The organism is Sulfuriferula thiophila (assembly GCF_003864975.1).
Lineage (GTDB): Bacteria > Pseudomonadota > Gammaproteobacteria > Burkholderiales > Sulfuriferulaceae > Sulfuriferula > Sulfuriferula thiophila.
Genome location: NZ_BHGL01000002.1, coordinates 1 through 57,671 on the forward strand (window position 1 = coordinate 1; position 57,671 = coordinate 57,671).

Consider the following 57,671-nt stretch of genomic DNA (forward strand, 5'->3'; position numbering starts at 1 on the left):
ATGTGAAAGTAGGTCATCGTCAGACACCCCATTCTAAAAACCCCCGTAGCTTACGCTCCGGGGGTTTTTTATTGCTTGTTTAAAATGAATTTCGTTGCAGGATGGTGATTTTAAGTAATTTAAGCGGCCTGTTTTGTCCATCAGCGTCTAATTGTTTCCATGAATCAGTACGTGTTTTACAGTGGTAAATTTCAAAAAATTGCTTACAACGTAAGCATTCTCTGAGTTTTTACAGCACGCTGATTCTGTCATAAAGTGGAAAATTTGCGTGCTGTTTGACACCACTCAGCCTTGTCAGCATCCATCCGCGCGTCACCCCTACAGTGGGGGTTGGGGAACTGTTGCCTGAAAATCGAAATAAATATAATTAAGGCGATAACATCAGACAGCCGACGGCTTCTGAAAAGTTCAGGTTCATTCTGATAATGTGTATAACGTATTAATGGTTTTATTTAAAGCGGCATTATCGTTTTTGATGAAGCATGCGACATTCGCGATTGTGCAGATAGTAAGATCGCCGCCGATCATCATCCAGCCGCGCGGCGCCCAGCCGGTTTGTTCCGAGAGGGCCGTTAGAAGATCAGAGTTTAAGTAACTGATGCGATTATTGGCGAAACAGAACGTAGCAGCCATATCGGTAAATATCGAGGCTGTAAATAACTCTGTGTAAACACCGTTTTTAAATATGCCCTTTCAGGCGGTCTTCAAAAGCAATCATAAACCGAGTCATGGCATGACGCCAATTTTGTATGGGCATGGTCCATTTTTTAGCGGCAGCCTGGATGGCTAAATAAATCACTTTCCGCACCGAGTCATCAGTGGGGAATACCTTACGCTTTTTAATGGCATGGCGAATCACGCTGTTGAGTGACTCAATGGCATTGGTGGTATAAATTGCCTTGCGTATGTCATTCGGATAGGCAAAGAAAGTGTTGAGGTTGTGCCAGTGGCTACGCCATGATTTGCTGATTTGCGGGTACTGCTCATCCCATTGTTCGGCAAATTTATCCAGTGCTTGCAGCCCAAGTTCTTCGGTGCTGGCCTGGTAAACCGTCTTCAAGTCTGTGGTGACCGCCTTGTAATCTTTCCATGAAACATACTTGAGTGAGTTACGTACCATATGCACAATGCAGAGCGGGATCTGCGTTTGTGGAAATACGCTATTGATGGCATCTGGAAAGCCTTTTAAGCCATCTACGCAGGCGATCAGGATGTCCTGCACGCCACGGTTCTGCAATTCGGTCAGCACGCCTAGCCAGAACTTGGCACCTTCATTCTCAGCGATCCACATACCCAATAATTCCTTGTGCCCTTCCAGATTGATGCCTAGCGCCAGAAAGATGGCTTTGTTGATGACACTGTTATCCTGGCGTACCTTGGTGACGATGCAGTCCAGATAGACGATGGGGTAGATTGCATCCAGCGGGCGGCTCTGCCACTCAATAACCCGCTCCTTGACCGCATCAGTGACCTTGGAAATGAGGACAGGTGAAACATCAGCGTCGTACATTTCCTTGAAGGTGTCAGCAATTTCCCGTGTGGTCATGCCTTTGGCGTAGAGGCTGAGTATCTGATCATCCATCTGGGTGAGGCGGGTTTGTTGCTTCTTGACAAGCTGAGGTTCAAAGCTACCTTCACGATCACGCGGGGTAGCAATCTCGACTTCGCCATATTGGCTTTTTAAGGTCTTGGGGGAGTAACCATTACGCGCATTGCCTGTGGGCTTGGGTTGGTGTTTGTCATAACCTAGATGCTCGCTTAATTCGGCACTTAAAGTCGTTTCTATGGCTGTCTTGAGCAGCTGTTGCATCACCGTGCTCAGGTCTTGCTCGGTTTTGACGTGCTTGGACAATTCTGCCGTTAAGGCTTTTATTTGCGTTAAATCCATTGCTATACCCATCCTTTAATTTACCCCGTTAAGGGTAGTTAGAAATTGGTATTTACACAATCTGATTTACAGCCTCCAATTGTGTCATGGTTTAGCCCTCTACATGGGCGTTGAAGAGACGGAAAGCCTGATCGTAATCAAAATCGATGCTTTGTCCGATAACTGCTTTATTGGCCACACTCATCATTACGTGATCCAGACCCATAAAGGCAAAACCTCGCTCGGGCAAAAAGCCTTGCTGGCCTGTTTGCTTGAACCAACCAGTAGCCTGCATCCTGTAAATCGCCATGTTCGCGGCGCACATTTGAGCGGCAGTCTCGGCAAAACTGCGTTCCAGCGTCCCACGCATGTCGCCCAGCTCACCCTTATCAGTGAACTCAATGGCTCCTTGTACTCCGGCTATAGACATGAGTTGATCTAGTGTTGGCATAATGACACTCCTATTTTTGTCTGACTTCTACAGTATCAAGCGCTTCTTTCATGACCGAAACAAGCTTGTTGAATGAAGTATTTTGATTTTTTACTACGCACATGCTTTCACCAACGGTGACTACGCTGATTTCGTTTCCCCACATTATCCAGCCTATGTAATTTTCCCAGTCGTGTTTGCCTGATATGCGGCTAAGCAGTAATCCTTGTTTTTCCATGATTTGCGTAGTTACCGAGCACAAGGCTGCTATTTTGCTGCCCTCATCGGACGAAAATGGCCCCTCCATTTCTCGCAATAAATATTTGCGAGAATAAAGACCGGCGGCGATGACGCCCGGTTGCTCTAATAAATCGGATGAATGACTCATGGGTGCTCCTTGGAAACTTAAATTGTCGCTCTTTAAAAAACTACTGATATGCAGGTAACAGGTAGGATATTATTTGGGATTAACTGAATGTTCTGTACGGTAACGCACTAACGTTATAGCCGACCTGAATTATTTGCAAAGTTTTTAAGGTGGCGTTGGAAGGTAATTCATTGTTTGATACCAAGGGCAAATCAAACTGGCGGTATGGTTAACAGGGGGGGCTATGGCGGTGTCGTTTTTATGTCAGCTAAGCGGTGATGCCTGGTGATTCTGCAGAATTTACATTCGTAGCTTTTGGAATGACCAACCAAATTTTATACTCATGTTATTGAATAAATCCGGTTGAAAACTGGCTACTTATAAGAAATGGCTAGATGTGAAAAAGGCCTGCATTTCTGCAAGCCTTTGATTGTTTGGGGTGAATGATGGGGCTCGAACCCACGACAACCGGAATCACAATCCGGGGCTCTACCAACTGAGCTACATCCACCGTTGAAACTGGAAACTTGGCCTGCCCGACAGGAATCGAACCTGTAACCCCCAGCTTAGAAGGCTGGTGCTCTATCCGGTTGAGCTACGGGCAGCTCATAAACCGGCACCATGACCGCCTTGCAGATGAAGGAACTACTTCTTTATTGTGTCCAAGCATGCTTGCTTTTACAAGAAAACTTGGTCGGGGCGGAGAGATTCGAACTCCCGACATCCTGGTCCCAAACCAGGCGCGCTACCAGACTACGCTACGCCCCGAAAGACCGAAACTATACGCGGGATATGATATTTCGTCAACACCCATCTTGAATGTTAGTAGGTAAAAATGAGATGATTGCATCTTTAATCTAAGCGCCTTGCCAACTATGTCAGCTCAACTCCTTGATGGAAAAAGTTTATCTGAAAAAATCATTGCAGGTATCCAGTCTCAGGTCACTAAACGGGATGTAGCTGGATTGGCTATTCCTGCTCTTGCAGTGATCCTGGTGGGTAGCGATCCCGCCTCAAGTATTTATGTTCGTAATAAACGTAACGCTTGTATCAAGGCTGGTGTCCGTTCTATTTCTTATGATTTGCCTGCTACAACTACACAAGCTGATTTATTGGCATTGATCGATGAGCTGAATAGAGAAGTTGGCGTGCATGGTATTTTGGTGCAAATGCCTTTGCCGGCCCAGATTGATCCTGAGACGGTGATCGAGCGTATTCATCCAGACAAGGACGTTGATGGCTTTCATCCATACAACATTGGCAGGCTGGCTGTACGTATGCCTACGTTGCGCTCCTGTACGCCTTATGGGGTGATGCGCCTGCTGGCATTGGCGCACGACGACCTGAAGGGCCTTAACGCGGTTGTGGTGGGGTCTTCCAACCATGTTGGCCGGCCTATGGGGTTGGAATTGCTGCTGGCGGGTTGTACAGTGACAACCTGTCACCGTTTTACTAAAAACTTGGCTGAGTTTGTAGGTCAGGCAGATATTCTGGTGGTTGCGGTAGGTCGTGCTGAATTAGTTAAGGGTGCATGGATCAAGCCCGGTGCTACGGTCATCGACGTGGGTATCAACCGTCTTGATGATGGTAGTTTGTGTGGGGACGTGGAATTTGCTCCTGCTGCTGAGCGTGCCGCATGGATTACGCCGGTTCCGGGTGGCGTTGGGCCAATGACGGTGGCTATGCTCTTGGAGAATACACTGCAGGCTGCGCAGGCGGCAGATAAGCGGATGGCCTGAATTCCCAAGTGGTGAAAGCCACTTGGGTTTGCAGTATCAGGCTGGCAGGAAGCGTGTAATCAACGCTTTTTCCAGATTGGCTTCCATCGGGATTTTAACGAAGTGGCCACTGCCGGGTGCTTCTTGTATGGCTTCTCCCCGTTTGTTGAATATTTGGGCTAGTTCTATTATGCGATTGCCGGATGGATGGATGATTTCCAGGCGGTCGCCGACTACAAATTTATTCTTAACTGCGATATCAGCCAAGCCTGTCTTGGCATCGTAGCCGGTTACATCGCCTACATACTGACTGCGGTCGCTCTCCGAGTGGCCGCGCATGTAGTTCTGATATTCCTGAGTATGATGACGTTCGTAGAAACCATCGGTGTAGCCGCGGTTGGCGAGACTTTCCAGGTCAGACAGCAATGATGGGTCGAACGGGCGGCCCGCTACGGCATCGTCAATTGCTTTGCGGTACACCTGAGCGGTGCGAGCAACATAATAGGCTGATTTGGTACGGCCTTCGATTTTGAGCGAATCTACGCCGATTTTGACCAGTCGTTCGATGTGTTCTACCGCACGCAGGTCTTTGGAATTCATGATGTAGGTGCCATGATCATCTTCGATGATGGGCATCATCACGCCGGGACGGTCGCGTTCCTCAATCAGATACACTTTATCGGCCAGTGGGTGGCGCTGTTGATCACCGCAATCGGCAAAGCTGGGCTGTTCCATGGCAGCACGGAAATCGAGATCGATTTTCTGCACATCGCCGGTAGCGTCTTCGTCAGTGTCGTGTACCTTGTAATCCCAGCGGCAGGAGTTGGTGCATGTGCCCTGGTTGGGATCGCGATGGTTGAAGTAGCCCGACAGCAGGCAGCGCCCGGAATAGGCGATGCACAGCGCGCCATGGACAAAAACCTCCAGTTCCATTTCCGGACACTGCTGCTTGATTTCCTCGATTTCATCGAACGAAAGCTCACGCGACAGGATGACGCGGGTCAGGCCCAGTGACTGCCAGAATTTTACTGTGGCATAGTTTACCGTGTTGGCCTGTACCGAAAGGTGCACCGGAATCTCCGGCCATTTTTCCCGCACCATCATGATCAGGCCGGGATCTGCCATGATCAGCGCATCCGGCTTCATGGCGATAATCGGTGTCATATCTGCCATGTAAGTCTTGATTTTCGCATTGTGCGGCATCAGGTTACTGGCGACGAAGAATTTCTTGCCCATGGCATGTGCTTCACGTATGCCTGTGTCCAGTTGCTCTAACTGGAATTCGTTGTTACGAGCACGCAGCGAATAGCGTGGCTGGCCGGCATAGACTGCATCTGCACCGAACTGGAATGCATAACGCATTTTTTCCAGTGTGCCGGCGGGGGCAAGAAGTTCAGGGGTTGTCATAGTCATAACCTATTTCGATAAAGCGTAAGGGGTAAAACCAAAAAAGCACCAGTAACGGTGCTTTTCTGACTGCTGCACGGTAATGCTTAGTAAGTTTTGCGTTGCGCGAGTTCAACCGCTTTGCCGATATAGCTGGCTGGCGTCATGGCGAGCAGGCGTTGCTTGTCCGCATCAGGGATAGCCAGTCCGCTGATAAATACATGCAGGCTGTCACGGTTGATGCCGGATTTGCCGCGGGTCAGCTCTTTTAACTGCTCATAGGCATTGGGTACATTAAAGCGACGCATCACGGTCTGGATAGGCTCGGCCAATACTTCCCAGTTGTTATCCAGATCTTCAGCCAGGCGTTGCGGGTTGGCTTCAAGTTTGTTGAGGCCGCGCAAGCAGGAATCAAATCCGAGCAGGGCATAGCCTAATGCCACGCCCATGTTACGCAACACGGTGGAGTCGGTCAGGTCACGCTGCCAGCGCGAGATCGGCAGCTTCTCAGCGAGGTGGCGCAATAGTGCGTTGGCCAGTCCCAGATTGCCTTCGGCATTCTCAAAGTCAATCGGGTTGACCTTGTGTGGCATGGTGGATGAGCCGATTTCGCCGGCTTTGACTTTCTGCTTGAAATAACCTACCGAGATATAACCCCAGATGTCACGGTTCAAGTCGATCAGCACAGTGTTGACGCGGCTGATGGCGTCGAATAGCTCGGCCATGTAGTCGTGTGGCTCGATCTGGATGGTGTAGGGGTTGAAGGTCAGCCCCAGGCTTTCCACAAAGCGCTGGGCAAAGCCTTCCCAGTCAATTTCCGGGTAAGCCGACAGGTGGGCATTATAGTTACCCACAGCGCCATTGATCTTGCCCAGCATGGGTACGGCGGCGATCTGGTTGGCCTGGCGCTGCAAACGGTACACCACGTTGGCCATTTCCTTGCCTAACGTGGTTGGCGAAGCGGGCTGACCATGGGTGCGCGACAACATCGGCAATGCGGCGTGCTCGTGCGCGATTTCGGTCAGGCGTGCGATGACGCTATTCAGCGATGGCAGCATTACCTGTTCACGCGCAGCTTTGAGCATCAGCGCATGGGACAGATTGTTGATATCTTCCGAGGTGCAGGCAAAATGGATGAATTCACCGACGCGGGCGATTTCAGGGTTGCTGGCAAAACGTTCACGCAGGAAATATTCCACCGCCTTGACGTCGTGATTGGTGGTGCGCTCGATGGCTTTGATGCTTTCGGCATCGGCTTCAGAGAAATTAGTGATCACCTCGTTCAGTTCGGCAATGGTATCGGCTGAAAAAGCGGGTACTTCTGCAATCGCAGACTCAGCAGCAAGGGCTTTAAGCCACTCGATTTCGACGGTAACGCGGTTATGAATTAACCCGAATTCACTGAAATGGGTGCGCAATGGCGCGACTTTAGCGGCATAACGGCCGTCGAGAGGGGATAAGGCGGTGAGGGCAGACAGGCTCATAGCGTACTGGATGTAAAAAGATAAAAATATGATTTTACAGGAAACTGCCGTTGCTGGATAAATTGTGTCATGGCAAGTTATAGGCGCTGCAAAATCCAGTATAGTAATCGGCTTTCTGCGCACGTGATTTTAATATGCCTACTGCATTATCCATACTCAACAGTGTCTTCGGCTATCCGGCCTTTCGAGGCCGTCAGGCAGAGGTAGTGACGCACGTTGCCGGTGGCGGCGATGCGCTGGTACTGATGCCGACGGGTGGGGGCAAGTCGCTGTGCTATCAGATTCCCGCATTGTTGCGGGCTGGTACCGGGGTGGTGGTGTCGCCACTGATTGCGTTGATGCACGATCAGGTAGCCGCATTGCGCGAAGCCGGAGTGCGGGCAGCCTATCTCAATTCGGCACTGTCTGCGAGTGAAGCCAGCGAGGTGGAACGGGCCTTCGTGCGTGGCGAATGGGATTTGCTGTATGTCGCGCCGGAGCGCCTGGTCACGGCGCGCTTTATGGCGCTGCTGGAGCGCACCGAGATTGCCTTGTTTGCAATTGATGAAGCGCATTGCGTCTCGCAGTGGGGGCATGATTTCCGCCCTGAATATATCGCGCTGTCGGTTTTGCATGAACGCTTCCCTGATGTGCCGCGTATTGCACTGACCGCAACGGCTGATGCGCAGACCCGTGCCGAGATCGTGGCACGTCTGCAACTGGAAGAGGCACAGCAATTCGTCTCCAGCTTCGACCGGCCGAATATTCGTTATCAGATTGTGGAAAAAAACGACCCGCGCAAACAGTTGCTGGCATTCATACGCGAAGAACATGCGCAGGATGCCGGCATTGTGTATTGTCTGTCGCGGCGCAAGGTGGAAGAAACAGCGCAGTGGCTGGAGAAACAGGGCATACGTGCCATGGCCTACCACGCCGGTATGGAAGTTGCCACGCGGCAGCGCCATCAGGATGCGTTCTTGCGTGAAGATGGCATCGTCATGGTGGCCACCATTGCTTTCGGCATGGGCATCGACAAGCCGGATGTGCGATTCGTCGCGCATCTGGATTTGCCTAAAAGCATAGAAGGCTATTATCAGGAAACTGGTCGTGCTGGTCGTGATGGAACGCCGGCGGATGCGTGGATGGCGTATGGGCTGAATGACGTGGTACAGCAGCGGCGCATGATAGAGAGTGGCGAAGCTGACCCGCAGTTCAAGCGCGTGGCGCAGACCAAGCTGGATGCGCTGCTGGCGCTGTGCGAAGCGACCCGTTGCCGGCGAGTACGGTTACTCAATTATTTTGGCGAAGAAGCCGAAGCCTGTGGCAATTGCGATGTGTGTCTGTCGCCGCCGGCGACCTGGGATGGCACGGTGGCTGCGCAAAAAGCCCTGTCCGCCGTTTATCGTACTGGAGGCCGCTTTGGCGCCGGACATGTGATTGACGTATTGCTGGGTCGGGATACCGAAAAAGTGCAGCAATGGGGACACCAGCAGCTGAGCGTGTTTGGCATTGGCGCGGAGATGGATGAGAAAGGTTGGCGTGCGGTGTTGCGGCAACTGATGGCGCATGGCTATCTTAGCGTCGATCATGATGCGTTTGGCGCGCTGGTATTGACACAGCATAGCCGCGCGGTGCTTAAAGGCGAGACTCAAGTATGGATGCGTAAGGATCTGGGCATCAAACCGGCCAAGCGACAATCCAGCCGGCCTCTGGCTGCGCCGCAGAATGCTGCCGATGATCAGCTGTTTGAGAAGTTGCGTGTATGGCGGCAGTCAGCTGCGCGGGAACATAATGTGCCTGCCTATGTCATTTTCCATGACGCTACTCTCGCCCAGGTCGCGCAGTTGCGCCCGGGGACGCTGGCTGAACTGGGGGAGATTTCCGGCATCGGCGCACGCAAACTGGAGGCCTACGGCGCAGCGATGCTGGCGGTAGTGAACGCCGCGGCTCAAGGGTAAAGCGCGTGCTATGATAAGACATTGATTGATAGTGATGAGAGTTCTATAGTGGAAAATAATAACGATGTATTGCGCAGTATTCGCTACGCGCTGGATTTGCCAGATGCGGCTATCGGTGAGATGGTCCGGCTGGCAGGTGGCGAAGTTGCGGCGGATCTGATCCCCGCATTGCTGAAAAAGGAAGACGAAGCCGGCTTTGTCGAGTGTGACGATGAATTGCTGGTGGCTTTTCTGGATGGCTTAATTATCACCAGACGTGGCCCGAGTGATACCCCTCCGGCACCGATCAAACGGTTAACCAATAACATCATCCTGAAAAAAATCCGCATTGCTTTCGAATTGAAAGAAGACGATCTGCATGACATTATCAAACTGGCCGGATTCCAGATATCCAAGCCGGAGTTGAGTGCGGTATTCAGAAACCCGGACAGCAAAAACTACCGGGTGTGCGGCGATCAGCTACTCCGCTATTTTCTGAAAGGCTTGAGCCAGCGCTTGCGTGGCTAAACCCATGGCAACACATACTTCATCCGATCCATTGCACGGGATCACGCTGGAACAAATATTGACCAGACTGGTTGATTATTATGGCTGGGAGACCATGGCGCAACACGTTAATATCCGCTGCTTTACCCATGATCCAAGTATCAAATCCAGCTTGCAGTTCCTGAGAAGAACACCGTGGGCACGCGCCAAGGTTGAAGCGCTGTATGTAATAACAGCACCTAAATTAGCTAATAATCAACGGTGACGGTGGATGAAGAATACGTGGCGGGTATTCACAGAAATTAATAATTCGGTTTGATCTCCGATGAAGATGGTCTTTTATAATTTGCAATGTGGTGACAATGATGATTCTGGCTGAATGACGCTACGTTTCTTTGTTGGCGCATAGTCAATACTAATGAAAGCAAACAATCATGATTGAACGGAATGAATTACTGGTGGCCGCGAGGGCGGAATTTTTACGTGCATATCTGGATGCATTTGATTATTGTCTTCCGTTATGTATCGAAACGGCATTTAAAAAAGCTGATACCAGCCGTTCTTCATTAGAGCAAAGTCATTATCTTACGGTTCGTGGCGTATTGCGTGAGCGTAAGGACGAGGTCAGAGAGCAGTTGCAGCACAGCATGGACAAGCTGCTTAATCGCAGTCTGCAAACAACCTACAGCACATTCCGACCTACGTTTGATCAGGCGGGGCCTGTAGGTGGATTGTCGCTGGTTGACACCTCAGCCTTTGAAGGTGAGCTGCAGTTGGATGCCTTTACGGACCGTTTCCGTAATGAAGCCGCTGAACAGTTGCGCGACCTGAATATCCGCATGGCGCTGTTGTTCGATCAGGATGATATCAAAGAGCGTGAAAATCCGTTTCGCCCCTATTTGATTTCACGATCCTTGGCAGATGCCTCGGAAGCCATGGGCTTGCCAAAAGAATTAAGTCCTGTGTTGACGCAGTTGCTGGCAGAAAGCATGGAGATTACCGTCGATGGTATCTATGCCAGTGTGAATGCCTTGCTTTCCAAAAATGGCATAGCTGCGGAATTGCCACTCAGAATCAGAAAGTCACCGAACCAACCCATTCCGGCAGCGTCGCCCGAGCCAGATGAGCCTGAAGTAGCGCCTGACACTATGGCGCCTGTGTCATCGCCAGCACAGCCACCAAGTCGGCCCGCATCTGGTGCAAGTAATGTAGCCAATCCGGGTGCGTCAACTTCTGCATCTGGTCAGAGCGTACAGAGTGTAGACCAGTTCCTGCAAAGCATTAAATCCATGGTTGATAATGCGGCACAGCAGTCTGTCGCGCAACCTGCGGACAATCCATCCACTCCAGGGAATTTCCCCGGCTTCAGCGCAGGAACCGGCTTTGCAGGTGGAGTCCAGCCTGCGGCAAATGGCCAGCCGATTTCATCCGGTACCCATGAGCAGAAGGTTGACCAGCTACTGAGCATGGTCAAGCGCTACAGCGAGACTGCGACCGGTTTTGGCCGGGTATCGGGCGCTGGCATGAATACATCTGTGGGGATGGGAGCTGCTTCAACTCCGCAGGCTATGCAACAGCAGGCTGGCAGCCTTGCTTCCGGCAGCACCGCTGCTCCGGCGAGAGCGGGATGGTTGAGCGGCGTACAGAAAGTGGGCGAAGTGTTGCGTAAGTTTCTCGGCGGTGGTGCTGTGCAGGGAGGTAATGCCAGCAGTTCGAAAAACTATGTGCCGCCAGCCTCTCCACGAGTATTAACCGTTGCGCTGGCGCAGTCGGTCGATACGCTGTTGCATGAGCATTCGCCGGCTACAGCGGATATGCTGGATAGTGATGGGGAAGTGCGTAATCTGATTCTCGAACAGCGCAGCAGCCTGACCGAGCAGACCGAGGAAGTCGATGAGCAGATGACCATCGATGTCGTGGCTATGCTGTTCGAATTCATACTGCGGGATACCCGGGTGCCTGCCGAAGTGCGAGCACAACTGGGTAGATTGCAATTTCTGGTGTTGAAGCTGGCGTTACGTGACCCCAGCTTTCTGACGCAAAAAGGCCACCCGGCCCGTGTGCTGATTAACCGCATAGGTTCGATATCGGTCGGGTTGAAACAAATTGACCCAAGCAGCGAACGGGTCAGTGCGGAGATTTGCCTGATCGTTGAAACCTTGCTGCTTGATGCGGCGAAAACGCCGGATATGTTCGCATCCTTGTTCGTCAAGTTGCTGGATGATTTTGATGAGTTCGTTGCGGCAGAGCTGCGTAGCAAAGATAAGCAACTCAACCGTGCGGCAGAAGCGATTGAAAACGTACAAAGCCGCACATTGCGCTATACGCATATCTCGGCGCAAATGGCCGAGATATTATCTGGCGTTACGCTTGATGCTTATCTGCATGATTTTCTGACCAATGCATGGGTGCAGGTGATAGAGCGTGCAGAGAGCATCGATATGGCGCGAGCCAGGCGTTACCGGGCGCTGGTGCCGGATCTGATCTGGAGTATCGTTCCCAAGATCGATGAATATGACCGCCAGGAGATGGCTGTCGTATTGCCGGTAATGATAGGCACCTTGCGTGAAGGTCTGGCGCTGATTGCATGGCCGGAAGCGCAGCAGAAGGCGTTGCTGGGCTGGTTGTTTGATGCACATACTCGCGCATTACGCTCGATTGTGGATGAAGCGTTTCAGGTGCCGTCCTTACCGTTGATGCACACCAATTTTGAGCGTCTGGTGGAAAATATGCCAGTCGAACAAGTGGCGTTTACACCTGATGTGCAGATGGCAGCTGAAAAAGCACTGATGGAAACCATGCTGCGTGAACTCAATGCCGATATTCAATCGCTCGATAATCATTTTGATGATATCGCTGAGCCTGAAGCTAAAGCAGACGAGACGAGCGTTATCGACGGGAGTGAACATAATCCTGCCGCGCTGGCCGAGTTTGATGAAAGCATTATTGAACGTCTGCACAGCGGGATCATTATTGAAATTCATTTAAGCAAGATACCGAGTCGTGCGCGCTTAAGCTGGATCAGTGCCGATGCCGCCAATCTGCTGTTGAATTTGGATGATCAGCATGCACCGGTGCATATGAGTTTGCGGGTGTTCCGTCGCCTGGTAATGAGTAAGCGGGTGCGCTTTATTGAAGATCAGCCGTTATTCGAGCGTGCAGTGCAGTCTCTGCTCGACTCTGCCGAGCAAATGGATCATTCCGTCAATTCCTGATTGAGTCGCGCTGTTCGGGTATTGCGCGAGATGGGTGGCGCGGTGTGGTCAATGTTATGATGCGGGTATTCGCTAAATACTTTGGCATCCCGCTGTGAAAAAAGTCCTCATTACTATCCAGGGTAAAACCCTGATTCTGCAATATCACGTCAAATCGGGTTTGATGCGCAAAGGTGTGGGCTGGATGCCCTATATCGAGGTGCAATCTTCCTGGGAGCTGACCCGGTTCAATCTGCGTGGACTGACACCGGAAATGTTTTGTGTGAACATTTCTGACATGGTGAATGTGCGCGGTCTGTTATCTGGCGTGGTGGAAAACGAGCGGCAATTGCCGGTAGCGCGTTGGGAAATCAATCAGGATGATTACCGCAGTGCGCTAAAGGTCACATTGAGCCATGCGCAAATTGTGGAATTGCTGGCCGCTCTGCCGGGCTATGTAGAGGAAGTCGATGACGAGTTTGTCGAATTCGAGGCACAGGTCATTGCCGATGCCGCCGGTGACGGAACAGCGAGCGGCTATCGTCTGACCATCGTTACCCAGGATATCGGCGACAAAATCGCGCCGTATGCGTATTACAATCTGGACACATATAGCGCAGACAGCTGGCAAGGCTACCCGCCGCCAGCTGCGCAGCATGAGCTGATCCGCAACGCGCTGGCCAGCCAGTTACAGGCAATCAGCGATGCGGGCGTGCAGCTCACCCAGGTTTATGATGCGACGGATTACGCCATCGCTAGTTGAACGGTGCTGGCGACTCCATGGCGTCGACTTTGCGATACATCCAGCCGCCTGCATAAAGCGTCACTCCCAGCACAAACAAACAGGCAATGCGTATCAGCGGTGCTGCGTCAGACAAATCGAACAACAGTACTTTAGCGGCTGAAACCGCAAAGATCAGCAGGGACGACTTACCCAGTATCTTGTCCTGTTTTCCCAATGCAATGGCCAGACAGCTGAGGCCAATTACCCCCCAGGTAAAAGACACCGTCAGCCGGCCATCAAATACCTGATAAGCCGCACTCATCAGCGCAATATGCCCGGCGTACAAAAGCGGGCTGTCAAATGCGATCAATGCGGGTATGCGGCGCACAAAATAGTAACCGGCATACAGTTGCAGCGCAAAAATCAGCGCCAGCAAGTCGTGTGCCGGGACGACATGCAGGTCAGAGTCAAGCAACACCCGCAGATAGTTGATCGTAAAAATTACGCCAATCGCCAGTTTGATCGGCCAGACAATATCGGTGTACTTACCTTTGATTGCAAAATATGCGATCAGTACCGGCAGCAGCGACAACGCGACCCACGGTGCCCATTCCGCAGGCACCGACTCCAGATAACCAGCATGAAACAGGGTCAGGGCGGCATAGGTGCCCACCAGTATGCTGCCGGATTCCAGTGACACATGCATGGCGTGTTTCGCTACCAGATAGCCAGCCAGCAGCACCACTGCGCTAGCCATCGCAATCCAGGGCGCGAGATCGGGCAGGTTATGCTGCAACAGACTGTATTGCAGCGCGTAAAAAATCAGCAGCAGCGGTAAGTGCGCAATGGCTGTGTTCTGATCCATCGGGCTGTTGCGTTTGATGGAGAACGTGATGGCGGCGAGCAGAAAGATAATAAATTGCGCAGCCTGGAACACCAGTGCTTCAATCCAGCTGGTCGCGGATGTCAGCGTCCAGATCGCATTGAATCCCAGCAGCGCCATATATGACGCCAGCAAATAAACCCGGCGTGTGCCAACCCATATGGAATAGATACTGAAGAGCACACTCCATGCCGAATAGTAGATCACCAGGTCAGTCACCGAGCTGGTGAGGTTGGGTAACAGAAAAGGTGCCGAATACGAGCCTACCACGGCAAATAGCGCATACAGCTCGCTCTCGAACAGCCTGCCCAGCCACAGTGCGCCCAAGCAGATAAAGATCACAGCCCCCGTGGCGGTATGGGCATCAATCAAATGGTAGAACAAATGTGCGCCGTAGGTGGACATGAACAGCACGACCAGCCCGCCCGCAGGTAACAGACTGGCGTAATGGCTATCGGATTTGCGCAGAGTCAGGCCGATGCCTATGAGCGCAAAGCCGCCAAGCACAGCAAGTGCGATCTGGCGTTCGGGGGTAAGCCAGCCGGAATCAATCGCCAGCCGGATCAGATAGGCCGCAGCTAGCACCAGTGCCGTTGCACCGGTCCAGCCAAGGATATTGGTGATGGAAATGTTATCGTGAGCAGGTGCGGCAGTGATTTTTGGCGCAGGTTCAGGCCTGGGGGGCGCAGCCGTGGCTGTAGGCGGTATCTGCGTCTGCTTTATTGGCGTGCTGGCAGCCGCTGTGCCAGAGCGTGCTGCAATGGTTTGTATGAGCTGTTCAAGTCGTGTTAAGCGAGATTCTATCCGCGTTAAACGGTCATCTGTTTCCGACATGTTGCTTCTCCCCCTGTTTTTTGGTGTATCTGGGTTTGATATTGGTTTTTACCAACAATCGCTATTTAGCCTCTGTTTTAGAGATACCGCAACGTGTGCAGATCAGGCGTGTAATCAGTCGCCCTTTGTCCACATCAAATGGATTTTCCTGTACCGGTTCCCACTTGTGGAAGCCGCTTCTGCACAAGGATAAACCCTTGAATTTTTCACCGGGTTTGGGTTTCTTGAATTTAACAACGTCGCCCATTTAACTATTCAATCCCTGTCTGTGGCGCAATGTGCATGGGGCGTAGTCTGTCCGTATGCCTGACGCTCGAAATAGTTGGCTGTGTAGGCATTGCGGCCATGCAGCAGTTGCCAGAGGCTGGAGAGCAAGTACGCCGGCAGGAAGCAGATACCCCATTTTTCATATTGGCGCACATGCACCTGCTCATGAGCACGAAACAGATCAAGCACTTCCGCATCCATACCCAGAATAACGTGGCCGAGGGTAATGGCCGAGAAATGAAACCGGGGGCGTGAACGGGATAACAACTTGCTGATCAGGCCGCCATGGAATTCAATAGTGCCGGATACGATAGTGGCGCGAGCACCCAGCATGAGCGCGATGCTGCCAAGCAATAATCCGATCACCGTATTGGGTGAGGCCCAGACATAAGCTGCCATGCGCTGCATGGACAACTGAAGCGACCTGTTCGTTCCTGCTGTCATGCAGCCGGTTTGGTGTGATCCAGATCAGGGCGGTGCCATGGATCCACATGCGCCATCAGATCCAGCACGCGATGATGCTGCATTACCCGTGCCCGGGCCACGACGGCGATGTCATGTCCGGCCTCGACGTTGATAGTCGCGTCAACCTCGATATGCGCGTCAACGACGATCATGTCACCCATTTTGCGGGTGCGGATATCGTGTACGCCCTTGACCCCCGGTGTATCAAGCAGCGTCTGGCGTATGGCAGCCACTTCCTGCTCGTCCACTGCGCGATCCATCAGATCATGCAACGCATCCCAGCCGAATCCCCAGCCCATGTTGGCGACCATGAAACCCACGATCAGCGCAGCGATAGGATCCAGTATTGGATAGCCTGCCAGATTGCCGATGATGCCGATGCCCACCACCAGCGATGAAGCCGCGTCAGAGCGCGCATGCCAGGCATTGGCGACCAGCATGCTCGACTTGACGCGCTTGGCAGTCGCCAGCATGTAGCGGAACAGCAGTTCCTTGGCTATTAACGCACCCCCGGCTACCCACAGCGCCACAATACCAACTTTGGGTACCGTGTCAGGGTCTTGCAGCTTGATAAATGCCGACCACAGCATACCCACGCCAACTGCCAGCAGCAGTACGCCCAGCACCAACGAAGCAGCCGTCTCGAAGCGTTGATGCCCGTAAGGGTGATCAATATCGGCGTCTTTCTTGCTGTGATGGCTGGCAAACAGCACCACGAAATCCGCCACCAGATCCGACAGCGAATGGACGCCATCGGCAATCAGACCCTGGGATTTGGATAAAATGCCGACTGTGATCTGGGTAACGCTCAGGCACAGGTTGACGACCACGCTGACCCAGGTCGTGCGTGATGCGGCGGCAGAGCGTTCAGCTAGCGTGTGGGGTGCAGCTTCGGGATCGTCTTTGATGTCGGTATGATTCATGGGGAAATGGTCTTGAATATCGGGTGCAGCCCCTTAATTTACAGGGAGCTGGCAGGTTGTGTAAATAATTTCACTATACAGGAAAGTGCTGCATTTTCGGGTTGAGTATGGCGAAGAATGTAGCAAAAATCTGGGCTGTTTGCCAGTTGGAGGTTAATGCTGAATTCGGGGCTTCGTATTGGCATAGCAAGCCGGGGGTTGCCCGGCGGCTAGTCACTTTCTCTTGCTCGCCAAAGAGAACGTAACCAAAGAGAATGGCACCCCGTTCCACCGCTCCTGCGTTGCTCGTCAAGCCGGGCTGCTGCGGAACTAGGCCTGTGGCCTCAGACAGTCCTCGCCGACTGTCCCAAGCCTGACTGCGCTACTCGGCGGTGGAGAGGGGAAAGAATCAAAAACGAAATTCAAAAACCAAAACCAAAACCAAAACCCAACATCAACCACCCTTGTCCGGGCATTGCCCGGACAATCTGAACCAAAAATCACATGAATTTGGGGGCAGACCTTACGTTTTGTATCTTTTTCCTTTGTGTTTATGTGAAATGTAAGGCCTGGCCCTATGCTGCTCCAGCACACTATAAATTGTCGAACCAGGCGATGCATCACTATCTGGCTTACCCATCCTGTGATTCAGCTTTACAAAACACGTAGAAACGAGAGCAAGTCTTTTTTCTGTTGATCATCAAGATGCGTTTCAAGTATGAGATTAAAAAACTCTATCGTATCTTCAAGTGTCAGCAAGCGGCCATCGTGCAAGTACGGCGGGGTATCCTTAATGCCTCGCAGCGTAAAGGTTTTGATAGCCCCATCCGACACCGCCATCATGCCGTTAACCATGTGAGGCTTAAAGAAGCGGTCTGTACGCAGATTGTGCATAAGATTGTCAGTGTAATAAGGCGCGGTATGACAGCTGGCACATTTGCCTGCGCCAAAAAACACCTGCTGACCGCGTAACTCGGCACCACTGGCTTTACGCGGATCAAGTTTGCCGTCTATGCCGAGTTTGGGCGCCGGTGGAAAATCAAGAATTTCCTGAAATTCTGCCATTGCTTGCACCTGACTGCCACGATCGAGAATATTTACGCCCTTTTTGGTTGCAATGACCGGATCACCGTCAAAATAGGCTCCGCGCTGTTCAAATTCGGTAAAGTCTTCCACCGTTTTAAGCGCGCGTTGTGATCCGAACAAGCGCTGGATATTGACGCCGCGCAGACTGGGCGTATCTATCCTGTGCCGGAATTTTTGCGGACGTATATCGCCCACAAGATGGAATGCGCCATTGGTATTGCCATTCGCATGACAATCAAAACAGGCAACCCCGCGGCTCGGCCGTTCGCTACGTCTGTCTTCGGTCTGGTTGAATTGCTGTTGCGCAAAAGGGGTAACCAGCAGGCGCACACCTTCGATTTGCTTGGGATTCAGCAAGCCATTGAATGTTTCATAGTAATTATCTATGGTAATGAGTTTGCCCTTGGATACATCGCCAAGATCAGGCCGCGTAGTCAAAAAGATAGGGGCGGGAAATTCTGGCAGAAAAATATCAGGGATATCGAAATCCAGATCAAAACGCGTCAGATCCCGTCCTTCCTGTTTCTTGAGTTCGTCAATCTCAAATTTAGGAAATACCATGCCGCCTTCACTCTGATGGGCGTGCGGTAACGGCAAAAAACCAGCCGGATATAAATTTTTGGTCTGGATTTCTTCGGGGGTCATCGCTGATAACTTATCCCATGTTATGCCGTTGTTCAGCTTGACACGCACGCCTTCCTGTATGGGTTTGCCACCTGTCATGGTTACATTTTTGGCAGGATGATTGGCAAGATCATAACGTTGCGCCATCAAAACCATTTGCTTGTCCATCAAGCCAGGTTTGTCAGCCTTCATGCGCGCCATGGTCGTCGCAAAATGTTCTTTGATAACAACGGGCATATAACTTGATGGCGCTTCCGCATCATCATCCGCCATTGTTACAGGTATTCCACTTATGGCAAGAGGGAGTATGGCGATGCTCCTCATTAAATTTTTAACATGAGGGTATATTCTACGAGTCCGCGTGACACCAATATGAGTTTGCATATTCACTCCTCTCTTTTACCAACTGTTTACCAACTGTTGGTAGTATGCAATAACAAAAACAGTTGATATGTGCGCCAACGCACGCAGCCGATAAAAACACTGAAAAATTCATGGCTATAAATCTATTCTTCTTACTGGTTAATGCTAATAGCTAAAACAGTGGCTCAACGTGTGAGTAGGGTCATGAGGGTCAGGCCTTTCATTTGACATTTCACTTTCTCTTTTCGATAAGTTTTACCGCCCGACTTACGGTAGCATCGCTAATCCCAAAGCGAGCACCGACCTGAGCGAGCGTATAGTGTCCACTCAAATACGCTTGTGCCATTGCTTCATCCCGAACCGTGTATCGCTCCGAGAAATACACAATTGGTTTGAGTATCAACTTGCTAGGTAGTCAATGAATGTTCTTCGCGTGCTGCTGAATAAACTTCACGCGCAGCGTCCAGATTGACGAGGAATATACCGATACCTACGACCATATCAGGCCAAGGCGAGAGAGTTGTTGCCGTAATGATGCCAGCACCGATGATTGCCACATTGGCCCAAGCGTCATTGCGGGCAGATAAAAAGGCGGCTTTTGTCAGGCTGCCGCTGTGGTTACGGAAGCGCACAAGGATGAATGCGCAACTCAGATTTACAACCAAAGCACCCAGTCCGGTAAGTGAAAGCAGAGTTGGATCAGGTGGCAACGGCAGATTTATCTTCTGCCAAGCAGACCAAACAGTTGCCAGGCTCGGTACGAGCAGTATGCCAGCCAGCAACATACCAACCAATGCTCGGTGGCGAAGACTCCAGCCAATCGCAATGAAAATCAGGAGATTGACGAATGTGTCTTCCAGAAAGTCAATTGAGTCGGCAAACAATGAAACGGAATGAATAGAAAGGGCCACGCCAATTTCGACCCAGAAGTACGAAAAGTTTAGTAGCGCAACCGTCAAAACTGCGCGACGGAGATAAGCTTCATTTTCTTTCATTTTCATAGATCACCGAAGATGGCCTTATTGATACTCAGCGTTGAAATTAAAGGGCGCGCTTTAGCGCGTCTCGCCTGAATACAGTAAATTTGGGTCATGCCTTACGTTTGGCATTTTTTCTTTGTATTTATTTGAAATATAAGGCATTACCCTATGCTACTACAGGCATAGATGAGTTCGTGTGGATATCGGCTCTTGACGTTAGCTTGTTTAAATTTCCATATCCGGAAGATGCTCAAAAACCTGTTCTACCGTTGCGTTCTCTGTCAGCGCCTTTATCACGACAGTCAGCGGCTCAGCCCATATTTCCGTGAAATCGCATTCCTCTGTACTGACAATCGGAAAAGCCAGTTTTTCTGTTGGCGGCATGAATTCAGCAGTAACGCCCGGTTTGTTACCCCGTGCGTCAATTCGGTACCAGCCATGTTGTTGCAGATAAACCGCATTCAACCCATGCAGGCAATAAGGTGGCCCCGCAGTCCCTGCGCTCAGTCGCTGGTAACACAACCCCGCCGGAATGGCATTGGCTCGTAACAGCGCAGCCAGCAGGTGGCTTTTTGCATAGCAATAGCCGGTGCCGTGGAGTAACACCTCGGATGCTTTGCAGGTCACCGGATTCCTGCGGTAATCCCAGCTATGCTGGATAGCATCGCGTACGAATTCGAAGCAGCGTTTTGCCACGGCTGCATCGTCGGTGCAGTCTGCGGCTAGTTCTGCGGATTTGGCGATGATGGCGGGGTGGTGCCAGTCGATGTAATCGCTGTTGGCGAGGTATTGTTCCATGTGAGCTGTGTTGTTTTCTATAGGGTTGGATGACGGGGTAAAAATACTGTGTGGGTGTTTTTGATATGGTAGGCCGGGGGTTGCCCGGCGGCAAGTCACTTTCTCTTGCTTGCCCAAGAAAAAGTAACCAAAGAGAACGGCACCCCGTTCCGCCGCCCCTGCGGGGTACCCTGCGTTGCTCGCCAAGCCGGGCGGCTGCGGAACTCGGCCTGTGGCCTCAGACAGTCCTCGCCGACTGCCCCCGGCCTGACTGCGCTACTCGGCGGCGGAGAGGGGAAAGAATCAAAATCAAAAACAAAGTCAAAATCAGATTCAAAACCAAATGAATTGAAGGTCAGGCCTTACATTTGACATAGTGTTAATGTAAAACGTAAGGCCTGACCCCGTTGTTTTTTTAATGTAAAACGTAAGGCCTGACCCCGTTGTTTTTTCGAACAGCCAAACCAAACAGACAGAAACCCGCACCTTGAGTGGTGTAGCCTTCCTGCGTCTGATACTGCAGCACATCTTGCCCAAAGGCTACCGCCGCGCCCGCAACTTTGGCTACCTGCATCCCAACAGCAAACTACTCACCCAGCTCCAGCTGACTCACCTGCGGCGACGGAACAATCCGCCACCAGCACAACCCCGCCCCGCGATACGGTGCCCATGTTGCGGTGGGGTGATGAAGATAGTGCGTACCCGTATCAAAGCGATACCGCTAGCCACAGCTAACCAAACTATGTCAGAACACAGACCAGATGGCACGGGGTGGGAGACCATGCGCTAAACCAGTCCACACCGTCCACCTGCCAGAGTTGGCAGGTATGGCCGTGCTCGCCCTGAAAAAGACTGAAATCGTGTCAACATGCCCGAAAAGCCAACTAAAAACGGTGAGTTAAGTAGAACAAGTTGCTGCAATGGCAACGTGAAGGTCGTGAAATGGTGGGTGGGATGCGTAACGCATCCAGTTATGCCAGCACAGTCAAAAAGATATTTCCATAAGCGCTCAAACAACACCCACCCCAGCCATGCCGGGCTTGTCCAACAAACGGTTCAGATTGTGGCTCGCTTTGCGATCACAATCTAACCTTATTCGTTAGCCATTCGTGAACGATGATGCTGGATGTGGAAATGCACCATCACCGTAGGCACGGATAACTTGCGAAATTACAACTTGATACCCGTTGAGCCACTTAGACTGAGCGGCCTTTGCTTCTAGGTGTTTGGGATGCTTAATTAGCTCTTGGAGGCCATCCATAGTTTCCCAATAATAAACATTTGATATACGACCAGTCTCAGGATTTTCCCAAGCTTCTTCGCCAAGGTAACCAACAGATTGTTTCGCTATCTCAGCGATAGCATTATCAAGTTTGTAAAACTCTTCATCGTACTGCTTTTTATCAAAGATAAATGTTGCCGAATACATATGATTCCTTAATTATGGCTAACGTTTAATAGGCACCGAAATCGGTGCCTATTTTATTTAGTAAATCGGTGTATAACAATAAATAATCCATTTTTATCTCACTATAAAAACCGTTTTAAATATATGCCATGTTTCTGTTTATTAATAATTATTTAACATACAAACTCAGAATATCTATCAGGCCTTAAAGCATAAATAGGCAACGATTATGGAAAAAACAAACCCACCTGTTTGCACCCCGCCAAAGTTGCTGGTCAAGGCGCATGCCCAAGTGGCCTGTTTGTCATAAAGTGCCGTTGTGTTGATTGTAGCGCCTCTGTTATTTATTCTGGGTAATGGTTGCGTAATTATTTTGCGGATTCTCGTTTGAAGTATTACTTCCCTTCCCGCGCAATCCTCCGCTGCCACCACCAATACCCCGCAATAATCACCCCCACGCCGCTAATCAGCGCAATAGTCAGTATATGCAGGTAGGACTGTATCAGCGCTTCATTGCCACCGATGAAGTAACCAATCAAGGTGAGTATGGTGGACCAGATGCCAGCGCCGAGTAGGGTGTAGATGGCAAAGGTGGCGGGGTTCATGCGGGTGAGGCCAGCGGGCAGCGAGATCAGGTGGCGGATGCCGGGGATCAGGCGGCCGGTGAAGGTGGAGATTTTGCCGTGGCGGGCGAAAAATTCATCGGTTTTATGCAGCAGCGGCGGGCGTACGAAGAAGTATTTTCCCCAGCGCTCCAGGAATGGGCGGCCTACCCAGAGTGCAAAGGCGTAGTTGAACGAGGCGCCGGCCAGGCTGCCGAGGGTGGCGCTGAGCAGGATCAGGGCGAGGTTCATGTGGCCTTCAAAAGCCAGGTAGCCGGCGGGTATCAGCACCAGCTCGGAGGGTATGGGCAATACTGTGGATTCCAGCGCCATCAGGATGAAGATGCCGGCGTAGCCCCAGTTGTGTACCGTGGCGAGTATCCAGTTGATGAATTCGTGGAGCATGGTATTCCTTAGTTAGATGGTTGAATGCGGCTTTGCCAGACATTGGCGGTGATTTTTAGGGTGCGTTCGTCGAGCGCGGTGAACTGATGGTTATCCACCCGCAGCTCGCCGTTGACCCAGACATGACTGACCTGATCGCGTCCGGCGCTGTAGGCCAGGGTAGAGATGGGGTCAAAGCACGGCAAGGTATTGAGCTGCGCCAGATCGACGGCGATGAGGTCGGCGCATTTGCCGGGTAGCAGCGAGCCGATGTGCTGATCCAGCCCCAGTGCGCGTGCGCCATTGAGGGTGGCCATTTGTAAGGCGATGTGGGCGGGCAGGGCGGCGGCATCATGGGCGACGCCTTTGGCCAGTAGTGCGGCCAGGCGCATTTCGCTGAACATGTCGAGTTTGTTATTGCTGGCGGTGCCGTCGGTGCCGATGCCGACGTTGAGGCCGTGCGCCAGCATGCTGGCGACAGGAGCAAAGCCGCTGGCAAGCTTGAGATTAGAGGCCGGGCAGTGGGCGATGTGGCTGCCGTGTTGCGCCAGTAATGCCTGTTCGTCGTCATTCAAGTGCACGGCATGGACGGCAATCAGGTTGGGGCCGGTCAGGCCGAGTTGATGCAGTCGCGCCAGCGGGCGCTGCTGGTATTGCGCCAGGCTCTGGGTGATCTCGTCGGCGGTTTCATGCAGGTGCACATGGATAGGCAGGTCGAGCTGACTGGCGTAGGTGATGACTTTTTCAAAGGTGGCATTGCTGACGGTATATGGCGCATGCGGGGCGAGGGTGAACGACAGCAGCGGTTCGTCGTTCATGCGGTCGCGCATGGCGAGGCCCTTGTTGAGGTAGTCGTCTGGGTCGCTGGCGTAGGCGGTAGGGAAGTCAATCACAATCATGCCGATGGCGGCGCGGATGCCGCAATCTACCGCTGCTTCGGCGACGGCTTCGGGAAAGAAATACATGTCGTTAAAACAGGTAGTGCCGCCCTTGAGCATTTCCGCGCAGGCGATACGGGCGCCGTCGCGCACGAAGTCGGTGGAGACGTGTTTGGCCTCTGCCGGCCAGATGTGGCCCTTGAGCCATTCCATCAGCGGCAGGTCATCGGCATAGCCGCGCAGCAGGGTCATCGCGGCGTGGGTATGCAGGTTGACCAGGCCGGGCATCAGCACATGGTCGCTGAGCCGGTGGTAATTCCGGGCGACAAAACGTTGCCGTGCTTCGCTGGTGGGCAGAATGGCGACAATGCGGCCGCCATCAATAGCGATGCTGTGGTCATGTAATACGGTATTGGCCGGTTCTATGGGGACGATCCAGCGGGCTTCGATGAGGGTATCGACAGAGTGGGCGTTTTGCATGGTGGACGTTAATTGTAAATATCAACGTACTATAAATTGCAGGCGGAGTGCTGACAAGGGAATTCAGTCGCATGTGGCACTCTCCGCCTTGAGCGCAGTGCGCGAACAGTTGCCGTTTTAGGAATAAGCAGCCTGCTCTACGCGATTGCGCCCCAGTCGTTTGGCTTGCAGCAAGGCACCATCGGCGGCTTCGGTCAACGCAGCGGCAGTCTCCACCATGGGGAATGCGGCCACGCCGGCACTGAAGCTGCTATAAAGCGCGCCGCTAGAGTGCGAGTGCGGCAAGGTGCAGAAATCGCCGCGTATACGGTCAATGACGCTGGTGGCCTGTTCCGGGCTGATGCCGGGTAATGCAATCAGAAATTCCTCGCCGCCGTAACGTCCGATCAGATCAACCGATCGCAGGCGGCCCTTGAGTAGCCACGCCAGCCCGCGGATGACCTGATCGCCGACTGGGTGGCCGTAGGTGTCATTCACTGCTTTGAAATGGTCGATGTCGATCATTGCCACAGTCAGCATGTTTTGCTCCGGCAACTGGCTGATCATGGTGTTCAGCCGGGATTTGGCGGCGGAGTGATTGAGCAGGCCGGTGAGGCCGTCCAGCCGGCTGGAACGCTGGGTTTCACGGAAACGCTCGATTTTGGTTTTGATAATCGCAGCCAGCAAGACCGGATTGAATGGCTTGATGATGAACTGGTCGCCGCCCAGACGTAATGCTTCCACCTGCATGCCCACGTCGGATTCGCCGGACAGGTAAACAATGGGGACAGCGCTGTATGCACTCATTTGCCGCAACACGCGGGTGGCTTCGACACCGTTGAAACGCGGCATGTACATATCCATCAGGATCAAGTCTGGATGGTAGTTTTCCAGTACTTCCAGCAGGTTGCCGGGGTCGCTGATGGCGCGGGTATCCATGCCGTGCTGCGCCAGCGTGCGCTGAATCAGGGCGACGGCCACGCGTGAATCTTCTACGATCAGTACCCGGTATTTTTCCTGCTCGTTGACTTTTACCAGGTCGAGTATGCAGTTTAGGACATTGGCGCATTGGCCTTCGTCCGGAATAGTGACATCAACCCCTGCGCGCATGAGCGTGACGATAGGATCAATTGCCAGTTGTGCGCCCAGATAGATGAGCTGACTGCTTGGGGAGCCAGCGCGGATAGCTTCGATACGCGCCAGCTCTTCTGGCCGGGTGTTTTCGCTGGCGGGGATAAAGAGTACGGCAAGTACGGCATCTTCCGATACCGGCTCTGCACCCCAGCTCAGCTCATGAATATCGAATCCGAAAAAACGGAGCTGCGAGCTGATGGCATTGGCTATTTCACGTTTTTCGGGTGCGTAGACTAGCCATATAGTACGCGGCTTGATCCAGTCGGCTTCGGCTGTAGTCGTATCCCTGCGCGGTTCAGTAGTGCGTTGTTCCATACTTGGTGCGCGTGAATGCTCGACAGAACTGAGTAAAGTGTCCAGTTGGCGCTGCAACGCGAGAATGTCCTGCTGCGCCATCGGATGTGATGCCTGATCGCCGAGCTTGGCTAATACCGCGATTTCCAAACCTTCACACAGGCGTACCAGTCCGGACAGATGCAGGCGATTGAAATACTCCGCGAGACTATTCACCGCCACGGCAAATTCGATGAACTGGTTGAACTGGCCTTTGGCGACGTAGCGCTCCCAGCGTGTGCGTAACACGTACAGGCGTTCTTCTATGGTATTCGGGATGTGCTTAGTCATTGTTTTATTATTGGTTGTTTTAAATGTTACACAGCTTTTAACAATTGTATCAGGCTTTTAGGTGCACTGAAAATAGAGTGAAGGTGCAATTTACGGACGTGAAAAAGGGCGCTTGCGCGCCCCTTTTAATACGATGATAACGACGTTGTTACAGTGTCAGCCACAGTGCATTCAGTCGCTGCACAAACGTTGCCGGGTCGTCCAGTTGTCCACCTTCAGCCAGCAGCGCCTGATCGAACAGAATGTGACTCCAGTCGCTGAATTTGTCACTGTCGGTCTGGGCTTTGAGGCGTTGCACCAGACCGTGCTTGGGGTTGATTTCCAGTATAGGCTTGGTGCCCGGTGTGTGTTGCCCGGCAGCTTTGAGCATGCGTTCGAGGTTGGCGCTGATGTCATTCTCGCCTGCGACCAGACAGGCAGGAGAAGTGGTCAGGCGGTGGGTGATGCGCACCTCTTTGACCTGTTCGCCCAGCGTGGCTTTGATCTTGTCAGCCAGTTCCTTGAATGCGTCAGCTTCCTGTTCCTGTTCCTGTTTTTCTTCTTCGTCAGCCAGATTGCCGAGATCCAGATCGCCCCTGGCGACGGATTGCAGTTTCTTGCCGTCGAATTCGGTAAGGTAGGACAGCATCCATTCGTCGACGCGGTCGGATAGCAACAGCACTTCGACACCCTTGGCACGGAAGATTTCCAGATGCGGGCTGTTCTTGGCGGCGGCAAAACTGTCGGCGGTGACATAGTAAATCTTGTCCTGGCCTTCTTTCATGCGACTGACGTAGTCGGCCAGTGCCACATCCTGCACCTCGGTATCGGTGTGGGTGGAGGCAAAGCGCAGCAACTTGGCGATGCGTTCCTTGTTGGCAAAGTCTTCGCCCAGGCCTTCTTTCATCACGCTACCGAAGTTGGTCCAGAACGTCGTGTATTTTTCCGGCTGGTTCTGTGCCAGGTCTTCCAGCATGCCCAGCACTTTTTTCACTGAGCCGGCGCGGATGGCGTCGATGTCCTTGCTTTCCTGCAGGATTTCGCGGGAGACGTTGAGCGGCAGGTCGTTGGCGTCGATCACCCCGCGCACAAAGCGCATGTACACCGGCATCAGCTGCTTGGCATCGTCCATGATGAACACGCGGCGCACGTAGAGCTTGATGCCGTGGCGCTGTTCGCGGTCCCACAGATCAAATGGCGCATGTGCCGGCACATACAGCAGCTGGGTGTATTCCTGTTTGCCCTCGACGCGGGCGTGGATGTGCGCCAGCGGTGCCTGATGGTCATGGGCGACGTGCTTGTAGAATTCGTCGTACTGTTCCTGGGTGATCTCGCTCTTCGGGCGTGCCCACAGCGCGGAAGCCTGATTGATGACGTCGTCTTCTTCTTCCTTGGCGACCATGGTCTGGGTGTCGGCATCCCACTCTTCTTTCTGCATGACGATAGGCAGGGTGATGTGGTCGGAATATTTACGGATGATGGATTGCAGCTGGTAGCTGCTTAACAGTTCATCGTTATCTTCACGCAGATGCAGGATGATCTCGGTGCCACGCGATGGCTTCTCTACCGTTTCCAGCGTGTAATCACCTTCACCAGCGGATTCCCAGCGTACGCCATGCTCGCTGCCAAGGCCGGCGCGGCGCGTGATCAGGGTGACTTTGTCGGCGACGAGAAAGGCGGAGTAGAAACCCACGCCAAACTGGCCGATCAGGTTGGAATCCTTGGTCTGGTCGCCGGACAGGGTTTCGAAAAACTGGCGGGTGCCGGATTTGGCGATGGTGCCGATATGTTCGATGACTTCCTGGCGGCTCATGCCGATACCGTTATCCGCAATGGTGATGGTGCGAGCTTCCTTGTCGATGGACAGGCGGATTTTCAGATCCGGATCGTTTTCCCATAAACCGCTGTCAGATAAGGCTTCAAAACGTAGCTTGTCGGCGGCATCGGATGCATTGGAAATCAATTCGCGCAGGAAGATTTCCTTGTTGCTGTACAAAGAGTGGATCATCAGTTGCAACAACTGTTTGACTTCAGTCTGAAAGCCTAGCGTTTCCTTGTGTGCTGCTACGGTCATGGTGCTTATTCTCCGTTTATGTTGAACAAAAAGTTGTAACTCAGATGGGGATAAGTTGCGTGGTTTTCAAGGGGGGAGGGCATGGCTGATTGAAGTTGTCTTGCAAACATGCCAACATGGCTTTTCATTTTATGACAGGAGTAAAAGATGAGTATTGCGTATTGGTGTGTGCTGGTCGCTGCTATTTTGCCTTACCCTATCGTGGTGCTCGCCAAGGCCGGGCAGAAAATGGATAACCATGCCCCGCGTGAGCAACTGGCGCAGGCGCATGGTTACCGCAAGCGTGCCAACTGGGCACAGCTTAACGCCTTTGAAGCGTTTCCCGCCTTTGCTGCCGCAGTCATCATTGCCCATTTGCAACTTGTGCCGCAGGCAACGGTGGATACGCTGGCGCTGACCTTTGTGGCCATGCGCGTGCTGCATGCGCTGTTCTACGTGCTGGATAAGGCGAGCCTGCGCTCTCTGGTCTGGGCGGTGGGCTTTGGCTGCGTCATTACCCTGTTTGTATTGGCCGGGACTCGTTAAGCAACTGCCAAGGTCTGTAATGCGATCAGCGTCTGGCTGATCTCTGTAAACAACGGGCGCATTGCGCTGTCAGTATGGGCGCAGCGCTGTTGCAGACCTTGGAGCGCTGCATCCGGAGTATCGCAGCGCGTCAGCAATTCTTCCAGCAAACAGGCAAAAGCACGAACTTCGATACGTTCTAACGCCTGGGCGCGTCCGCTATCCGCCACAAACGACGCAGCGCCGAAATCACCGAGCAGGGATTTCCCGGCATCATTGTGCAAAATATTATGGGCATATAAATCGCCATGCATAATGCCACGTGCATGCAGGTGCTGTGCGGCCGAGGCGATGCTGTGAGCGATGCGTAACACTGTATCCAGACTGAAACGGGTATCTGCAGCGTAGACGTCACGGGTGCATGAATCCAGGCTGGGCGGGCCTGCCAGATTACGGAACTCAGGGTCAACCAGCGCCATCACCAGACCGATAGCATTCTCGGGGTGGTCATGGATTTTGCCATGCACGTTAATCAAACCGGGGTGTGCGCCAGCGCTGATGCACGCTGCCATTTCGCTAAGCGGCAGACCGTCACTGGTCAACGCGCCTTTAAACAGCTTGACCGCTACGTCGTGCTGCTCTGCACTTGGCTGCCATGCGGCCTGATGAATCACACCGGAGGCACCTTCACCCAATTGCTGTCGCAGACTGAGGCTGGCCCAGTCGATATGGGGTATGGGATTTTGCGTCAGTGCAGCAGTTTCGTTGTGTTCACACAGCGGGTTGCCGGCATAAGCCAGCCAGGACAGGCACGGCAGGGAAAACAGCCAGTCGGGGAGAGCGGTAAACTGGTTGGCGGCAATGCGTAACAATTCCAGTCGGGTGCAGGCTACCAATGACTCCGGTAATGCGGTAAGCCGGTTGCCTGCCAGCATCAGTTTTTGCAGCCGGGTACACAGGCCCAGCTCAGCCGGGAGCTCGCTGATCTGATTGTCAGTGAGGATCAGCCAGCGCAGTGCCGGCGTGAGCGCAGCGGCAGGGACATGGCGAATCTGGTTGGCTTTGAAACCTATCATGCTCAGTTGCGGGCATTGCCCCAATACGGCTGGCAGTTCGGTGAATTGATTATTGGAGCAGAACAGCACGCGCAGCTTGTGCAGGCGGCCAAAGTCATCCGGCAGCGAGGAGAATGCATTGCCGGACAGGTCGAGTATCTCCAGAGTGTCAGCGAGCTCAAAAATTTCAGGCGGGAATTCCGTCAGTCCGCACGCCAGATTCAGGCGCTGAGTCCCCGCCAGATTGCCGGCGCGCAGTAGTGCAAGTGTGTCCATGGTTAACTGAATTTCATGCGCGTGTTATTCATTAGCGGTGTCGCGGAGCGTTATTCAAAGTCCCAGTTGGAAATGGTGGGGAGGGATTCAAAACCCGGTCGGGCGAAATAGTATCCTTGCATCAGGCGAACGCCATTGGACTTGAACCAGCGTGCTTCCGCTGCGGTTTCTACCCCTTCGGCGATTACCTGGATACCCAGCATTTGCGTGCTCAGCAGTATGCCTTTAACCACCGCTTGTTTGACTGAGTTGGTATCGATATCCCTGACCAGATGAATATCAATTTTGATCAGATGCGGTTGAAAATTGGTCAGCAAGGTCAATCCGGCATAGCCCGCGCCAAAGTCGTCAATTGCGGTGGAAAAACCGCGGTCCCGGTAGTAACGGAAAATGGACAGCAGTTTTTCCGGTTCTAGAATCTGCTCGCCTTCGGTGACTTCGAAGATGATTTGCTCCAGCGGAAATCCGGCGGCTTCAGCAGCGGCAATGGTGGTGCGGATGCATAATTCTGGCTGATATACCGCATTAGGCAGGAAATTGATGGAAATGCGAGCGGTCATTCCCAGGCGCTGTGCAAGAAAAATACTGCGGATGCGGCATTCCTGATCAAAGCGATAGCGATTGTTATCGTTCACTTTGGCTAATATCTCGGCTGCGCCTTCTTTGTTGGGGCCGCGTACCAGTGCCTCGTAAGCGTATACCGTTCGTTGCTCGATATCGACGATGGGCTGGAAGGCAAAAGTAAAATCAAAGTCCAAAAGGTCTTTACAGCCCTTGCATCCGGGGTCGGGAACCTCGATGGGTTTAAGATTAAATTCAGGCACGATAATTCTCCAGGTTGAATGCTGCATGCGCCATGCAAGTGGCAGATTCTACCTCTAATTGATGGTGGTGAACTAACCATCCATCATTCTGTAAGGCGTTTTTACCGATGCTTATTCCTGAATCACAGTCTATCTCCTTCGAATAATTCGGAGCTGAGTGGCGGCTGTTGGTATAATGGTGTGATTCTTCTGCTTTTTTAGCTTTTTAGCAGTGCATATGTCACTGCGGGCTAACTCTTAGTCTCGTTCGTCGGGCGCAGTTACTATCCGAACTTAAATGATTACCTTAAAAAATATTACCTTGCGGCGTGGTGCCAAAGTTTTACTCAATGATGCTTCATTAACCATCAATCCCGGTGAAAAAGTCGGTCTGGTGGGGCGTAACGGTGCGGGCAAGTCCACCTTGTTCGGCCTGCTGAATGGCACGCTGCATGAAGATGCCGGCGACTTTTACTATCCCAAACAGTGGCGCATGGCGCAAGTGCTGCAGGATATGCCTGAGACTGAAGAGAGCGCGACTGATTTCGTAATCGGCGGCGATACCCGTCTGGTCGAATTGCGTGAAGCGTTGCGTGTCGCGGAAGAGAGCGATGACGGCATGCTGATCGGTCAGGCTTATGTCGATCTGGGCGATGCGGGCGAGCATGATGCCAATGCGCGGGCGCAGGCACTGGTGCTGGGTCTGGGGTTCCAGGCGCATGAAGTGAATAGTCCGGTCAACAGTTTCTCAGGCGGTTGGCGTATGCGCCTGCAACTGGCACGGGCGCTGATGTGTCCATCGGATTTGTTGCTGCTGGATGAGCCGACCAACCACTTGGATCTGGATGCTTTGGTGTGGCTGGAAGCCTGGCTGAAAAAATATTCTGGCACCATGATCGTTATCAGCCATGACCGTGAATTTCTCGATGCGGTGACGGGCACGACCGTGCACATAGATTGCGGGCAGCTGACCCGTTACGGTGGTAACTACACCCTGTTTGAAACCTTGCGTTCCGAGCAGATGCTGCTGCAGCAGGCAACCTTTGAAAAGCAGCAGGACAAGATTGACCATCTGCAGAAATTCATCAACCGCTTCAAGGCTTCGGCGAGTAAAGCCAAGCAGGCGCAAAGCCGGGTCAAGGCACTGGAACGCATGGAGAAAGTCGCGCCTATGCTGGCCAGTGCTGACTTTACTTTCGAGTTCAAGGAGCCGACTCATATTCCTAATCCTATGCTGTCGATATCGGATGCCAGCTTCGGTTATATAGCCAAGGATGAGGATGGTGTCGATTTGCCGCCCAAGGTGATATTGCGCAAGATCAGCAAATCAGTGCAAGCCGGGCAGCGTATCGGCATTCTGGGCGCGAACGGTCAGGGTAAATCCACCCTGGTGAAAACCATCGCGCGTGATATGGCGGCGCTGGGCGGCACGATTACCGAAGGCAAGGGGCTGAATATTGGCTACTTCGCGCAGCAGGAGCTGGATGTGCTACGCCCGGAAGATAATCCGCTGGAGCACATGGTGCGACTGGCGCGTGATGCCAATACCCAATCCAAGGAAAAAACCGGCGAGCAGGCTTTGCGCGGCTATCTGGGCGGTTTCAACTTCAGTGGCGACATGGTCAAACAGGCCGTGGGTACGATGAGCGGTGGTGAAAAAGCACGGCTGGTGCTGGCGATGATGGTGTGGCAGCGCCCTAATTTGCTGTTGCTGGATGAGCCGACCAACCACCTGGATCTGGTCACCCGTGAAGCTCTGGCGATGGCGCTCAACGAGTTTGAAGGTACCTTGATGCTGGTCAGTCATGACCGTGCCTTGCTGCGTTCGGTGTGTGATGAGTTCTGGCTGGTAGGGCGCGGTGGCGTGGAGCCGTTTGACGGCGATCTGGATGATTACCAGCGCTATTTGTTGAATGAGTCCAAGCGCTTGCGTGAAGAAGCCAAGGCGGCGCTAAGTCATTAACTCCGTGTGCTGCCTTGTCTCTGCCGGCGTAATGCTGCCAGCAGAGACATGTGCAGGTGCGCTATTCCAGCCAGCGTTCATGAATTTCCACTACTTCTGGCAATATGCCAATAAAGAGTTCGACCAGCACGGGATCAAAATGCTGTCCTGCTTCTTCTTTCAGTAACGCGACGGCTCTTTCAATGGGCCATGCAGCCTTGTAGGGGCGTTGACTGGTTAATGCATCAAAGACGTCGGCGATAGCGACGATGCGACCGGCGACAGGGATGTTTTCACCCGACAGGCCATGAGGATAGCCTGTGCCATTCCACTTCTCATGGTGGGTCAGGGCGATAATGCGTGCCATCTCAAACAGGTCTGAGCCTTTGGCGTAGTCGCCAATGATTTGAGCGCCAATTTCGGCGTGTTGCTTCATGATTATCCACTCATCCTGATCAAGCTTGGCGGGTTTGCCCAATATGCGATCGGGGGTGCCGATTTTGCCGATGTCATGCATGGGCGCGGCATGGAGCATCAGCGTGCAGGCTTCTTCATTCCAGCCATAAGCCTGTGCCAGTAGATGGCTGTAATTGGACATGCGCAGCACGTGCAGCCCGGTTTCATTGTCCTTGAATTCGGCAGCCTTGCCGAGCATCTGCAAGCTATGCAGGCGGGTATTGAGCAGTGCTTCATGTTGCTGCTCTACGCGCTGCTGGCATGCGCGTTGTTGATCACTCAGTGCCAGGTGTGTGCGCACCCGCACTTTTACCACGGAGGGGCGGATCGGCTTGGTAATATAGTCAACTGCACCCAGTTCGAAACCTTTAGCCTCATCATCCTCATCGACCATCGCGGTGATGAAGATGACCGGGATGCGGTTGCTGCGGTTGTCAGCTTTAATGCGGCGACAGACCTCGTGACCATCCATGCCGGCCATCATGACGTCCAGCAAGATTAAATCCGGATGGTGCGACAGCACTTGTTTGAGCGCATCTTCGCCTGATTTGGCAAAAACCAGTTCATAGTCGTCTTTGAGGATTTGCCTGAGTAGCTGCAGATTCTGCGGTTCGTCATCCACCAGTAAGATTTTCTGTTTATTCATGATGGTCTTTCTTGGTTTCAAGGGTGGTGCGTATTTCCTGGGCAAACGCTCTGGCTATATCGAACTCAAACCCATCAATCAAGCCTTCCAGGCGGGCAAAACGTTCGGTATCCAGTTCCTGTCTAAGTGTTTTGATGGCGGCTTCGTCCAGTTCAGAACGCTCCAGGGCGCTAATCAGTTTATTCAGGGCGGGCAGAACAAGGGCCGGCTCGACGCTCCGAATTTCCGTGGCGGGGGATTCGTGCGGCTGGCGTTCCAGTTGGTCGATAGCGGCCAGGGTAATATCCATCACGCTGCGCGCATGCGTCAGTTGCGTTGCACAATCGGAGTGCCCGTTTTTTGCGCAATTCTCCACGCCTGTTATGGCGTGTGCCAGTTCCAGAGCGCCGAGATTACCCGCCAGGCCTTTTACGGTATGCGCAAGCAGCTTGGCATCTTCATAGCGGGCTTCGTCTAACATGCTCTGCAGTTTGGCGATGGCTTCAACATAATTGAGCTTGAACGCGGTCAACGCTTTACGGTAGGCCGTAAAATCGCCCCAGGTCGCAAGTCCGGCCTTCAGATCTAAGCCATCCAGGTTTGGCAGCTTTGGTATAGGTTGGCCATGTTCCTCTGCTGGGCCTTCTAATACCGGGAAAAATTGAGCGATTTTGGTGTACAAATCAGTGAAATCAATCGGCTTTCCGGCAAAATCATCTGCACCGGATTCGAAAAATTTGCGCTGGTCTGCTTGCATCACACTGGCTGTCAGCATGATGATAGGGATGTGTTCCTGCGGGAAACCCCGTGTGGCTTCAATGTCACGGATCATGCGCGTGGCGGCTTCACCATCCATTTCCGGCATCATGACGTCCATCAGGATGAGATCGAATTTGTATCTGCGGAAAAGATCCACCGCGATTTTGCCGTTATTGGCCACGACCACATCATGGTGCCGCTGGGACAGGCGGCGTATGACCAGATCCTGGTTGAGCGGAATGTCTTCTGCCAGCAGTATTTTGAGCGGGCGTGTGCGCGGTGCAACGCCGATGGTCTTGCCGTATGACTGCATGGTACAGTTTTCGACACCGATGGCTTCGGGCATGTGCACGGTGAACTGGAAATCACTGCCTTGACCCTCTTCGCTCTCTACCCAGATTCTGCCGTCCATCTGTTCGACAATTTCACGTGAGATCGTTGTGCCTAAGCCCGTTCCGCCAAAACGGCGGGTGGTGGTTTCGTCTGCTTGTGAGAAACGTTCGAAAACCTGATTAAGCCGGTCTGGGGCGATACCGATGCCAGTATCGCGGATGCTGAAGTGCCATTCATCTGGCTGTGTGCTGGCGTGGACGCTGATGGTGATGCCGCCATGCCCGGTGAATTTGATGGCGTTACCGACCAGATTGAGTAATACCTGCCGCAAGCGGGTGGGGTCGCCAATCAGGCATTTGGGTACGCTGTCATCCACGTAGACATCCAGTGTCAGGCCCTTGGTTGCAGCGCCGACTTTAACCATGTCTTCAATACCTTCCAGTAACTGGCGGATGCTGAAAGGGATATTTTCCAGATCCATTTTACCGGATTCAAGTTTGGACAAATCCAGTATGTCGTTGAGGATGACAAGCAAGGACTTGGATGAGCTGGCCACGCCTTGCAGGAGCTTTGCCTGATCGGGTTGCAATGGGGAATCCAGCACCAGGTCAGTCATACCGATGATGGCGTTCATCGGGGTACGGATCTCGTGGCTCATGTTGGCGAGGAAGTTGGATTTGGCGCGGCTGGCGGATTCGGCTATTTCCTTGGCGTGCGCCAATTGAGTTTGCATGCTTTTCTGTTCGCTGATGTCGATCAGATAGCCGCTCCAGATGGTCGTGACATTTTTGCTTGTGCTTTCATCCAGAATATTGCGCACGGGAACAGCAGAGCCTTTGAGCCAGTGCAGGGTGCCGTCAGGATGGTGGCTGCGGAACTCGCACTCCCATGGCATATTTTGTTCTTTCGCTGATTTCCTTATGCGGGCAAAGTGTTCAAGATCATCTTCGGCAATCAGGTTGAGTAACAGTTGGCTGTCTTGCAGTACCGCGTCGCGGTTTACGCCAAACATGTTTTCGACATGCCGGCCGATAAAGTTGAATTTGTCGCCTGTAGCATCGGAAGCATATTCAAAAACGACTGCCGGTAAATTGTCGGACATTTCACGCAGCATTCTTTCCGCTTCGCGTAACAGATTTTCAGCGGCTTTCTGTTGGGTTATGTCGCGCAGGATGCCGGTAAAGCGGCGCTCATCACCGATCAGCATTTCGCTGACGGTCACGTGCAGCGGAAACTGGCTGCCATCCTTGCGCTGTCCCATCAGCTCGCGCCCAGCTCCGATGACATGGGTTTTGTTGGTATCCACATAATGCTGAATATATTCATTATGAGTTGTTTGGTATGACGCAGGCATTATGAGCGTAATGTTGCGTCCAATGGCTTCTTCTTTTTTGTAACCGAACATGTTTTCGGCGGCCGGGTTGAAGCTTAATACCATGCCGTGCTGATCTATGGTGATGATGCCATCTGCAGCGGTGTCAACGATGGCTTTGATACTTGCAGTCTGTTCCGCCACCAGACCCAGCAGTTGATCGCGGTTCTGCCGTACTGCCTCCTCCAGTTTCTTGCGCTCGGAGATATCTTCTTCGACTGCAACATAGTTAATGATAGCGCCAGCGTCGTTTCGGACTGGGGACATGTTGGCGGATACCCAGAACTGGCTGCCGTCTTTTTTTCTGTTCAGCAGCGATCCACCCCAGGATTCGCCTCTCTCGAGCCGGTTCCGGATGTCATTGTAGATGTTGTCACTGCTAAGGCCGACTTGCATGTAACGTATATTCTGACCGATGATTTCGGCAGACTGGTAGCCGGTTATGTTGGTAAAGGCGGGGTTTACGTATTCGATTTTGAAATCGATATCGGTAATCAGCACCATGACCGGGCTTTCTTCAATTGCGCGTGACTGCAGGCGTGAAGCATCCCGTGATTTAATCAGTTCGTTCTCGCGTTGTGCCAGTTTGTCGAGCATCTCATTGAAACGTGTAGCCAGTTGAGCTGCTTCGTCGAGTCCGTTTACATGGGCGCGCAGTTCTGAATTTCCATGCTGCACAGCATCCGCTACGCTCTGGATGGCATACAGGCGGCGGGTAAGGTAGCTGGCCAGCAAACTGGCCAGGATGGCGCTGATGGCGATGGCTGTCAGGACAAAAAGTATGCCGTGCCTGGTGATTTCATCCAGTTTGGCTGCGGTGCTGTGCTGGGCTATGCCCACACGTACCCAGCCAGTGTGTTCACCCGAAAGTATGATGGGGTAGGCTACGTCTACCAGTTCGGGTGTCTGGCGCATAATGTGAAGTTTCATTGTATTTGGCAGGTCATGCAGATATTTGCCGCGCAGCTTGATATCCGAATGTGCCAATACCTGGCCATGGTCATTCAGTACCATGGCGTACACCAAATCCGGATAACGGTTTTGCGCTTCAACAATCTCTTGCAAGCCACTGTAATCCCGGGCTGCAAGCCAGTCGGTCGATACGGTGGCGATACTCTGGGCGAGAGAGGTGGCCTGGCTGGTTTGTTGTTCCAGTAGTACGGCTTTTTCCTTTACCGTCAAATTCCAGACAAAGGCGGTCATCATCACGGCGGTTACGATTACCATGCCGGCGATAAGTTGGCGGCTCAAGGTTGCAAATAACAGGTTTTTGATAAGTTTTATCATTACTGGTGCCCTACTGGACGAACTTCACGTTCGAACCGGTCAATGTATTCCTGAACTTTATGGTAGCTGGCGTCATCGGCAGGGTAGAACAGGCCTTTATCCATTTTTACAAGCAGGGCTTTGCCATCTGGAGTTGAGTTCATGTTCAACAGGATGCGTTTTACACGATCACGCAGTGCGGCAGGTATGTCGTCACGCACCATGACGGAAGTGTTTATTAGTGGGGGCGTTTCCCAGATGATTTTGAGTTGGGATGCTTCATTGGGAAACTCTTTCTGAAATAGTCGCCACGGTGGGGGGTAAGTGCCACCCGCAGCGGATTGTTGGAGATAGACATTCATGATGGCTGAATCGTGCGAACCTACATAATTATTTTTGATATCGGTATTCACGTTGATGCCATGGGTATGCAGGTAATATTGCGGCATGATGGCTGCTGCCAAAGCGGTAGAGGATGGGTAACTTACTATCTGCCCTTTCAGATCGGCAGGGGTTTTAATATTGCTATCTTTGCGAACGATAAAGAGGCCCTTGAAATCTGTGGCGTCACCCGCCATGGCGATTACGTGATAACCGGTCTTCATTGCCTGTAGCGTCTGCCAGGGGTTGAGTAGTAGAAAATCGGGTTCGCGAACGAGATATTTGTGTTCATAAGACTTAAAATCGCGAGAAGCTTCCAGTTCGATGCGAATGTCGGGCAATCGTGCGTTAAGGTAGTCGATTAGTGGTTGGTAGGTTTTGGTAAGTTTGCTTGGGTTGTACAGAGGAGAAATGGCAATGCGATAGATCCGTATAGCACTGTCCGGCGGTGCGTCACTGTATTGCAGCTCATTAGGTTGTTGCGGTGCCTTGCTGCATGCACCCGTAAGGATAGTTGAGAGTATTAAAACAAGTGATAAAAATATTTTAGACATGGCTTTTATCTTTGTTGAATTGTTGCCAGACTGTAGCGGTTTATTAATATATCTCCACCATTCCTGTTCTGAATAATAGCGCATTTTCCAATGAATTAAGCGTATTGGATTGTTAAAGAATGTCACAAAGCATTTCCGGATAAATGCATTATTCGAAGGAGGTCGAGTTTGATTTCTGAGTGTGGGCAGGCTGTTTTTAAAGGTTTCGTTAGGGTTGTGTCTGTGAAATTTTTCACACGATTCGTTGTGATATTTACTGACCAAGATTGCCATTTCGTCAGATGGTCCAAAGTTTTAAGCTAAACTAAGCGCCAGATAACGTCACAAACCATACTGTAAAGGAAGAATGAAATGAATCTTGAAAAGGTGTTTTTCGCATTTTTCATTGTGTTAGCGCTTACTTTGAATTTCGGGTTTTTTATCGGGGAGATTGATAATCCGGTACATCACAGTGTGTATGAGTTATTCGCGGCAATAGTGGTGAGCCTGATCGCCACAGTGTTGAAATTCGGTGACCGCACCCATCTTGGTGCGGTTTTGCTGGCAACCAGCCTGGTTGCCGACCTGCAGCTGATTACCGCATCGATAGTCTGGGCTGCTGTAGAGCACGCCACTCAGACCGGTATGACGCCTCATGTTATGGCCATCATTGTGTCACTGTCAGGCGGAGCATTATTGGCCAATGTGACGTCGGTAGTGTTGTTTGTCGCAGAAACCCTGGCAGTTCGCCGTTAATTCAACTCGGGGATAATGTGCATAACATAGGCTATATATTATTGCGGCGGATTCATACGCCACTGATTTTGCTGATAGGCGTGTATGCCATATCCATCCTCGGGTTTGTGCTGATACCCGGGGTCGATAATGAAGGCAAGGTATGGCACATGAGCTTTTTTCATGCGTTCTACTTTGTCAGCTACATGGGAACGACCATAGGCTTCGGAGAGATACCTTATGCCTTCACAGATGCGCAAAGGTTGTGGGCTATCGTTGGTATTTACGCCACAGTCATCACATGGCTGTACAGTATAGGCGCGACGCTTTCGGCATTTCAGGACGCTTCGTTTCAGTCGTTGCTCAAAGAAAATGCTTTTCGGCGTGCGGTTAATCGCATAACTGAGCCGTTTTTTTTTGGTGTGCGGTTATGGTGACACCGGTAGCCTGTTGATACGTGCACTTTCAGCGTCAGGTTATCGCGCTATTGTGATTGATAAATCTCAGGATCGGATTACTGCGCTGGAACTCGAAGATCTCGGTTTTCCTGTGCCAGGGTTATGTGCCGATGCGGCAGATCCTGACAATCTGGTGCTTGCGGGTTTGTCACGCGCCAACTGTCGGGGTGCGATTGCTTTAACTGATATAGATGACGTTAATCTTAAAATAACGATAACAAGCAAGCTTCTTAATCCAGCAATTCCTGCGATTGCGCGTGCAGAGTCACGGGAAATTGAAGCGAATATGGCCTCATTTGGTACGGATGAGATCATTAATCCTTTTGATACATTTGCCGGTCGTCTTGCCATGTCGTTGCGTGCACCCGGTTTGTTTTTGCTCTTTGAATGGATGACGGCCGTACCCCATCAACAACTTCGGGAGCCGGTATTCCCTCCGCATGGTCGTTGGGTGCTGTGCGGGTATGGCCGTTTTGGTAAGGCTGTTCACCAGCGTTTATTAAGCGAAGATATCGAACTCACCTTTATCGAGGCTATGCCGCAGAAAACTGATTCACCTGCCGGGACGATTACCGGTAGAGGCACTGAAGCTGACACATTGCTGGAAGCCGATATTAAAAATGCAGTGGGTATTATCGCCGGTACGGATAATGATGCTAATAATCTGTCTATTATTATGACTGCTCGCATGCTCAATCCGGCTTTGTTTGTCGTCGCGCGTCAGAATTCCCACCAAAATGACAGTATTTTTGCGGCAGCAAATCTGGACCTGTCCATGCAACGCGGAAGCGTTATTGCGAATAAAATTTTCGCGTTGATCACAACGCCGTTACTGTCGGAGTTCTTGCAGCTTGCGCTGATGAACAGCAATGATTGGGCCAATCAGTTAGTCAGTCGCATTGGTGGCATTGCGGGTGCAGAAGTACCACGGACATGGACGCTTAATATAGATCCACAAAACTCTCCTGCCTTGCATTCGGGGATAGAAAGCGGTATGCACGTATGCATAGGAGATATTTATCGTGACCCGCGCAGTCGCGATGAGCGATTGGCATGTGTTGCCCTGCTGATAATGCGGGGAAGGGATGAATATTTGCTTCCTGAAGATGATTTTGCATTGCAGTCTGGAGATCGTATTCTATTTTGTGGGCGATTGCGAGCCAGTGTGCAAATGGAATGGATAGCGAAAAATTTTAATATATTTGATTACATCTTAACGGGAACAGAGCGTACATCTGGGACGTTATGGCGATGGCTAGAGAAAAAATATAACAACTTCTCGCGATGAATCCGATGCCCTGTCTATGAACCGCGAAGTCACGTATTCTGGCCTGTTGTGGGTTAATTAATGGCGATGTTCAGGCAGCTTGTTGGTGATTGAAGTGTGGCAGCGAAATAAATGACTTGCTACATAGATAAAAACAGCGTAAAAAGTATGCAGGCGTTTGATTCTGAGTCACTGCAGTACTGGTATTACCATGTGCAATCTTCGATATCAAATAGTTTCGCGGGGGCGTTCCCCGTTTTTTTAGTAAGGAAGTAAAGACATGGCAACAGGTACAGTTAAGTGGTTCAACGATGCAAAAGGTTTCGGTTTTGTTACTCCTGATGATGGTAGCGAAGATTTGTTCGCTCACTTCTCAGCAATCAACATGAATGGCTTCAAGTCATTACAAGAAGGCCAAAAAGTTAGCTTTGATATTACTCAAGGCCCTAAAGGCAAACAAGCTTCAAACATCCAAGCTGCTTAATCGCGGTTGAGATTTAAAAACCCGGCCTCGTGCCGGGTTTTTTTACGCCCATTATTTCTCGTGAATTTTCAAATCTGACTGGCGACACGCTAGCAGTCGTTTCTCCTCTCGTTTATTTTTAGCCAAATTCAGTCTGTCGTTGTGTTGCACATTTAACTGAGGTCACATAAACTGGTAGCCAGTTTCATGTAAAAGTGTGTCCATATAATACATGCGCCCCAAGCGCTGATAACGATCCAATACACGATGAAACTCTCTCTGTTGACTGAAAATTTAGCGGAACAGCATACGCGGCAAGTGGTCAGGGTGGCTTACACTCTGGTGCTGCTGATTATTGTTTTTCTCGTTGTTTTCGGACTGACCCGCCTAGCCAAAGTTCATGAGTCCCTCACACAAATTGTGGGTAACGATCAGGTAGCCATCGAAATGCTGTTTCGCATGCAACAGACGTCTCGTGACCGTTCTGTCCTGTTGTATCGCATTGCTTCCTCACAAGACCCTTTCGAACGTGATGAACAGATATTGCGTTACAACATGCTGGGCAACCAATTTGGCGAAGCGCGCCACAAATTAAGCGGTCTCAACCTCCATGCTTCAGATCAGGCCTTGCTGGTACAGCAGTGGAAGGATGTTTTGACCACTGTTGAAATTCAAAAAAACGTGATTGAACTGGCGACACAAGGCCTGCTTCAGGCTGCGCAGGACATGTTGAACAGAGAGGCTATCCCGGCGCAGGATAAGATACTTGAGTCCATCAACAGCTTGCTTGAAAATCAAATTGTGACATCCCATGAAGATGCGCGGCGGATCCAGAGTCAGCAATGGCAAACCCGGTATTTAATGATTGCAGGCGGATTACTGGCTGCTCTATGTGTATTGTTGATAGCGCGCTATGTAAATCGGCGCATGGGCAAGCTGATATCCGGGCTGTCTTCTACCGCTCGTGCTTTACATGAGTCCAATCATCACCTGGAATTTATCCAGCAAGCGGTGGATCAGCACAATATTGTGAGTATTGCCGATGTGCACGGCGATATTACTTATGTGAATGATCTGTTTTGTCAGATTAGTCTGTATTCAAAGCAGGAGTTGATAGGCAAGAATCACCGTCTACTGAAATCGGGTAAGCAGCCAGATGCCGTTTTCGATGATTTATGGCAAACGATTTCCTCAGGAAAAATCTGGCAGGGTGAGATTTGTAACCGCAACCGGCAAGGCGGGTACTATTGGGTCGCTACGACCATCGTGCCTATGCTGGATGATCAGGGCATTCCGAGTCAGTATATTTCTATCCGTACCGACATCACCGCTATTAAAGAAGCGCAACAAATATTGTTACGAAGCAAGACTGAACTGGAGGTCCTGGTGCGGGAGCGTACCTTGCAGCTGCAAGAGCATGAGGAGGTGATAAATACCATTACCAGTGCTGCACAAGATGCAGTGATTATGATTGATCACCAAGGTGAGGTTACATTCTGGAATCCTGCGGCGGAAAAGATGTTTGGCTATGCGGCTGAGGAAACTTACAAGCACAGTTTGCTCCGGTTGATTGCACCCGCTTCGCATTATGCGGTGTTTGCCAAGCTGTTGCAGACAGGGGAAGGGCCGGTAACCGGTGCCACTAGCGAGATTCAAGCCCGGCGCAAAGACAATACAGAGTTCCCGGTGGAAATTTCCTTGTCCGGGGTTAACTTTCAAGGCAATTGGCATGTGGTCGCCATCTTGCGCGATATTACGGTCAGAAAAATATCCGAGCAACGATTAACGCAACTGGCGACAACAGATACATTGACGGGTACTTACAATCGCAGATATTTTAATGAAATATTGAATAATGAGTTATCCCGGGCCCATCGATATGGTGCGCCGCTTATCCTTATTCTCATGGATATTGATCATTTTAAACAGGTGAATGACAACTTTGGTCACCTGATAGGCGACCGGGTGATTACCCAGTTATCGGCAATGATTTCGGCCACGCTCAGGGAGACCGATGTGTTGGCCCGCTGGGGTGGGGAAGAGTTCACTATCCTGGTACCTAACTGTGATGACGCCTGTGGTCTGCGTCTGGCTGAAAAGCTGCGGGCGTTAATTGAAATCGCTGAGTTCCCGGACGTGGGTAAAGTAACGTGCAGCTTCGGGGTGACGGGCTTCAGGGCGGACGATGACCCGCAAACCATCATCAAGCGCGCTGATGATGGTCTTTATCGGGCAAAAACTGCAGGGCGTAACCGCGTCGAGTTTGGTTAATAGCTCTGCGTGGCTGCGATGACGCCCTGGTTAACGATTCAGGTGATCACAGTCGGTTTTTCTCTTCCGGTATGCTGCTTCAATTCAGTGATCTGCAATGCCGTCTGGATCAGTCCGGCCAGCGCTTGTTGTGCATCCAGATGATGGTTGGCGATATCAGGGTCATACGCTTCCAGATACACGCGCAGGGTGGCCCCTTCGGTGCCGGTACCGGATAAGCGCACCACGATGCGCGAGTCATCGCTGAAAATGATGCGGATGCCCTGGCCGGTGCTGACACTGCCATCCACCGGATCGGTGTAGCTGAAGTCATCGCAGCATTTCACCGTGTATTTGCCAAAACCAGTGCCCGGTAGTGTGGCGAAGCTGGCTTTGAGATGATCCATTACGCCCTGAGCGTCAGCCGTGGGCAGGCTTTCGTAGTCGTAGCGCGAATACACGTTGCGGCCAAAGCGCGCCCAGTGTTCGCGGACGATGGTTTCGACGGATTCGCGGCGGGCGGCAATGATGTTGAGCCAGAATAATACCGCCCACAGCCCGTCTTTCTCGCGTACGTGATCGGAGCCGGTGCCGAAGCTTTCTTCGCCGCACAAGGTAACCTTGCCGGCATCCATCAGATTGCCAAAAAACTTCCAGCCGGTAGGTGTTTCGTAGCAGGGGATGTTCAGTGCCTGTGCCACGCGGTCGACCGCGGCGCTGGTAGGCATTGAGCGGGCGACTCCGGCCAGCCCGCCTCGGTAAGCCGGCACCAGGGTGGCGTTGGCTGCGAGCAGTGCCAGGCTGTCGGAAGGGGTGACGAAGAACTGCTTGCCGAGGATCATGTTGCGGTCGCCGTCGCCATCGGAAGCCGCACCGAAATCAGGGGCGTCATCGGCGTACATGATGCTGACCAGTTCGGGCGCATAGGTGAGGTTAGGGTCGGGATGGCCGCCGCCGAAGTCTTTCAGCGGCACCGCATTCATCAGGCTGGCAGCGGGCGCACCCAGACGGCGCTGCAGAATCTCGGTGGCGTAGGGGCCAGTCACTGCGTGCATGGCGTCAAATTTGATACGGAAGCCACTGGTTAATAAATTACGAATAGCGTCGAAATCAAACAGCGATTCCATCAGTTCGGCGTAGTCGCTGACCGAATCGATCACTTCCACGACCATGTCGCCTAATTGGCTGGTTCCCGGCATATCCAATGCCACATCAGGCGCATCCAGCAACCGGTACTGGCTAATGGTCTTGGTGATGGCAAAGATAGCTTCGGTCACGGTTTCGGTAGCGGGACCGCCGTTGCTGCTGTTGAATTTGATACCGAAATCCCCGTCAGGACCGCCGGGGTTATGGCTGGCGGAGAGGATGATGCCGCCGAAGGTCTGGTATTTGCGAATCACGCAGGAGGCTGCGGGCGTGGACAGGATGCCACCCTGGCCGACCATGACTTTGCCGAAGCCGTTGGCAGCGGCCATTTTCAGGATAGTCTGGATTGCAGTGCGGTTGTAGTAGCGACCATCGCCGCCCAGCACCAGTGTCGCGCCTTGCGGGGCGTTGATGCTGTTGAAAATGGCCTGGACGAAATTTTCCAGATAATGAGGCTGTTGAAATGTGCCGACTTTCTTGCGTAAACCGGAAGTGCCCGGCTTCTGGTCGGTAAACGGCTGGGTTGCGATGCTGCGTATGTTCATCAGGTTGTCCCTTGCTATAAGTAAATTAGTCTTTGCCAAATCATATCATTGCCGACGCTGTTCGCTTATTCGGTCTTGAATAATCCTGCATCCATCGCACGCGCCAGCGAGGCGGCATCGGTGTCATCGCGTTTGTAAAACTCCAGATAGAAGCTGAGCGGCGTGGTGATGGGGGTGACGCGATGCGGCAGCTGTTCCTCGATGATGCCCGGGTGGTCGGCATCGATACGGTAATGCCGGGCGGGATCGGCCATGATTTCATAATCCAGTGCACCTTCCAGTACGATGATTTTTGCCCAGGCGCCGGGCTTGGTGTCATGGCGGCGGGTGAGCGATTCGGGGAGGTCGGTATCGGTAAAGTTGCGGGTGCGTTTGTAGGCGATAAAGTCGGGCGGCATGGGGTTCATAGTCGGGCTCACAGTACCTGGTCTAATAAGGCGGGTTGCAGAATGGTGATGTGCTCGGCATTGATAGCGATCAGGCCATCGTCTGCCAGTCGGGCGAGGATGCGCGACAGCGTTTCCGGGCGGATGTCCAGCAATGAAGCGATGGTTTGTTTGGAGGCTGGCAGCGCCATCTGACGGCTGTTCCCGGATTTGTATGCCGGTTGCGCCAGCAGGTATTGCGCCAGGCGGCGGGTGCTGCTTTGCAGGGTCAGGCGGTCGATTTCGGCCACCAGTGCATGCATTTGTCGGCTCATGGTGGCGAGCAGAGTGAGGCACAGGCTGGGATTGTTCTGTAGCAGGCTGGTGAAGTAATACGCGTCGAATGCGATCAGCCGGCTCGGTTCCAGCGCAGTAGCGTACACTGGATAGCTGCCGCCCATGAACATCACGGCTTCGGCGAATAAACGCTCGCGCCCGATGATTTCCATGATGTGCTCTTCACCTTCCTCCGATACTAAAAATAACTTGATTGCGCCGGTTTTTACCAGAAAGAACTGCTTGCCGGTATCGCCTTTGGCGAACAGTGCTTCGCCGGCAGCGAGTTCGCGCCACGCTGCATGCCTGGCAATTTGTGCCAGCACGTCGCGTTGCAGATCACGGAACAGGTGGGCGAGACGAAAATCCTTGATATCTGGGGTGGCGGGCATGGTGAATTGACCTAGATCAAGGTGTTAAATAATAGAAGCGACTAAACTGAAGACGTCGAGTTAAAAGGAGTCTTAACATGCATAAGCGTAATCGCTGGTTTGTCAGTATTGGGTTGATTTACGGCTTGCTCGGCGGTCTGGTTGCACTCACGCATCTGACCATGCCGGGACTGATTCCGGGTAATGTGCCGCGTATTCATGGTCATATCATGTTATTGGGGTTTATCCTGATGATGATTTACGGCGTTGCCTTGCATGTGCTGCCGCGCTTTTCCGGACAGGCGCTGTATTCGGAGCGCATGGCAAACTGGCAATTGTATCTGGCTAACGCCGGCTTGCCAGTCATGATAGCAGGCTGGTTATCTATGCTCAATTGGCTGGTGCTGGCAGGAGGCGTGCTTGTGTACGCGGGCATCGCCCTGTTTGCTGTCAACATTGGCTTGACTGTGCGTCCTAAAGGTCCGTGGAAATAAGAGGGAGTCATCATGTCTGAACATCGCGGTTGTGAATTGCCGGAAGACCTGTACTACGATCTGGATTATGTCTGGGTGCGTCCGGAAGAGGGCGGCATCTATACCATAGGCCTGACCGACCCGTCGCAGACCATGTCGGGCAAGGTGCAGTATGTGTGGATCAAGGCGGTAGGCACGCATCGGGAATGGAAGAAACCGTTGGCACGGATCGAATCCGGCAAGTGGGCGGGCGGTATTCCAGCGCCGTTTGCGGGCGAAATCGTGGCGCGCAACGAAACGGTGCTGTCCAACCCGAATCTGATCAATATCGACCCGTACAAGGATGCCTGGCTGGTGCAGATGCGGCCCGACGATGCGGCGACTGCGCTGGCGCATTTGACTACCGGGGCGGCGGCGCAGCAGGCGCTCAAGGACTGGATAGACCGTTACGATGTGCAGTGCATGCGCTGCCAGCAATAGGAGATGACGATGAAAGTCGAATTACTGGTTTCGGAATGGTGCGCCTCGTGCCATCAGGAAGAAAAAGTCTGGCAGCAGATTGCCAAGGAGAAGCAGATAGAGTTTGCCGTGGTGGATATGGCCCAGCCGGAAGGGCGGGCGCTGGTGAGCCGATTACGGCTGAAAACCATACCGGCGGTGGTCATCGACGATGAGCTCAAAGGTCTGGGGGTGCATACTCTGGCAGTAGCACGCGAGTGGGTGGCCGCTGCGCCGGCAAAAGTGCAGACGGAAATGCAGAATGCGGGTATTGCGTTGTCGCTGGATAATCGCCTGTTTATCGTCGCGGCGATGGTTTATTTGCTGCTGGGCGGAATCGGCTTGCTGGTGAATGGCACGTTATTGTCCGACGGGCCGACGCGGCCGGTCGCGCTGCATCTGGTGACGGTGGGCTTCATGCTGATGCTGGTGTATGGGCTGGGGGCGCACATGCTGCCGCGCTTTACCGCCAATCCGATTCGTATGGGGCGCTGGCCGTGGCTGCAGATGGGGCTGGCTCACGCCGGCATGATTGCTTATGCGACCGGCTTTCTGGCAGGGTGGTATGCTGTGATTGTGGCAGGCGGGATTTTAATCTGGTTATCCATCTGCGTCTTTACCTGGCGCATCTGGCCGGTGCTATGGCCGCGTCCGGTTAAGCGCGATGGTATGGTTATCCGTATCCACGGGCATTGAATCCGCTGTTACTGCCCCATCATCTCGCCCATGCGCACAGTGCGCTCGGGCGCCCATGCCGGGTTGAAGCGCAGGGTATCTTTGGGGAACAGCATTACTACGGTGGAGCCGAGCAGGAAACGCCCCATCTCTTCACCTTTTTTCAACGCTATGTGCTGGTCGTCGTAGCGCCATTCACGCACCTCGCCGGTGCGTGGCGGATTAACCACGCCGTGCCACGCTGTGGCCATGCTGCCGACGATGGTGGCGCCGACCAGCACCAGTACAAACGGGCCGTGGCTGGATTCAAATACGCACACCACGCGTTCATTGCGGGCAAATAATCCCGGTACGCCGCGTGCCGTGACCGGGTTGACCGAGTACAGGTCACCTGGCACATAGATCATGCGTGTCAGCCGGCCGTCGCAGGGCATGTGGATACGGTGGTAATCCTTGGGGCTGAGGTACAGCGTGGCGAACAGGCCGTGGTCATATTGCGTGGCGAGTTCGCGGTCGCCGCCCACCAGCGCGGTAGTTGAGTAGTGATGGCCTTTGGCCTGAAATATCTGGTCTTGTTCGATATTGCCGAACTGGCTGATCGCGCCATCCACCGGTGACACGAAGTCGGCGGCGGCCAGCGGGCGTACATCGCTGCGCAAGGCGCGGGTGAAAAATTCGTTATAACTGGCGTAGCTGGTGATGTCGGGATTGGCGGCTTCGGTCATGTTGACATCGTAACGCCCGAGAAACCAGCGGATCAGGTACTGCGACAGCCACGGATGGCGGGAATTGGCCATGAGTCCGGCAAAATCAGTGAGTGCCCGCTTGGGTGCAAGGTGTTGCAGCAGTACAGCAAAACGTTCGGACACGATAGCTACCTAATCAGAAGACAGTCGTGCATTATAACAAAGGCCGGGCGTCCATTTTGCAGAAATGCATACAGGCAGGAATTAATTTAATCAGAAAAGCCGTGGCAAGCGCTTGATTTTCAGCACGTTCAATCTTTGACAGGAACCGCTGCAGGCTCATAAAAATAGTAACCTTGCGATGCATTGATGCCGATATCGCGTACTTGCTGGTAAATGGTTTCGTTGGCGACAAACTCGGCCACGGTGGAAATGCCCATTTCTCTGGCGAAATCGCAGATGTGTTTGACGATAATCTGGGTGTTGCGATCATGCGGCAGATTTTTGATCAGGCTGCCGTCGATTTTGAGGGTGTCCACATTGAGTTTGAGCAGATGATCGAAGTTTGAGTAGCCGGAACCGAAATCATCAATTGCGAAATGACATCCGATTGATTTGAAACGGTCGACAAACGCACTCACTTCCAAATAGTTTTCAATACCTTCGCTCTCGAGGATTTCAAAAATCAGCATTTTCCCAGCCTGATGCGAACGTATGGCCTGTTCCATGTAATCAGCGAGTTCTTTGTTGAGCAGATCCTCGGTCGAGAGGTTGATGCCCACGGGAAGTGTGCTGGTTTTGAATTGCTCGATGACCTTGTCGAACATGATTCTGGTCAGTTGGCCGTATAGTTTGGTTTTTTTTGCAATCCCCAGAAAGACGTAAGGGCTGATAACGCTGCCGTCTTTCTCGATGAGACGTATGAGCGCTTCGTATTTGATGATGTGCTGGGTCTTGTTATCAACAATCGGCTGAAAGAACGGGACGATGCGTGAGTCCTCAATGGCCTCCTTGATGCGCTTGTACCAGGCGATATTGTTTTCCTGATCCTTTTTGAACGATGCGTTTTCATACATCGCTATGCTCTGATGGGAGAGCTTGGCCTGCTTGAGTGCGGCAGTAGCGTGTTCCAGTATCTGCTCGGAGGCGATGGCCATGCCGACGGTGACGGTTAGTACGATTTCAATTTCATCAATCACGAACGACTGCTGGGAGCTTTGAGTTGTCAGTTGTTCCAGAAAGGCTCTGCAGCGGGCCAGGTTGTCGCATTCACTAAAGAGCAGCACATATTCATCACTGCCGATTTTATACAAGGAAATGTCCTGATACGGTTTGATGAACTGGGTGAGCCAGCGGCCATAGACGGCCAATATCCCGTCTCCGATGGTAATGCCATACACTTCATTGATGTCACTGAATCGGTCGATATTAATAATCGCCAACATCACATTGGTATTGATGGTGAGTCGATCCAGCAAAGCCACCCGGTTTGGTAATAGGGTTATCGGCTCGGTCGTGAGGTGATGTTCAAGCTGTTCGCGCTGCATGAATGAGCGAATTGCAAAGCCGATGTCTCCAGCAAGTTCTTCAAGCATGGTGATTTCTTTAGCATCGAAGCCATCGGTGCGTAGTGTGTACAGGCCAAGCAGTCCAGTCGGTGCTTCATTGATGCTGGGGAGTAACGGGAGGGCGATAAATGACCCATATCCTTCCTGTTTGGCAAATAAGTACCAGGCTTCATGTGAGCTGTATTGTTGCAGATGGTCGATGACGGCGGGTTTGCTTTGGCGCAATGCCTGAGCGACGGGGTCGCTGGCATGCTGATCAGTCCTCTGCTCAAACGTGGTGCCCACGCTCAGATCCGCAGTCGGTGAGGATGATAATGCCCGTACCGTTATTGCGTCATCGCTGTTTAATGCAATCCAGCAAGAAGCATAGCCGGGATGCTGTGCGAGACGACGGGCACTTTTCGTTATGAGCTCTTCGACGGTATTGGCGGTAATCAGTAACTGGTTGATATCCGCGATAGTGCGGAGCATTTCATCCAGAAAGCGTGATTCATCTAATGCGTTTTGGAGATCGTGTTGCTGATGGTGCATGGAAAGGAATGAGTCGCTCAGGGTGCGATCCAGTTCTGTGAGCTCGTCAATAAAATACGCATCACCCTGTGTGCTGCCGGTATAGGCGTGATTTGTCATGGTCTCCAGCGGAATGATCATGGTGCGTCGAACTGCTATGTATGCCACCAGGCTTAAAAAACCAAGTACGAGAAACAGGCCGATGCCATAAAGGATGGCAATCTGGTTCAGGCGGCCAAACACATACCCTTCATCTATCCGCACCAGTAATAACGCTTCATGCCTGCTGCTACCTTCGAAGTAGGAAAATTCACTGCGGAACTGGGTGTGGTGCCGCTCGATTAGTGCTTTATGGAGTTGCGATAAGGGCAGGTATTCATTGCTAACTGGTTTTCCTTTGCTGGAGCGGGATGAGGATGCTTCTATGGTGCGCAAATCGGTTGAAATGGATACGACGGCAACTGCATCGTTAATGGCTGAGCCTTGATCAAGAATACTCTGCACTTCATCCATGCGGCCGTGCTGAAGTGCTCTACGGGTATTTTCTTCCAGATAAAACAGGCTCTGGTTGAGACCATCGGCCACGGTGCGCAGCATTTCTGCGCGCTGCAGGGTATAAAACCCGCCCGATAAGCTGGCAATGACAAAGCCGAATGCGGCAACTCCGAGCAGGGCGAATTTGTGGACTTTCACGGCAACAACCTGTCTGTTGAAATATGCTGGGTTTCAAGCTGGCGAGCAATAGCCTCGTTGCTGCCATGATTAAGCCATTCTATCTGTTGGGTGGTCGCCATGAATTCATCGTAGCTCTGTCCCTCCAGGTACCCGTGTATCGTTTGGTAGTATTCATGGGGGTCAGTGCTAAGTTGTTCCAGCGCCCGATTGAAAATTGTTTTCAGCTTGCGGTATTCGTCTTCCCGTCCTGTAACAAAGCGTTCATCCATATACAGTGCATCGACGATAATAAATGACTTCATGGTTGCTGTGGACGCAATGGCAACAAGCCCGCGTTTGGTCAGGTTGGAAACATAAGGTGCATAGGAAAGCGCAATGATGGGGGTGCTGGCAGGTTCAATCAGCGCCATCGATTGTTGAGAGCTGTTTTTAAGAATCAGCGCTTGATGTTCCAGCGCGTTTTCTTTAATGAAAGCTTTTAGAATGTCATCATGCAACGATCCTCTTTCCAGATAAACAGTGATCGGATCGTGCGTGTTGCGTAGTTCGTTTAGCGAACGGTTGGAAAGTATGACATCGGCACCAACGGAGCGGTCAATCAGAAAAACCGGTTTAATGTGGCTGTGCTCTTTGAAATGCATGAGTTCATACTGCGTCGCAGTAAACCCCTGGGTAAATTCACGCTCATACATGCGGGAATTTTCGGTCAGGTCAACGAGCCAGATAAACCGGAATGGGGTTTTTTCCAGCCAGCCTTTCTCCTGTGCATAGATAAAGGGTGTAAATCCAACCCATGGGTTGGTGGAAATCCGGATCTGTTCCTGATTCAGATTCATGACATACCGGTATGTAAATAAGCTGCTGATAGAAACAATGGTGAGCAGCACCGCAAAAAATATTATTTTTTTCATATTGGGTTAATGCACTCGGCCACGGAGTTGTTGAAAATAATATACTTGTTTAGCGTTTTCGGGTTGATCTGGAACTAATTTTCTGGAAAAGATGCCGTTGTGGAATGTCATGGAATGGCGATGGTGAATTGCTGGGGCGAGGCTGTATATGGTTATCTTGCAGGTGAGTAATAGTTAATCACTATTGCCGCAGTTGAAATATCTCATTGGGAAAATGTGCTGAAACAGGCTTAAATGACTTAACCAGTCGCATTCATCGTAATACTGGCGGTTGTATGTGGCGGACACATTATTGCTGTCGCGCATTTTGTTCGGATTAGGCATATCGCGGATTTTAGTCTGATGTTAGCTGCATCAAGGCTGAATATGACGGGAGATGATGATCATGAGGCAAATTAACTTGTTGCTGATTTCGGTGCTGGAGGCGATATCCATGTTGGGTATTGGTTTGCTGGCAATTTAATATAGTCACGGGCAGCGTTATCGGGTTTCACCGAGCGCGCTGCCCGTGCTAAAATCACGGGATTATTCGCCCACATAAAAATTATTACGCAAATGGAATCTTTCGCTAAAGAAACGCTTCCCGTCAGTCTAGAAGATGAAATGCGCCGTTCTTACCTTGATTACGCCATGAGCGTGATCGTGGGGCGTGCACTACCCGATGTGCGGGATGGCTTGAAACCTGTGCATCGTCGGGTATTGTTTGCCATGCACGAGCTGTCTAACGACTGGAATAAAGCTTATAAAAAATCGGCCCGTATCGTCGGTGACGTTATCGGTAAATATCACCCGCACGGTGATACGGCTGTATACGACACCATCGTGCGTATGGCGCAGGATTTTTCGCTGCGCTATCCGCTGGTTGATGGTCAGGGTAACTTCGGTTCGGTGGACGGCGATAACGCGGCGGCTATGCGTTATACCGAAATCCGCATGTCCAGAATCGCGCATGAATTGCTCGCTGATCTGGATAAGGAAACCGTCAATTTTGGCCCTAACTATGACGGTTCAGAGCATGAGCCGCTGATATTCCCGGCAAAAATTCCGAACCTGCTGATTAACGGTTCTTCCGGTATCGCGGTGGGTATGGCGACCAATATTCCGCCACACAATCTGACCGACGTGTGCGATGCCTGCCTGACTTTGCTGCATGAGCCGGAAACCGATATCGAGGCGCTGATTGATATTGTCAAAGCGCCGGATTTCCCGACCGCCGGTATCATTTACGGTCTGGTGGGTGTGCGTGAAGGTTACCGTACCGGGCGTGGTCGCGTCGTCATTCGTGCCCGTACCCACTTCGAGGACCTGGATAAAGCCGGTAATCGTCAGTCCATCATTGTTGATGAATTGCCGTACCAGGTGAATAAAGCTAACTTGCTGATCAAAATCGGCGAGCTAGTTCGTGAGAAGCGCATGGAAGGTATCTCCGATCTGCGCGACGAATCGGATAAATCCGGTATGCGTGTGGTTATCGAGCTGAAGCGTGGCGAAGTGCCTGAGGTCGTGTTGAACAACCTGTACAAGCACACCCAGATGCAGGACAGCTTCGGTATGAACATGGTGGCGCTGGTGGATAACCAGCCGCGCCTGTTAAATCTGAAACAGATGCTGGATGCATTCCTGCGCCATCGTCGTGAAGTGGTCACACGCCGTACGGTCTTCGAATTGAAGAAAGCGCGCGAGCGTGGTCATATTCTGGAAGGTCTGGCCGTGGCGTTGTCCAACGTGGACGACATCATTGCACTAATCAAGGCTGCGCCAACGCCGGCAGTGGCAAAAGAAGGCCTGATGGCGCAAACCTGGCGTTCACAACTGGTCGAGGAAATGTTGTCGCGTGCCATGGAAGATGCCAATGCGTTCCGTCCGGAAGGTCTGGCGATTGAATTCGGCTTCTCCAAAGACGGTTACCGTTTATCCGATGCGCAGGCGCAGGCTATTCTGGAGTTGCGTTTGCAACGCCTTACAGGCCTCGAGCAGGACAAGATACTGAATGAATACAAAGAAGTTGTCACAAAAATAGCCGACTTGCTGGATATTCTGGCTAGACCGGAACGTGTTACCGCAATTATCACCGATGAGATTGGTTTGGTTAAACAGCAGTTTGGTGACAAGCGTCGTTCCGAAATTGTGGTGTATGCACAAGATTTGAGTCTGGAAGACCTGATCACGCCGCAAGACATGGTTGTTACCCTATCGCACGGTGGTTACATGAAGTCGCAGCCGCTGGATGATTACCGCGCGCAAAAACGTGGTGGTCGCGGCAAGCAGGCTGCGCCGACCAAGGATGATGACTTTATCGAGCGCCTGTTTATTGCCAATAGCCATGACTACATCCTGTGCTTCTCCAACTTTGGCCGCGTGTACTGGGTCAAGGTGTATGAAGTGCCGCAAGGCAGTCGTATCTCGCGTGGCCGGCCTATAGTAAACTTGCTGTCGTTGTCAGAAGGCGAAAAAATCAACGCGATCCTGCCGGTCAAGGAATTCGTGGATAACCGCTATGTATTCATGGCTACCGCCTATGGCGTAGTGAAGAAAACAGCGTTGTCCGAATTCGGTAATCCGCGTAAAGCCGGTATTATCGCCGTGGGCCTGGATGAAGGCGATTACCTGATAGGCGTGGCGGTCACCGAAGGCAGTCATGATGTCATGCTGTTCTCCAACGGCGGTAAAGCGGTGCGCTTTGATGAGAACGATGTGCGCTCAATGGGCCGTGGCGCACGTGGCGTACGTGGTATGAAGCTGGGCAAGGATCAGAAAGTGATTTCCCTGCTGGTTGCTGAAAATGAACAGCAATCCGTGCTGACTGCAACTGAAAACGGTTATGGCAAGCGTACCAATATTGCCGAGTACACCCGTCATGGCCGTGGTACCCAGGGCATGATCGCAATCCAGACCACCAAGCGTAACGGGCCTGTGGTTGCGGCAACGCTGGTAGAGCCGGATGATGAAATCATGCTGATTACGGATGGTGGTGTGCTGATTCGTACCCGCGTCAAGGAAATGCGTGAAATGGGTCGTGCAACGCAAGGCGTCACCTTGATCAATCTGGATGACGGACAGAAACTCATCGGCGTCGAGCGCGTGCTGGAACGCGATGACGACGAAGCTGCAGCTGCTGACGATACTAACGGTCAATTGGATATTTGAGCGATCATGAGCGAAATTTTTAATTTCAGTGCAGGTCCTGCCGTGTTGCCCAAGTCCGTGCTGGAACAGGCGCGTGACGAAATGCTGGACTGGCATGGCTCCGGTATGTCGGTGATGGAGATGAGCCATCGTGGTAAGGAATTTACTGCGATAGCTCATCAAGCCGAAGCGGATCTGCGCGAGCTCTTGAATGTACCTGCCAATTACAAAGTGTTGTTTTTGCAAGGCGGTGCTTCTTCGCAGTTTTCCATGGTGCCGATGAATCTGTTGCGGGGTAGAACCAGCGTGGATTACATCAACACCGGTATCTGGTCAGAAAAAGCCATCGATGAAGCGCGGCGTTATGCCACAGTGAATGTAGCGGCAAGCAGCGCAGATAAAAACTTCAGCTATGCACCAGCGCAGGCTGACTGGCAGCTGGATAAAAATGCAGCTTACGTGCATTACACTCCGAATGAAACCATAGGCGGGGTAGAGTTTCACTGGACACCGGATACCGGCGAGGTGCCTCTGGTTGCGGATATGTCGTCGAATATCCTGTCCAAGCCCATTGATGTCAGCCGTTTCGGCCTGATATACGCGGGTGCGCAAAAGAATATCGGCCCGGCAGGTCTGACCATCGTCATCGTGCGTGATGATCTGATTGGCAAGCCGCTGGCGACGACACCGACCATGTTCAATTACCTGACGCAGGCTGAGCATGGCTCGATGTACAACACCCCGCCGACTTATGCCATGTATATTGCCGGCCTGGTGTTTGCGATGCTTAAACGCGAAGGCGGGCTGGCGGCAATGGAGCAGCGCAATATAGCCAAGGCTACGCTATTGTACGATTGCCTCGATGCCAGCGACTTTTACAGTAATCCTGTGGTGCATGAAAATCGTTCACGCATGAATATTCCGTTCACCTTGCGTGATCCGGCGCTGGATGAAGCCTTCCTCAAGGGAGCACAGCAGCGTGGTTTGTTGCAATTGAAAGGTCATAAGCTGGCGGGCGGCATGCGTGCCTCCATCTACAATGCGATGCCGATAGCCGGGGTTCAGGCTTTGGTTCAATACATGCAAGATTTTGCGCAACAACAAGGTTGAGTGATGTCAGAAGATTTACAGCAAATACGCGCGGAGATTGATGCGATTGATGAGCAGGTGTTAAGCCTCATCAATCAGCGTGCGCGTCATGCGCAAACCATAGGCCGGCTCAAGAATGGCACGGTGTATCGCCCGGAGCGCGAAGCGCAGGTATTGCGCCGCATCAAGGAATTAAATAACGGACCGCTGGCGGATGAAACCGCTGCGCGACTGTTCCGCGAAATCATGTCAGCGTGTCTGGCACTGGAAAAGCCGCTGTCGGTGGCGTTTCTCGGCCCACAGGGTACGTTCAGCCAGGCCGCTGCGGTAAAACAGTTTGGTCATGCTGCCGAGACGCGTTCGTGCGCTTCGATTGATGAAGTGTTTCGTGAAGTCAATGCTGGCGGAGCCGATTATGGCATCGTGCCCGTGGAGAATTCAACTGAAGGTGCAGTGAACCGTACGCTGGATCTGCTGCAGGATACCCCGCTGAAAATTTGCGGTGAGGTTGATCTGCGCATCCATCAGTCGTTAATGCGCAAGATTCCCGGGCTGGATGGCGTCAACGTGATTTATTCGCATGGACAGTCATTGGCACAATGCCATGAATGGCTGAATCGGCATTTACCTGCTGTACCTCGCGTACAAGTGGCCAGTAATGCTGAAGCTGCACAAATGGCAGCCGCAGATGAATCAGCACTCGCGATTGCCGGTGAAATTGCCGCAGAAATCTATGGGCTGCAGCGTCTGTTCGACAATATCGAAGACGAGCCGGATAACACCACGCGTTTTCTGGTGCTGGGCAAACATGATGCCTCTGCTTCCGGCCATGATAAGACCTCGCTGTTGATGTCCGCGCATAATTTGCCGGGCGCCATCATGGGGTTGCTGGAGCCGTTTGCA

Annotated in this window: 49 protein-coding genes, 3 tRNA genes and 1 pseudogene (1 of these 53 running past the window's edge); 20 read left to right on the forward strand and 33 right to left on the reverse strand. The window is 52.2% G+C overall.

Annotated features, from left to right (window positions below; all coding sequences use genetic code 11):
- Nucleotides 1-414: 414 nt before the first annotated feature.
- The 7 genes from EJE49_RS00790 to EJE49_RS00820 form a co-directional block, all read right to left on the reverse strand.
- On the reverse strand, nt 415-633 hold the full coding sequence (locus EJE49_RS00790) for a DUF2173 family protein (protein WP_124948514.1): 219 nt from the start codon (nt 631-633) through the stop codon (nt 415-417).
- A gap of 46 nt (nt 634-679) precedes the next feature.
- Nucleotides 680-1,888 (reverse strand): IS256 family transposase, encoded by a 1,209-nt coding sequence (locus tag EJE49_RS00795; protein ID WP_124948515.1) that lies wholly within the window; start codon nt 1,886-1,888, stop codon nt 680-682.
- Nucleotides 1,889-1,979: 91 nt separating this feature from the next.
- Nucleotides 1,980-2,318: a DUF2173 family protein gene (locus tag EJE49_RS00800; protein WP_223246675.1), complete on the reverse strand. Its 339-nt coding sequence runs from the start codon at nt 2,316-2,318 to the stop codon at nt 1,980-1,982.
- Nucleotides 2,319-2,328: 10 nt separating this feature from the next.
- Nucleotides 2,329-2,685: a DUF2173 family protein gene (locus tag EJE49_RS00805; protein WP_124948516.1), complete on the reverse strand. Its 357-nt coding sequence runs from the start codon at nt 2,683-2,685 to the stop codon at nt 2,329-2,331.
- 414 nt (nt 2,686-3,099) lie between these two features.
- A tRNA-His gene (locus tag EJE49_RS00810) sits at nt 3,100-3,175 on the reverse strand.
- Nucleotides 3,176-3,192: 17 nt separating this feature from the next.
- Nucleotides 3,193-3,269, reverse strand: a tRNA-Arg gene (locus EJE49_RS00815).
- An 86-nt stretch (nt 3,270-3,355) separates the two neighbouring features.
- Nucleotides 3,356-3,432, reverse strand: a tRNA-Pro gene (locus EJE49_RS00820).
- A 107-nt stretch (nt 3,433-3,539) separates the two neighbouring features.
- Between EJE49_RS00820 and folD the strand changes: the two genes are divergently transcribed.
- Nucleotides 3,540-4,403 carry a bifunctional methylenetetrahydrofolate dehydrogenase/methenyltetrahydrofolate cyclohydrolase FolD gene (gene folD / locus EJE49_RS00825; RefSeq protein WP_124948517.1) on the forward strand — a complete coding sequence of 288 codons (864 nt, stop codon included), beginning with the start codon at nt 3,540-3,542 and terminating at the stop codon, nt 4,401-4,403.
- Between the two features lie 36 nt (nt 4,404-4,439).
- On the opposite strand, the gene trhP is transcribed toward folD, so the two are convergent.
- Both trhP and purB read right to left on the reverse strand, forming a co-directional pair.
- A complete protein-coding gene (trhP, locus tag EJE49_RS00830; protein ID WP_124948518.1) occupies nt 4,440-5,789 on the reverse strand; it encodes a prephenate-dependent tRNA uridine(34) hydroxylase TrhP in 1,350 nt (449 codons plus the stop codon).
- A gap of 86 nt (nt 5,790-5,875) precedes the next feature.
- The gene (purB, locus tag EJE49_RS00835) at nt 5,876-7,252 is read right to left on the reverse strand and encodes an adenylosuccinate lyase (RefSeq protein ID WP_124948519.1); all 1,377 of its coding nucleotides are present in this window, start codon (nt 7,250-7,252) and stop codon (nt 5,876-5,878) included.
- Nucleotides 7,253-7,386: 134 nt separating this feature from the next.
- Here purB and recQ point away from each other — a divergent pair, with 134 nt between their 5' ends.
- From recQ to EJE49_RS00860, 5 genes are all read left to right on the forward strand, one after another.
- Nucleotides 7,387-9,189: a DNA helicase RecQ gene (recQ, locus tag EJE49_RS00840; protein ID WP_124948520.1), complete on the forward strand. Its 1,803-nt coding sequence runs from the start codon at nt 7,387-7,389 to the stop codon at nt 9,187-9,189.
- 48 nt (nt 9,190-9,237) lie between these two features.
- Nucleotides 9,238-9,696 (forward strand): YehS family protein, encoded by a 459-nt coding sequence (locus tag EJE49_RS00845; protein ID WP_223246676.1) that lies wholly within the window; start codon nt 9,238-9,240, stop codon nt 9,694-9,696.
- 4 nt (nt 9,697-9,700) lie between these two features.
- On the forward strand, nt 9,701-9,940 hold the full coding sequence (locus EJE49_RS00850; RefSeq protein ID WP_124948521.1) for a VF530 family protein: 240 nt from the start codon (nt 9,701-9,703) through the stop codon (nt 9,938-9,940).
- A gap of 169 nt (nt 9,941-10,109) precedes the next feature.
- On the forward strand, nt 10,110-12,890 hold the full coding sequence (locus EJE49_RS00855) for a DUF1631 family protein (protein WP_124948522.1): 2,781 nt from the start codon (nt 10,110-10,112) through the stop codon (nt 12,888-12,890).
- Nucleotides 12,891-12,984: 94 nt separating this feature from the next.
- Nucleotides 12,985-13,632 carry a hypothetical protein gene (locus EJE49_RS00860; protein ID WP_124948523.1) on the forward strand — a complete coding sequence of 216 codons (648 nt, stop codon included), beginning with the start codon at nt 12,985-12,987 and terminating at the stop codon, nt 13,630-13,632.
- Here the strand turns inward: EJE49_RS00860 and EJE49_RS00865 are convergent.
- The 8 genes from EJE49_RS00865 to EJE49_RS00900 all read right to left on the reverse strand — a co-directional run bounded on the left by EJE49_RS00865 (nt 13,625) and on the right by EJE49_RS00900 (nt 20,795).
- Nucleotides 13,625-15,310 (reverse strand): DUF2339 domain-containing protein, encoded by a 1,686-nt coding sequence (locus EJE49_RS00865; protein ID WP_124948524.1) that lies wholly within the window; start codon nt 15,308-15,310, stop codon nt 13,625-13,627. The genes EJE49_RS00860 and EJE49_RS00865 overlap by 8 nt on opposite strands.
- A 61-nt stretch (nt 15,311-15,371) precedes the next feature.
- The gene (locus EJE49_RS14150; RefSeq protein WP_223246677.1) at nt 15,372-15,557 is read right to left on the reverse strand and encodes a hypothetical protein; all 186 of its coding nucleotides are present in this window, start codon (nt 15,555-15,557) and stop codon (nt 15,372-15,374) included.
- A gap of 8 nt (nt 15,558-15,565) precedes the next feature.
- Complete coding sequence (locus EJE49_RS00875) at nt 15,566-15,985, reverse strand: signal peptide prediction (protein ID WP_124948525.1); 420 nt, start codon at nt 15,983-15,985, stop codon at nt 15,566-15,568.
- A gap of 32 nt (nt 15,986-16,017) precedes the next feature.
- Nucleotides 16,018-16,965, reverse strand: coding sequence for a cation diffusion facilitator family transporter (locus tag EJE49_RS00880; RefSeq protein WP_124948526.1), 948 nt, complete (start codon nt 16,963-16,965; stop codon nt 16,018-16,020).
- Between the two features lie 73 nt (nt 16,966-17,038).
- Complete coding sequence (locus EJE49_RS00885; RefSeq protein WP_124948527.1) at nt 17,039-17,257, reverse strand: hypothetical protein; 219 nt, start codon at nt 17,255-17,257, stop codon at nt 17,039-17,041.
- A gap of 341 nt (nt 17,258-17,598) precedes the next feature.
- Nucleotides 17,599-18,927 carry a cytochrome B6 gene (locus EJE49_RS00890; protein WP_124948528.1) on the reverse strand — a complete coding sequence of 443 codons (1,329 nt, stop codon included), beginning with the start codon at nt 18,925-18,927 and terminating at the stop codon, nt 17,599-17,601.
- A gap of 497 nt (nt 18,928-19,424) precedes the next feature.
- A complete protein-coding gene (locus EJE49_RS00895; protein WP_124948529.1) occupies nt 19,425-20,018 on the reverse strand; it encodes a cation efflux transmembrane domain-containing protein in 594 nt (197 codons plus the stop codon).
- Nucleotides 20,019-20,222: 204 nt separating this feature from the next.
- Nucleotides 20,223-20,795: a transglutaminase-like domain-containing protein gene (locus EJE49_RS00900; RefSeq protein ID WP_124948530.1), complete on the reverse strand. Its 573-nt coding sequence runs from the start codon at nt 20,793-20,795 to the stop codon at nt 20,223-20,225.
- 427 nt (nt 20,796-21,222) lie between these two features.
- Here EJE49_RS00900 and EJE49_RS00905 point away from each other — a divergent pair.
- Nucleotides 21,223-21,564: pseudogene (locus tag EJE49_RS00905) on the forward strand (transposase); the annotation flags it as partial.
- Nucleotides 21,565-21,873: 309 nt separating this feature from the next.
- On the opposite strand, the gene EJE49_RS00910 reads toward EJE49_RS00905, so the two are convergent.
- The 5 genes from EJE49_RS00910 to htpG all read right to left on the reverse strand — a co-directional run bounded on the left by EJE49_RS00910 (nt 21,874) and on the right by htpG (nt 28,316).
- Nucleotides 21,874-22,203: an antibiotic biosynthesis monooxygenase family protein gene (locus tag EJE49_RS00910; protein WP_124948531.1), complete on the reverse strand. Its 330-nt coding sequence runs from the start codon at nt 22,201-22,203 to the stop codon at nt 21,874-21,876.
- Nucleotides 22,204-22,577: 374 nt separating this feature from the next.
- Nucleotides 22,578-23,189 carry a DedA family protein gene (locus EJE49_RS00915; RefSeq protein WP_124948532.1) on the reverse strand — a complete coding sequence of 204 codons (612 nt, stop codon included), beginning with the start codon at nt 23,187-23,189 and terminating at the stop codon, nt 22,578-22,580.
- Nucleotides 23,190-23,197: 8 nt separating this feature from the next.
- Complete coding sequence (locus EJE49_RS00920) at nt 23,198-24,526, reverse strand: TRZ/ATZ family hydrolase (RefSeq protein WP_124948533.1); 1,329 nt, start codon at nt 24,524-24,526, stop codon at nt 23,198-23,200.
- 117 nt (nt 24,527-24,643) lie between these two features.
- Entirely contained in the window at nt 24,644-26,263 is a 1,620-nt protein-coding gene (locus EJE49_RS00925) for a diguanylate cyclase (RefSeq protein WP_124948534.1), read from the reverse strand.
- A gap of 148 nt (nt 26,264-26,411) precedes the next feature.
- On the reverse strand, nt 26,412-28,316 hold the full coding sequence (htpG, locus tag EJE49_RS00930) for a molecular chaperone HtpG (protein WP_124948535.1): 1,905 nt from the start codon (nt 28,314-28,316) through the stop codon (nt 26,412-26,414).
- 147 nt (nt 28,317-28,463) lie between these two features.
- Here htpG and EJE49_RS00935 point away from each other — a divergent pair, with 147 nt between their 5' ends.
- Nucleotides 28,464-28,841, forward strand: a complete 378-nt coding sequence (locus tag EJE49_RS00935) for an MAPEG family protein (protein ID WP_124948536.1) — start codon at nt 28,464-28,466, stop codon at nt 28,839-28,841.
- On the opposite strand, the gene EJE49_RS00940 is transcribed toward EJE49_RS00935, so the two are convergent.
- Nucleotides 28,838-30,151, reverse strand: coding sequence for a leucine-rich repeat-containing protein kinase family protein (locus tag EJE49_RS00940; protein WP_124948537.1), 1,314 nt, complete (start codon nt 30,149-30,151; stop codon nt 28,838-28,840). The two genes, EJE49_RS00935 and EJE49_RS00940, sit on opposite strands and share 4 nt — an antisense overlap.
- A gap of 50 nt (nt 30,152-30,201) precedes the next feature.
- The gene (locus EJE49_RS00945) at nt 30,202-30,975 is read right to left on the reverse strand and encodes an EAL domain-containing protein (protein WP_223246678.1); all 774 of its coding nucleotides are present in this window, start codon (nt 30,973-30,975) and stop codon (nt 30,202-30,204) included.
- A gap of 277 nt (nt 30,976-31,252) precedes the next feature.
- Between EJE49_RS00945 and EJE49_RS00950 the strand changes: the two genes are divergently transcribed.
- A complete protein-coding gene (locus EJE49_RS00950; protein WP_223246679.1) occupies nt 31,253-32,917 on the forward strand; it encodes an ABC-F family ATP-binding cassette domain-containing protein in 1,665 nt (554 codons plus the stop codon).
- 61 nt (nt 32,918-32,978) lie between these two features.
- On the opposite strand, the gene EJE49_RS00955 is transcribed toward EJE49_RS00950, so the two are convergent.
- From EJE49_RS00955 to EJE49_RS00965, 3 genes are read right to left on the reverse strand one after another with little or no spacing between them, the layout of a single operon-like run.
- The gene (locus tag EJE49_RS00955) at nt 32,979-33,998 is read right to left on the reverse strand and encodes an HD domain-containing phosphohydrolase (RefSeq protein ID WP_124948539.1); all 1,020 of its coding nucleotides are present in this window, start codon (nt 33,996-33,998) and stop codon (nt 32,979-32,981) included.
- Nucleotides 33,991-37,728, reverse strand: coding sequence for a PAS domain S-box protein (locus tag EJE49_RS00960; RefSeq protein WP_124948540.1), 3,738 nt, complete (start codon nt 37,726-37,728; stop codon nt 33,991-33,993). The genes EJE49_RS00955 and EJE49_RS00960 overlap by 8 nt, the downstream gene beginning before the upstream one ends.
- Nucleotides 37,728-38,642: a phosphate/phosphite/phosphonate ABC transporter substrate-binding protein gene (locus EJE49_RS00965; RefSeq protein WP_124948541.1), complete on the reverse strand. Its 915-nt coding sequence runs from the start codon at nt 38,640-38,642 to the stop codon at nt 37,728-37,730. Before EJE49_RS00965 ends, EJE49_RS00960 begins: the two co-directional genes overlap by 1 nt.
- Before the next feature lie 351 nt (nt 38,643-38,993).
- Between EJE49_RS00965 and EJE49_RS00970 the strand changes: the two genes are divergently transcribed.
- From EJE49_RS00970 to EJE49_RS00985, 5 genes are all read left to right on the forward strand, one after another.
- Nucleotides 38,994-39,377, forward strand: a complete 384-nt coding sequence (locus tag EJE49_RS00970; RefSeq protein WP_124948542.1) for a DUF6394 family protein — start codon at nt 38,994-38,996, stop codon at nt 39,375-39,377.
- A gap of 17 nt (nt 39,378-39,394) precedes the next feature.
- Complete coding sequence (locus EJE49_RS14155; RefSeq protein WP_223246680.1) at nt 39,395-39,793, forward strand: ion channel; 399 nt, start codon at nt 39,395-39,397, stop codon at nt 39,791-39,793.
- On the forward strand, nt 39,777-41,102 hold the full coding sequence (locus tag EJE49_RS00975) for a potassium channel family protein (RefSeq protein WP_223246681.1): 1,326 nt from the start codon (nt 39,777-39,779) through the stop codon (nt 41,100-41,102). Before EJE49_RS14155 ends, EJE49_RS00975 begins: the two co-directional genes overlap by 17 nt.
- A 259-nt stretch (nt 41,103-41,361) precedes the next feature.
- Nucleotides 41,362-41,565, forward strand: a complete 204-nt coding sequence (locus EJE49_RS00980; RefSeq protein ID WP_124948543.1) for a cold-shock protein — start codon at nt 41,362-41,364, stop codon at nt 41,563-41,565.
- Between the two features lie 246 nt (nt 41,566-41,811).
- Nucleotides 41,812-43,815 carry a diguanylate cyclase gene (locus EJE49_RS00985; RefSeq protein WP_124948544.1) on the forward strand — a complete coding sequence of 668 codons (2,004 nt, stop codon included), beginning with the start codon at nt 41,812-41,814 and terminating at the stop codon, nt 43,813-43,815.
- 38 nt (nt 43,816-43,853) lie between these two features.
- Here the strand turns inward: EJE49_RS00985 and EJE49_RS00990 are convergent, their stop codons facing one another.
- The 3 genes from EJE49_RS00990 to EJE49_RS01000 all read right to left on the reverse strand — a co-directional run bounded on the left by EJE49_RS00990 (nt 43,854) and on the right by EJE49_RS01000 (nt 46,578).
- Nucleotides 43,854-45,485: an alpha-D-glucose phosphate-specific phosphoglucomutase gene (locus EJE49_RS00990; RefSeq protein WP_124948545.1), complete on the reverse strand. Its 1,632-nt coding sequence runs from the start codon at nt 45,483-45,485 to the stop codon at nt 43,854-43,856.
- Between the two features lie 65 nt (nt 45,486-45,550).
- Entirely contained in the window at nt 45,551-45,892 is a 342-nt protein-coding gene (locus tag EJE49_RS00995; protein ID WP_124948546.1) for a TehB family protein, read from the reverse strand.
- An 8-nt stretch (nt 45,893-45,900) separates the two neighbouring features.
- Nucleotides 45,901-46,578 carry a Crp/Fnr family transcriptional regulator gene (locus EJE49_RS01000; RefSeq protein WP_124948547.1) on the reverse strand — a complete coding sequence of 226 codons (678 nt, stop codon included), beginning with the start codon at nt 46,576-46,578 and terminating at the stop codon, nt 45,901-45,903.
- Nucleotides 46,579-46,655: 77 nt separating this feature from the next.
- On the opposite strand from EJE49_RS01000, the gene EJE49_RS01005 reads away from it, so the two are divergent.
- Genes EJE49_RS01005 through EJE49_RS01015 form a run of 3 tightly spaced genes read left to right on the forward strand, consistent with a single transcriptional unit; the run spans nt 46,656 to nt 48,224 of the window.
- A complete protein-coding gene (locus EJE49_RS01005) occupies nt 46,656-47,051 on the forward strand; it encodes a hypothetical protein (RefSeq protein ID WP_124948548.1) in 396 nt (131 codons plus the stop codon).
- Between the two features lie 12 nt (nt 47,052-47,063).
- Nucleotides 47,064-47,510, forward strand: a complete 447-nt coding sequence (locus EJE49_RS01010; protein WP_124948549.1) for a biotin/lipoyl attachment domain-containing protein — start codon at nt 47,064-47,066, stop codon at nt 47,508-47,510.
- A gap of 9 nt (nt 47,511-47,519) precedes the next feature.
- Entirely contained in the window at nt 47,520-48,224 is a 705-nt protein-coding gene (locus tag EJE49_RS01015) for a glutaredoxin family protein (RefSeq protein ID WP_124948550.1), read from the forward strand.
- A gap of 8 nt (nt 48,225-48,232) precedes the next feature.
- Here EJE49_RS01015 and asd read toward each other — a convergent pair whose 3' ends face one another.
- From asd to EJE49_RS01030, 3 genes are all read right to left on the reverse strand, one after another.
- A complete protein-coding gene (gene asd, locus EJE49_RS01020; protein ID WP_124948551.1) occupies nt 48,233-49,072 on the reverse strand; it encodes an archaetidylserine decarboxylase in 840 nt (279 codons plus the stop codon).
- 128 nt (nt 49,073-49,200) lie between these two features.
- Nucleotides 49,201-51,660: a GGDEF domain-containing protein gene (locus tag EJE49_RS01025; RefSeq protein WP_124948552.1), complete on the reverse strand. Its 2,460-nt coding sequence runs from the start codon at nt 51,658-51,660 to the stop codon at nt 49,201-49,203.
- Nucleotides 51,657-52,553: a type 2 periplasmic-binding domain-containing protein gene (locus EJE49_RS01030; RefSeq protein WP_124948553.1), complete on the reverse strand. Its 897-nt coding sequence runs from the start codon at nt 52,551-52,553 to the stop codon at nt 51,657-51,659. The genes EJE49_RS01025 and EJE49_RS01030 overlap by 4 nt, the downstream gene beginning before the upstream one ends.
- A gap of 555 nt (nt 52,554-53,108) precedes the next feature.
- Here EJE49_RS01030 and gyrA point away from each other — a divergent pair.
- The 3 genes in view from gyrA to pheA are tightly spaced (at most 6 nt apart) and all read left to right on the forward strand, a layout consistent with a single transcriptional unit that may run on beyond the window.
- Nucleotides 53,109-55,700 (forward strand): DNA gyrase subunit A, encoded by a 2,592-nt coding sequence (gyrA, locus tag EJE49_RS01035; protein ID WP_124948554.1) that lies wholly within the window; start codon nt 53,109-53,111, stop codon nt 55,698-55,700.
- A 6-nt stretch (nt 55,701-55,706) separates the two neighbouring features.
- A complete protein-coding gene (gene serC / locus EJE49_RS01040; RefSeq protein WP_124948555.1) occupies nt 55,707-56,789 on the forward strand; it encodes a 3-phosphoserine/phosphohydroxythreonine transaminase in 1,083 nt (360 codons plus the stop codon).
- A 3-nt stretch (nt 56,790-56,792) separates the two neighbouring features.
- Nucleotides 56,793-57,671: the 5' portion of a prephenate dehydratase gene (gene pheA, locus EJE49_RS01045; RefSeq protein WP_124948556.1), read on the forward strand. The gene runs 186 nt beyond the window's last position; 879 of the gene's 1,065 nt are visible here — the first part of the coding sequence; it begins with the start codon at nt 56,793-56,795; its stop codon lies off the right edge, out of view.

Bases quoted from the DNA above. Each gene is read 5' to 3' on its own strand.
- EJE49_RS00790 (WP_124948514.1), bottom strand. From the start codon at position 633: ATGGCTGCTACGTTCTGTTTCGCCAATAATCGCATCAGTTACTTAAAC.
- EJE49_RS00795 (WP_124948515.1), bottom strand. From the start codon at position 1,888: ATGGATTTAACGCAAATAAAAGCCTTAACGGCAGAATTGTCCAAGCAC.
- EJE49_RS00800 (WP_223246675.1), bottom strand. From the start codon at position 2,318: ATGCCAACACTAGATCAACTCATGTCTATAGCCGGAGTACAAGGAGCC.
- EJE49_RS00805 (WP_124948516.1), bottom strand. From the start codon at position 2,685: ATGAGTCATTCATCCGATTTATTAGAGCAACCGGGCGTCATCGCCGCC.
- folD (WP_124948517.1), top strand. From the start codon at position 3,540: ATGTCAGCTCAACTCCTTGATGGAAAAAGTTTATCTGAAAAAATCATT.
- trhP (WP_124948518.1), bottom strand. From the start codon at position 5,789: ATGACAACCCCTGAACTTCTTGCCCCCGCCGGCACACTGGAAAAAATG.
- purB (WP_124948519.1), bottom strand. From the start codon at position 7,252: ATGAGCCTGTCTGCCCTCACCGCCTTATCCCCTCTCGACGGCCGTTAT.
- recQ (WP_124948520.1), top strand. From the start codon at position 7,387: ATGCCTACTGCATTATCCATACTCAACAGTGTCTTCGGCTATCCGGCC.
- EJE49_RS00850 (WP_124948521.1), top strand. From the start codon at position 9,701: ATGGCAACACATACTTCATCCGATCCATTGCACGGGATCACGCTGGAA.
- EJE49_RS00855 (WP_124948522.1), top strand. From the start codon at position 10,110: ATGATTGAACGGAATGAATTACTGGTGGCCGCGAGGGCGGAATTTTTA.
- EJE49_RS00865 (WP_124948524.1), bottom strand. From the start codon at position 15,310: ATGTCGGAAACAGATGACCGTTTAACGCGGATAGAATCTCGCTTAACA.
- EJE49_RS14150 (WP_223246677.1), bottom strand. From the start codon at position 15,557: ATGGGCGACGTTGTTAAATTCAAGAAACCCAAACCCGGTGAAAAATTC.
- EJE49_RS00875 (WP_124948525.1), bottom strand. From the start codon at position 15,985: ATGCAGCGCATGGCAGCTTATGTCTGGGCCTCACCCAATACGGTGATC.
- EJE49_RS00880 (WP_124948526.1), bottom strand. From the start codon at position 16,965: ATGAATCATACCGACATCAAAGACGATCCCGAAGCTGCACCCCACACG.
- EJE49_RS00890 (WP_124948528.1), bottom strand. From the start codon at position 18,927: ATGGCGGATGATGATGCGGAAGCGCCATCAAGTTATATGCCCGTTGTT.
- EJE49_RS00895 (WP_124948529.1), bottom strand. From the start codon at position 20,018: ATGAAAATGAAAGAAAATGAAGCTTATCTCCGTCGCGCAGTTTTGACG.
- EJE49_RS00900 (WP_124948530.1), bottom strand. From the start codon at position 20,795: ATGGAACAATACCTCGCCAACAGCGATTACATCGACTGGCACCACCCC.
- EJE49_RS00910 (WP_124948531.1), bottom strand. From the start codon at position 22,203: ATGTATTCGGCAACATTTATCTTTGATAAAAAGCAGTACGATGAAGAG.
- EJE49_RS00915 (WP_124948532.1), bottom strand. From the start codon at position 23,189: ATGCTCCACGAATTCATCAACTGGATACTCGCCACGGTACACAACTGG.
- EJE49_RS00920 (WP_124948533.1), bottom strand. From the start codon at position 24,526: ATGCAAAACGCCCACTCTGTCGATACCCTCATCGAAGCCCGCTGGATC.
- EJE49_RS00925 (WP_124948534.1), bottom strand. From the start codon at position 26,263: ATGACTAAGCACATCCCGAATACCATAGAAGAACGCCTGTACGTGTTA.
- htpG (WP_124948535.1), bottom strand. From the start codon at position 28,316: ATGACCGTAGCAGCACACAAGGAAACGCTAGGCTTTCAGACTGAAGTC.
- EJE49_RS00935 (WP_124948536.1), top strand. From the start codon at position 28,464: ATGAGTATTGCGTATTGGTGTGTGCTGGTCGCTGCTATTTTGCCTTAC.
- EJE49_RS00940 (WP_124948537.1), bottom strand. From the start codon at position 30,151: ATGGACACACTTGCACTACTGCGCGCCGGCAATCTGGCGGGGACTCAG.
- EJE49_RS00950 (WP_223246679.1), top strand. From the start codon at position 31,253: ATGATTACCTTAAAAAATATTACCTTGCGGCGTGGTGCCAAAGTTTTA.
- EJE49_RS00955 (WP_124948539.1), bottom strand. From the start codon at position 33,998: ATGAATAAACAGAAAATCTTACTGGTGGATGACGAACCGCAGAATCTG.
- EJE49_RS00960 (WP_124948540.1), bottom strand. From the start codon at position 37,728: ATGATAAAACTTATCAAAAACCTGTTATTTGCAACCTTGAGCCGCCAA.
- EJE49_RS00965 (WP_124948541.1), bottom strand. From the start codon at position 38,642: ATGTCTAAAATATTTTTATCACTTGTTTTAATACTCTCAACTATCCTT.
- EJE49_RS00970 (WP_124948542.1), top strand. From the start codon at position 38,994: ATGAATCTTGAAAAGGTGTTTTTCGCATTTTTCATTGTGTTAGCGCTT.
- EJE49_RS00980 (WP_124948543.1), top strand. From the start codon at position 41,362: ATGGCAACAGGTACAGTTAAGTGGTTCAACGATGCAAAAGGTTTCGGT.
- EJE49_RS00985 (WP_124948544.1), top strand. From the start codon at position 41,812: ATGAAACTCTCTCTGTTGACTGAAAATTTAGCGGAACAGCATACGCGG.
- EJE49_RS00990 (WP_124948545.1), bottom strand. From the start codon at position 45,485: ATGAACATACGCAGCATCGCAACCCAGCCGTTTACCGACCAGAAGCCG.
- EJE49_RS00995 (WP_124948546.1), bottom strand. From the start codon at position 45,892: ATGAACCCCATGCCGCCCGACTTTATCGCCTACAAACGCACCCGCAAC.
- EJE49_RS01000 (WP_124948547.1), bottom strand. From the start codon at position 46,578: ATGCCCGCCACCCCAGATATCAAGGATTTTCGTCTCGCCCACCTGTTC.
- EJE49_RS01005 (WP_124948548.1), top strand. From the start codon at position 46,656: ATGCATAAGCGTAATCGCTGGTTTGTCAGTATTGGGTTGATTTACGGC.
- EJE49_RS01010 (WP_124948549.1), top strand. From the start codon at position 47,064: ATGTCTGAACATCGCGGTTGTGAATTGCCGGAAGACCTGTACTACGAT.
- EJE49_RS01015 (WP_124948550.1), top strand. From the start codon at position 47,520: ATGAAAGTCGAATTACTGGTTTCGGAATGGTGCGCCTCGTGCCATCAG.
- EJE49_RS01030 (WP_124948553.1), bottom strand. From the start codon at position 52,553: ATGAAAAAAATAATATTTTTTGCGGTGCTGCTCACCATTGTTTCTATC.
- gyrA (WP_124948554.1), top strand. From the start codon at position 53,109: ATGGAATCTTTCGCTAAAGAAACGCTTCCCGTCAGTCTAGAAGATGAA.
- serC (WP_124948555.1), top strand. From the start codon at position 55,707: ATGAGCGAAATTTTTAATTTCAGTGCAGGTCCTGCCGTGTTGCCCAAG.